Origin of the sequence: Burkholderia sp. S171, from assembly GCF_009766085.1 — a bacterium.
Classification (GTDB): domain Bacteria; phylum Pseudomonadota; class Gammaproteobacteria; order Burkholderiales; family Burkholderiaceae; genus Caballeronia.
In genome coordinates, this window is the sequence record NZ_LMUF01000056.1 from 17,561 (window position 1) to 75,231 (window position 57,671).

Consider the following 57,671-nt stretch of genomic DNA (forward strand, 5'->3'; position numbering starts at 1 on the left):
TAGCGACGGATTCGTGACGCTTAAACAAATGGCCGCCGATTACGAAAAGATCCAGGCAGCCTCGGCGGAACGGCGTGCGTCGAGCACCGAGTCGCTCGGCCGGTTCGCGCTTAGCGTTCGTACAGACCGCTCAATGCACTTTGTAAAAACCATGGCGAAAAAGGTCCTGCGTCGTGACCTCGGTCGCCAACATCGCGAACGGCCCGCGATTTCTGTCTGATACGCGTGGTGTTCTGCCGTATCTGGCCACGCCCGGCTAGATGCTCAACGTGCGTCCGGGTATTCAGAAAAAATAAGGGTATTCACCTAGTTTCGCTTGTCAGCAAGGCCGTTAATTCCAAGGGGCCTGCAAATTCCAAACGCCGCGCTCTCGATCAGACCCCAAAAATCCGGGCCACCGGTTTTAAATATTTTTGCGACCGAGAACCCCCGGCCCGGCGCCTTCTCCGGGTTTCAACGTCTGGCACGAGGGCCAAGGTCTGGCACGGCGCGACACAAATTTCTCTCCCTCCACCGATCGCTTCTTGAAATTACCGATCGGTGTGCCATATACTTGGCACTCACCGCACGAGAGTGCTAACAGTTTTCCGCCCGGTGAGTTTGGCTCACCAGACGGGTTTCCCGCGTTGCTTTAAGTCTCATTAAGAGAGGAGTGTGTATGAACCTTCGTCCTTTGCACGATCGCGTCATCGTCAAACGTCTGGATCAGGAAACCAAGACTGCCTCGGGCCTCATCATCCCCGACGCTGCAGCTGAAAAGCCGGATCAAGGCGAAATCCTGGCCGTCGGCCCGGGCAAGCGCGATGACAAGGGTACGCAAAACGCCCTCGACGTCAAAGTGGGCGACCGCGTGCTGTTCGGTAAATACGCTGGTCAGACCGTCAAGGTCGACGGCAATGAACTGCTCGTGATGCGCGAAGAAGACATCATGGCCGTTCTGGTCAAGTAATCACCTTCAAGCCCATTTGGCTTTCCGGCCGGACGATCGAACCGCTCAAGCGATTCTCGTCCGCCCTGATCGAAAGCCAGAAAACTGAAACGAATCAAGGAGTTTGAATATGGCAGCTAAAGAAGTCGTATTTGGCGATATCGCCCGTGCAAAGATGGTTGAAGGCGTGAACATCCTGGCCAACGCGGTCAAGGTCACGCTGGGCCCGAAGGGTCGTAACGTCGTTCTGGAACGCAGCTTCGGCGGCCCGACGGTCACGAAGGACGGTGTTTCGGTTGCTAAAGAAATCGAACTGAAAGACCGCCTGCAGAACATGGGCGCGCAAATGGTGAAGGAAGTTGCTTCCCGCACCAGCGACAACGCAGGCGACGGCACGACCACGGCTACGGTCCTGGCTCAGTCGATCGTTCGCGAAGGCATGAAGTACGTTGCGTCGGGCATGAACCCGATGGACCTGAAGCGCGGTATCGACAAGGCAGTTTCGGCTGCTATCGAAGAACTGCGCAAGATCAGCAAGCCTTGCACGACGAACAAGGAAATCGCTCAAGTTGGCGCGATTTCGGCTAACAGCGACACGTCGATTGGTGACCGTATTGCTGAAGCAATGGACAAGGTCGGCAAGGAAGGCGTGATCACGGTTGAAGACGGCAAGTCGCTGGAAGACGAGCTGGACGTGGTTGAAGGTATGCAATTCGACCGCGGCTACCTGTCGCCGTACTTCATCAACACGCCGGAAAAGCAAGTCGCCATCCTCGAAAACCCGTTCGTGCTGCTGCACGACAAGAAGGTGTCGAACATTCGTGACCTGCTCCCGATCCTGGAACAAGTTGCGAAGGCTGGCCGTCCGCTGCTGATCATCGCTGAAGATGTCGAAGGCGAAGCTCTGGCAACGCTGGTTGTGAACAACATCCGCGGCATCCTGAAGACTGTTGCTGTCAAGGCTCCGGGCTTCGGCGATCGTCGTAAGGCCATGCTGGAAGACATCGCGATCCTGACCGGTGGTCAAGTGATTGCTGAAGAAACCGGCCTGACGCTGGAAAAGGCTACGCTGGCTGAGCTGGGTTCGGCAAAGCGCATCGAAGTGGCGAAGGAAAACACCACGATCATCGACGGCGCTGGCGAAGCTGCAAACATCGAAGCGCGTGTTAAGCAAGTTCGCACGCAAATCGAAGAAGCAACGTCGGACTACGACCGTGAAAAGCTGCAAGAACGTGTCGCCAAGCTGGCTGGCGGCGTTGCAGTGATCAAGGTTGGCGCTGCGACCGAAGTCGAAATGAAGGAAAAGAAGGCACGTGTTGAAGACGCACTGCACGCAACGCGCGCAGCTGTGGAAGAAGGCATCGTGGCTGGCGGCGGCGTTGCGCTGATCCGCGCTCGTCTGGCACTGAAGGACCTGAAGGGCGACAACGCTGATCAGGACGCCGGCATCAAGATCGTGCTGCGCGCGATGGAAGAGCCGCTTCGCCAGATCGTCACGAACGGTGGCGAAGAAGCCAGCGTCGTGGTGGCAGCAGTTGCAGCCGGTACGGGCAACTTCGGCTACAACGCGCAAACGGGCGAGTACGTCGACCTGGTGGAAGCCGGTGTTGTGGACCCGACCAAGGTGACGCGTACGGCACTGCAAAACGCGGCATCGGTGGCAGGTCTGCTGCTGACGACCGACTGCGCTGTGTCGGAACTGCCGAAGGACGATGCTCCGATGGGCGGCGGTATGCCCGGCGGCATGGGCGGTATGGGCATGGACATGTAATTTCGGGCTTAGCCTGAATTACAGGGCAGCGCGGGTTTCTTCGGGAGCCCGGCGTTTGCCAAAGAAAAAACCCGCATCGGCAACGATGCGGGTTTTTTTCGCGTGTGGCCGGCTGGGCGCACGCGCAAAGCGCTTTATATTCTTGCCGTGACACCACTGTACAAAACTCAAAGAGACGGCACGTTCGCGGACTTCTGTCGGCGTGTGGCAAGCTCAGCCAACGTATCATTGATGCGATGATGCGCTAGCTCGTTCCCTATCTCATACTCGCGATCAAGAATTACATCGTCGTGCATCATAGGTTGTACGTTATTTGCGGCAACCGTTGTCGAGGTTCCAGGAAAAGCGAAACCGTACACTCACGGTATGAAAGTGCACAGATGAGCTTTAACCGGCTTGAGCGGCCGAGATTGTTATTGAGAACCTGGGGCTCGGGTAGCGCAGCTGATTTGCACGCCATACATTTCGGATCTGATTGGATAGGGTGGCAGGGCTATGTCCCGTTTTCGTAGAGTTTTAGTGGTCGCGTTCTGCGGTGTACTGACCGTAGCGAGTCTGATTTATGTCAGGCTGGCGCTGCCTTACCCGTTCCGCCGCGCGCCTGCCGCAGTCGCCGCCGGATCGGCGCCATCGGGCAGCATACGATTTGCAGTGCTCGGGGATTCCGACAGCCAGTCTTTCCACGACAACCTTACATTGGCAGATCCGAGCTTGCGAGGAGGACCCTTTCGCGCGACCACATGGCAGTGGACCGAGGTCCTGGCCCGACTGAGAGGCGACCAAATCAACCCCGGCGAATGGGGCGCTTGGGGAACCGGCTACTATCGCGCGTATTTTGACGAAGCTTTTGGTCTTCTCGCCCGGACGCCTCGCAAAGACGACTATCGCTACAACTTTGCCGTCAGCGGCGCGACCTGCAGCCAGTTGATGGGACATCCGCTTCGACAGGCGATCCGTCTGGTTGACCTGATGAACACAGAGCCGCAAGCCTGGCGAGACGGCATTGTGCTGATCCGGATCGGTGTCAACGATATCGGCGGAGAAGACGTCCTTGACGCGTTGTCCCGGGACCCGGCTGCGTCGCGTCCCGCGGCCTTGATCAACGCGTGTATTGGCGCAATTGGCGAGGCGGTCGCCCTGATCCGCAAACAGCACCCGGATACGAATATTGCATTGGTAGGTGTGCTCAACAATGCGGATTGGTCGGTTGACTTCAACAAGTGGCAATCAGCCGGGGAGATAGCCAACATCGACGCCGGCATGGATCTCTTCGACAATGGCTTGCGCAAGCTTGCCGGGGAGAATCGCCACGTTGCCTTCCTTGATGATCGTGCCTGGTTCAGGAGCCTGTGGGGCAAGCGTGACGACCAGGGCCGCCCTCTTTACAAGACGGCTCATCTGTCGCCTGGATGGGCAATCACCAATACATCGGGCGACGATCCGCACAACGCTGTGCTCGCCGACGGTCATGCCGGCGTAGTCTGGAACACCCTCTGGGCGCAGCATCTTGTCATGTCGCTGAACGCCGCATTCGGATTGCATTTCAAACCAATTACAGATGCCGAAGTCATCGAATTCCTGCAGCCATGCTTTGCTGCAAGCGCGCGATCAGCCCCGTCATCACACAATCCTTAGCATCGCTGACATCGCGAGTGGCGTGTGCGTGTATCTGCGTTTGCATTTGCGTTTGCGTCAGCATAGCGGCGATCATGCCGAGGCATTGATCGCCGCTGGACCCAAGGCGGTGGTACGGGTAATGGCTCGCTTGCCCAAATGGGTGACGCGAGCCCAAGTGTCCAACCCGCAGACATCGGCTTCATCAAGTTGGCCCGGTAGCCGTACGACGCTACCAATCAGGCCGGTGACGTTTCGGTACGCCACGCATTCAACTTTGCATTCCCGTTCGCGTAGCGGGCAGTGTGCCCCGAACCAGGCTGCCAGCTCTTTGTAGCGCGTGCGAAACGCCGAGCGGCAGCACGATGCCAGCCGCCGTTCCAATCAATAACAACGCGTAACCGTTGTCGACACCGGCTTTCGTCAACACGATCCGAATCCCGGCCGCGGCCATGATGTGCATCACATAGATGTGCATCGAACGTTGTCCGCATAGCACGAGCGGCGCTTTTGCCAGCATCTGGTTCGCCCGGTAGCAGACGATCATGATTATTCCCATGCCGAAGATTGCAGCCGGCAGCGCTTGCCACGAATAGACGGGCGCTACGTTCCAAATTGCATGAACCGCCAGGCCGAATGCGCCGCAACAGACAAGGAATGATTTCCAGTGCGCGAACGACGCGACGTGCCGCTCAAGTCCCGGTCCGATCGCCGCGCCCGCTGCGAAGAAAATGCCCATTTTCATGGTGGTCGAGAGAATGGAGTCTGGCAGCGCAGTGCTGAATGCGAGCGCCAGGATCGCGACCACCATGAGCGCCGGACCGCGTCGGCCGCAGGCAAACGCGACTATTTGCCAGATCATCAATGCATAGAGGAACCAGAACTGGCCGAGCGGCGCATAGAAGAGCTTCGGCCAGTCGGACAATGAGAGTGGGTGATTGGTCGAATGGGCCATCGCGATCTGTACGCCGCCTTGGATGATCGACCAAACGAAATATGGCACGACGATCGTCATGAACTTCGAGCCGATGAACGAGCCGCGGCCTTTCTCGAGGGCCGGCCAGACGTAGAGCCCCGCGAGCAGAAAAAACAGCGGCATATGGAACGTGTAGAGCGTGAAATCGATCTGCGTGACCGGATAGTTCGCCGGCAACAGATGCGCATCGGACAAGCCGCGCTGCACATGTCCAAAGACGACAAGGCAGATCCCCAGGCCGCGTGTACAGTCAAGGAAGGTGTTACGCATGTAGGTGTGCTCCTGATATCTATTGGCTTATTGACGCGTGGGCAGACGCGTCTACTCGCTCTGCTCCAGCTTCCAGGCGCGCGCGATCACCGACGCGAGGGGCGTCATGAGGAGCGGCCGCATATTGCGGCTTCAGCGTGCAAAGAAAATGCTCAAGGACATGCTGGAATGCAGGCGCGCGGACAGTTTCGCGGCTAACGAAAGATAGAGTGCCTAGAGGGCTGGTTCCGTTCTATGGCGCACGTACGCGTTAAATCTCAGCGACGCTTCGAGTTAATCAACTGGATGCAAGCGAGACGAATTGGATCATTAAGAATCCATGTCTTTGTGGCGGTTTTAAAAGGACGAATGTCGCATTTGAAAATGACGTTGTTGTCTAGGAGGCAGGGCACTTTCTGCGACGTGATGCGGCATGTAGGTTCACTGGTTGCAGGTGTGGTTAATGGCCTTGCGAATCAAGCTGTGGGGCAAGACCTTGCGCAATTCGTCACGCCCTTTTCCATACGCACTTTAGCCATTGACCATCAGCGTGTCCGCATAGCCGGCGAGAAACAGGTGTGGATGTTCCTGAGCTCGCTTTGGTTGATACTCGAATAGAGTCACAGGCCAATCCAAATACTTCGTATTCCTGAGTATGTCAATTTATGACATGATCTGTTCGTTCTTGCCGTCTTCCTTGAGAGCCCGCACCGCAGTCTCGTCGCCGCGAATCTGGGCTGTGATAGCAGGGCCGCGTGCATCGAGTCGTACAGCCGTTTGAGGTGAAGCTCTGCCGGTTCGATGGCCCCGTTTCCCATCGTGGCGCATCCCACATCGATGCCCATGCGCGCCAGCGCACCTTACATCCGTAAGCGTTTTGCCATCAACGAATGTGCCCGTCATGAACCCTTTGGGGACTGCTACGTGGCGCGCAGAAAGCCGATATCCGCAGGCATGACGCGTCGGCGGAAAAGGGGCGATTCCGGGTAAGCTCAAAATGGAATTGGATGTTCGTCAACGCACAGTGGCCCATAAGCGCGGGAGTAGCCTACAAATAACGTCCTGAAACTCATGAAGGTGCGTCATGTTTGTGCCTATCGATGGTACCGCGTTGGCTGGTACATCAACCCAACTGCCCACAGACGACATTCTTCAGGCTTGCAGTAAGGAATTCAAAAGCAATTTCAATCTGCATCCATTCAAATTCAATCATACGTTGCATCGCAGTGGCTTGTTCGAGATCCCTAGAATCGTCGAACTCGCCAAGCGGATGATCGAGAAAAATGATAATTACTGTGCGCTTAACTTCAAGCATGGCTCCGTAGGTACGAAGTTTGGTGATAGCTATGTAGATGCAAGGTTGAGTGCCATGCCGGAGAGCGAACGGCTGGATGAGACGGTTTCCCATCTTGGCGAAAACGGCACATGGATCAAGCTAGTTCGGGTCCAGGGTTACGACTCTGAGTATGCGCAAGTGCTAGACAGAATTACATCTGAGCTTGAGAGTCTGTCGGGCTTCCCGTTGCGCAAGGACATGACCTGGGTAACGATGACGCTGATACTCTCGTCGCCGAATATCGCAACACCCTTCCATCTTGATCACGAAACCAACTTTCTCTTCCAGGTGCAGGGCTCGAAGGACGTATGTCTTTTCCCTGCGACCGATCGTGTCCTAGTGCCTGATCAAGAGGTCGAAAATTACTATAGCGGCGACTTCGATGCCGTGCTTTATCGGCAGGAAATGCAGGATCGCGGGACTGTCTTCCGGCTTGCCCCGGGCGAAGTGGTGCATCACCCATCACTCGCGCCGCACTGGGTAAAGAACGGCGACAATATCTCGGTGAGTATCAGCATCAACTACTGCATGAAGTGTCTCGAGAAACGCGCGAGGGTTTATCAGGCCAACTACTTTCTGCGCAGGATGGGTCTAAAGCCTATGCCGCCAGGGCTTTCACCATTGCGCGACAGCTTGAAGTGGACGGTTATCTCGACGCTGGAACACCGCAATCCAACGACCTTTTCGGAAGTCGTCCACACGCCAGTGAACAGATTGAAAGTACCCGTGAACGCGGTTCGGCGGCTAGTCAGGCGCTGACCTGACTAGCCTTGGATATCGGTTCCTGTCGCGTTAGCGACGTTGTCTCACACAGTTGGAATTTTCAACCATGATACCTTCTGCCAATGCCCTGCTAAGCGTTGATCAAGTCGTCTACACGACCGACTTCAACACGACACCGTTCAGTTTCGAGCACTATCTGCATCGGTTGCCGATGTTCCAGCCGCAGGGATTGGCGGAGTTGGCGAAGAAGTATGGTGAGAAACCCAATGATTATTACGTCTCCCATTCGGCTCCCACGCCGGGGACTAAATTCTTTGATGTCAAAGCGAAGACGTTGACGCCGGATGAGGCGTTTGCTCAGTTTTCCTTAGGGCCGATGCGCTTGCTTTTGAAGCGGCCCGAAAATTATGACGCCGCCTTTCGAGAACTGTTGGACGCGCTGTTCGAAAAAGTGATCGAATTGCGCGGCGGTCTCAATGGTGAAAAGATCGTACGGCGCGAATCGGCCATCTTCGTCAGCGCTGCCTCCTCGACCACGCCGTTCCATTTCGATCCGGAAATCAATCATTTCTTCCAGATCGAGGGCAATAAGCACTACCACGTATATTCTCCCAGTGCCGTTCGGGAAAACGAGCTCGAGGATTTCTACGTGGAGGGCAAAACCGAGATCGGCCAGCTGGATCTGGCCACGCGCGACAAGACCCTCGAACATGTCTTCGATCTTGTGCCCGGCAGTGGCTTTCATCAGCCGCAGGACTCGCCCCATTGGGTTCAAACCGGCGCGGAACGCAGCGTCTCCTATGCGTTCGTCTACGAGACCGACGCGACCCGCGCCCGTGGCCGTATCTTTGCGGCCAATCACTATCTGCGCAAACTCGGTGTGCATCCCCAGTCGCCCGGCGCGAGCCCGGGTACCGATAACGCGAAGTCATCGGTGATGAAAGTCGTTGTTCCCGTCCGCAGGCGTATCGTTCGCAATCTTGAACGGATCCGCTGAGCTAGCTCCCTGCGAGAGGATGGTTGGCGCGAGCCGCAGCCAGCCGCAGCCATCCCCAGCGATCGCCAGCGGCTCAATGCTCGCGTCTATCTCAAGTAGCCAGGGCTGCTCCAGCGCACCGCGCACAGCCACGCTGCGCTCGCCGTCTCATCGATGCGCGAAAGCAATCGGAGCCGGATTGCGAAACCCGCTCGCGATCCGGCAGACGTCCACATTAAGCGACGTCAAGCCCCGGCGTGGCTCAGGAATGCCGCTGGGGCGTCCTGCTCGCCAAGACTGGTTTCAACCCTGTCAGCCCCGACTCCCTCCAGGCGCTCACGCAGTTGCTTGCCGATAACAGCAGTGCCGGCCGGGCGGAAAATCTGGTCGTGCAGGCCCGGAACATCGGTGACTACCAGTTTGCCGGTAACCAGCTCGCCCCATCCCAGGTCGCGGGGGAACAGGCGCCCGTTGAGCACCTGGGCACTGCGGAAGATCTGGATCTCGCCGTCATAAACAGCCGGACGATACCGCGCCTGCTGAGCCAGCAGATATTCGATGTACCAGCGATTCTCGGCAATCAAATGCTCAGAAGCACTTCCCTTGATCAACCCGAGCTTGAGCGCAAGCGTTGCAATGCCGAGCGAACGAACGATCCGATACTGATTGAGGAACGCGACCATGGATGTCTCGCCCCGCATCGCCTTGCGGAAGTCGCGCGGAATGTTGTCCGCACGCACCTGGAGCTTGCGCAACTGTTTATCGCGCCAAGACATCATCTCGCGATAACCCGGGCACCAGGAATCGTTGAAGATGACGAGTTCCACCGTTTCACCTTCGCGCCGCAACTGATGGGCGGCCTCCAGGCACATCGCGCCGAGCACGCAGAGCCCCATGAGGATATAGGGGCCTTTGGGCCGGGCCAGCCTGATCAGCCGCACGGCATCCGCGGCGATATCCTGGAAGGCACGCTGCGGGAACTCGCGCGGCTCGCCTTCCGGAATCATCGGGATGTCGATAATGGGCCGATTGCCGACTTGCTGCGCCAGTTCGTAGAGCACGGCCGTGTTGTTGAGCACGATGATGGGCGTTCCTGGCGCATCCTCGTTGAATCGCACGATATTGCGTGCTTTCGCCTCCAGCTCGGCTTGACTCATGAAGCCGCTGAGACCGACGCCTCCCGCGACGGTGAGCGTCTCTTTCCCGGAAGCGGGGGCCACCGGTTGTCTCGCTTCAATCTCAACCATCTCCAGCATCTCGCGCCACTTGGCCAGATACCCGTCGATCGTCTCGACGTCATAGAGGTCCGTGTCGCCTTCACAGGAGATGCGCCAGCCTTCCGGGCGCCGCACCATGAAGAAGCTGAGGTCGTAGAGCGCGCCTGCGTTGAAGGACGGCGAGGTCGTTGCCGCGAAATCCAGCCGGCGAACTTCATCGCCGAGGCCGACGAAGCTTTGCTGCAGGGCGAAATTGACCGAGCAGAGCGGCGGGCGGTCCACATCGGCAACCTCGCCGGCCATCGTCATCATCTCTTCGAACGGCAAGTGCAGATGTTCGATAGCATCGCTCAGCTTGGCGCCACATTGCGCCGTGACGGAGCCAACGGTGCTGTTTGCAGGAACGTCGAGGCGAAGGATCACCGTGTTGATCAGCGGTCCGACCACGCCCTCGAGTTCCTGCTGATCCCGCACCGACATCTGGGTGGCGATGGCGACCCGGGTTTGGCCGGCGGCCGGTTGCAGCGCCATTGCAAGGCCGGCAACGGCCACGCTGAACGGGGTGACACCTTGCGCCTTGGCAGCCGCGATCAGGCGGTCGCTCAGCGCGCCGGGCAACAGGATGGAACGAATGGCGCCCTGAAAGCGCCGCTGCTGCGGCCGGAGACGATCGCCGGGGACATCAAAACGGCTGAAATCCTGAAGCTCCTGGCGCCAATGCGCGCGAGCGCGATCGAGCGCACCGCTGGCATGGAACTCTTCCTTCCACAGCGCATAGTCGCCATGGTGAAGGTCGACATCGGGGAATTCGGGATCATGGCCGGCATGTACCGCGGCCAGTCCTTCCACGAGTTCACGCACGAGGATTGCGAAGGACCAGCCATCCATGACAAGCGAATGGAAGGTCAGCTGCAATTCACCCTGCGTCATCGACCTGGGCAACCACACGGCCCGGAAGAACGACGGCGACGACAATTCGAAGGGCGTGCGGGCCTGCTGTCCACCGACACGCTCGGCCTCCGCAAGGCTGGCCTGTTCCTCCAACCCGGTGAGATCGACCACGTCAAGCCGGAAGGGCGCATGGCTCCAGACCTGCTGACGCAGCCCTGCACCCGTCACCACGAAGCCGGTACGCAGGATCTCGTGCCGCGCGACCAGTTCGCCAAGCACCTGTTCGATGCTCCCGGCTTTCAGCGGCCCCGACAATTGCAGCCGGAAGGCGATGTTGAGCGCGGAGGCCTGCGGCGACGCCTTCTGCTCATGCCAGAACCGTACCTGGCAAGCGGTCGCCGGGAACAGCGCGTAGCCGGCTTCAATCTCGACAGCAGGGGCGATACTCAAGGCTATCGCGTTCATGACTTAGACTCCCTCTGCGTGTCTGCGCTTGAAGTTGAGAATCGATGGCCGGGCCACGGCATTAGCTTCAATCAACTCGGTTGTCTGCGTGCTGTCAATGCTCGCCGCCACTTGAGCGATCGTGACGTTCTTCATCAGTTGACGGGCATCCACACCCAGTCCGCGCTCGTTCATCCGTGCAACGATGCGGAACAGCTGAAGGCTGTCAGCGCCGAGGCTGAAGAACGGCTGGTCGACGCCGACATGCTGGAGGCCGAGCACTTCCGCCCAGATCGCAGCAATGCTGGCCTGCGTCGGCGTCATTGCGGCCGGCTGGGCCGGCATGGCCGGCACTTCGATCAGCGTGGCGCCTGATTCAACTGGCGCCGGGGCGGCCGGAACCACCTTGAGCGCCGCAGGCTGACGGGCAGGCGTGGCCACCATGTCCGGCGTCGGCAGGGGCAGGGCCTTACGGTCGAGCTTGCCATTGCCGGTCTGGGGCAGCGTGTCGAGTGTCATCCACAGGCTCGGCACCATATACGCCGGAAGTTGCTCGGCAACATGCGCCGCGACCGTTGCCAGGTCGGTTTTATCGGCGGCAGCCTCGACGATGTAGCCCACAAGGCGAGGACTGTCGTTCACGGTACGCAAGGCAACAGCAGCCGCGGCCACGCCAGGCGCCTTGCGCAAGGCAGCCTCGATATCCTCGATCTCGATGCGGAAGCCGCGCAGCTTGATCTGCTGGTCGCGACGGCCGAGGTGCAGGAGCGAGCCATCGGCAAGCCGCTTGGCAAGGTCGCCAGTGCGGTACAGCCGGCGCGGTGCAGCGCCTTCGATAGCAACCTGCGTGAAGGCGGCATCGGTGAGATCGGGGCGGTCAAAATAGCCCTTTGCCAGGCCCTCGCCACCAATCCACAGTTCGCCGCTCACACCTTCCGGCGCCAGATGCAGGTCGTCGGTCAGCACATGTAGGTCGGTATTGGCGAGCGGGGCGCCAAGCACGATCGACCCGTCAGCAACAACACGCGATGCAGACGACCAGATCGTTGTTTCGGTCGGGCCGTAGAGGTTCCACACCTCAGCGCCGGTCGCCAGCAGCTTGTCGGCGAGGTCGCGCGGCAACGGCTCACCGCCGCACAGGATCTTGAAGCCCTTCGGTACCTTGAAGCCGGCTTCGAGCAACATGCTCCAGAGCGATGGCGTCGCCTGCAAAACGGTGGCGCCTTCGTCCTTCAGCCGGGTCACCAGCTCGTAGCCGGTGCGCACTTCTGTATGGCCTGCGATGAACGTCTGCCCACCCACGATCAGCGGCAGGAACAGCTCGAGACCGGAGATATCGAAGGAGAACGTGGTGACCGCGACAATGCGGTCTCGCGCATCAAAGCCCGGCGCTTGCGCCATCGACAACAGGAAGTTGCTCAGCGCGCGATGGCCAATCTCCACGCCCTTCGGCTTGCCCGTCGAACCTGAAGTGAAGATCACGTAGGCTGAATCTTTGTCCGACACGACCGGCAGCGTCACGTCTTCGTCGTCGCTTTCGCTTTCAGCAAGCAGCGCTTCCAGTTCCAGCACGCGATGGTCACCCGCTTCCAGCACCGTGCGGCTATCAGCATCGCTGAGGATGGCGGCGATGCCGGCACCATCGAGGATCTGGCGCAGCCGTGCAGGCGGCATGGTCATGTCGAGGGGCACATAGGCGCAACCGGCGCGCCACACGCCAATCATGGCAGCCACGGTCATGGCCGTGCGATCCATCGCGATGGCAATACGTCCGCGCGGTGCGATACCAGCCGCTACGAGCCTGCGGGCGATCTGGTTGGCGCGTGCATCCAGCTCGACATAGGCCAGGCTTTCCTTCTCGTCCGACACGGCCGTCGTATCGGGGGTTTGGTGGGCCTGCGCTGCGATCATCGCCGGGGTCGTCTGCGTCAGGTCGAAGTCACGCTGCGTCGCGTTCAGTTCGTCGCGAAGATGGTGAATCTCGCTTTCGTTCAGCAGAGGCAATGCCGCGATCGCCGTTTCCGGATTCTGGGCGATGCCTGCGAGCAAGGTCTCGTAGTAACCGAGCCAACGCTGCACAGTCGCTTCGTCGTAGACGTCGGTGTTGTAATCGCAATCCATGCGAAGGCCTTCTACCGATTCGATGACGTTCAGGAACAGATCAAAGTTGCTGTAAGCCTTCGCGTTCGGTGTGAAGTGCGTGGCCACGCCGGCCATGTCGAGTTGCTCGTCGACCTTTTCCAGATTGAATTGCAGTTCCGTCAGCGGAAGGCGGTTGAAGTCGCGCTTGATACCGAGGTCACGCACGAGTGCACCGTAGGTGTAGTTTTGGCGATCACCTGCGTCGAACACGTGGTCCCGCACTGCTTTCATGTGCGCGGCGAAAGGCTTCTCGCGGTCGAACTTGACGCGCAGCGGCAGGAAGTTGACGCAGTGCCCGACCAGCAGCGCATCGCCGGCCTGAGACTGGCCTGCCATCGGGGCTGCGATCACGACATCGTCATTACCGGAGAGACGGCCAAACAGCACTTGAGAGGCGCCCAGCAAGGTCGCAAACAGCGAGCAGCCTTGCTTCGATGAAGCGGTCTTCACCTGCTTGAGAAGCGGCGCGCCAATATGGCGTGTCGTCGAGGCGCCACGGAAGCTCTTCATCTCGGGGCGCGGACGGTCGCCGGGCAGATCGAGTTGCGGAGCGGGATCGCGATGCAGGTTCAGCCAGAAGTCGCGCGTTTCTGCGTCGATACCCGCCTCATCCTGCGCCTTGGCGAAAGCGAGGAAGCTCTGCACTTCGTCGAGTTCAGCCTTGCTGCCCGACATCTCGGCCGCGTAGAGGGCGCCCAGATCGCGCAGGACGATGTTGATCGACCAGCCGTCGCAGACAATGTGATGGGCGGTGAATACGAACGCCCACTTCTGCGCTTCCATACGGACCAGTGCGGCGCTGACCAGCGGAGCACGCGTGAGATCGAAGACTTCACGCGCTTCTGCATCGATGAAGGTCTGCAGTTCGCCGGCTGCATCGGCGTGACCGGACAGGTCGAATTTTTCCAACGGAACGGTGGTCGCCGCATCGGCGAACATCTTGTCGCCAGAGCGCGAGAAACGAGCGCGCAACGCATCGTGACGAGCAATTGTCGCTGCGAAGGCGCGTTCGAAAGCGGCCTCGTTGAAGTGGCCCGTGAGCTCAAGGGTGAAGGACTCGTTGAACACCAGCGATGCTTCGTTGCCCAGTTGAGCCGACATCCAGATTTCTTTCTGCGGCTCGGTGAGCGGAGACTCGGTGAGCGGCTTCGGTTCGGCCGGCGCCGTCACCAGCAGAGCGTCCTTGTTGCCGCCAAGAATGCCGACGGCCTGGAGCGCGTCAATACTTTCGATAAAGGCATCGCCGATCCGCAGGATGTCTTCATCCGAATGGCTGGTCGTCAGAAAGCAGGGGAAGCCTTCCATGATGTGGATGCCGAGGTAACGCATGTACGGATAGAACAGGCTGCCCAAGCGGTCTTCGCCCGTGAAGCTGACATAGAACCAGCTCGAGAACGATTCTGCGCGTGCTGCAATGCCGACTTTTTCCAGATGAGCATTGATGCGCTGCACGAGGCCGTTCATGCGGACGCCGAGGTTTTCCTGCAGCGCCGGGCCGGCTTCCTTGAGGTGCAGGAGGACGGCTTTCATCGCTGCCAATACGACCGGATGGCGCACGAACGTGCCGGCAAAGAAGGTCGGCGGGACTTCGGGAACCGACGCGTCGCCGAATTGCCACTGGCCGCCGTCGAGCGCATCCATGTACTGCGCGGTGCCGGCGAGCACGCCGACGGGCAAACCACCGCCGACCACCTTGCCGTAGGTCGCCATGTCGCCCTTGATGCCCCAATAGCCTTGCATGCCGGCCTGATGGACGCGAAAGCCCGTTACGACCTCGTCGACGATCAGCGCAGACTCGTTGGCCGCGGTGACATCGCGCAACTGCTGCACGAATTCCTTCGGCCGCAGATTCGGATGGCGCGACTGCACCGGCTCAATCAGCACAGCGGCGATATCGTCAATATTCGCCTTGATCCACTCGAGGCTTTCGGCCCGGGCGTAGGGCAGTACGACCATGTTGCCGACGGAGTTCTTCGGGATGCCGGGTGCGAGCGGGAAAGCACGCGGGACGCCCGCTTCGCTGCCCGGCTTGACCAGGACTTCGTCGAACTGGCCGTGATAGTCGCCGTCGAAGCAGACGACCTTGTCCTTGCCTGTCACGGTGCGCGCGAGGCGCATTGCTGCCATCACGGCTTCCGAACCGGTATTGCAGAAGGTGACGCGCTGATGCCCGGTCATATCGGCGAACATCTGGGCGACTTCGCCCGCGAGCGGGGACTGCGGTCCGATGGCAAAGCCTTCCGCCATCTGCGCGTTCACGGCTTCCACCACGAAGTCCGGCGTATGGCCAAACGCGGTCTGGCCGTAGCCATTGACCACATCGACATATTCATTGCCGTCGATATCCCAGATCTTCGAACCCTTGGAACGCTGGGCGACGATCGGATAGACCAGCTCCTTCCAGTCTTCGGTGAAGCCGCTGGCGGTACGCGGATCGGCGAGCACGGCACGATACGATTGCGTACGCGACTTGGAGGCGGCGGTCCTGGCCGAGTAGCGAGCCGACAGATCGGCGATGAACGCCGTCTGGACACTGGTGATCTGCGTCGAGCTCGAAGCGCCGGGCTTGTAGGCGGTAAAGCGCGACGGGCGGTTCTCCTCGAAGTTGATCGCGGGAACGGCGGACGACACGGCTGCGGCAACCGGCTTGAGCGCGGCGGTCAGAGCTGGGGCCTGGATTGCCGCTGCGGGCTGCTGAGCCGCCGCCGGCGCACCGTGGAACATTTGCAGCTGACGCTCCATCAGGGACTGCATGGCAGCGAGCTGGTCGCGGATCACCGATTGAATGTCGCCCGTGGCCGGGCCAGCGCCCATGACGGGAGCGGCCATGCCCGCAACAGCGGCCGGCGCAGCTGCGGCCACGACTGCGACTGCGGCCGGCGCAGCTTCCGGTGCCGGATCAGCCGGCAAAGCGCCATCGAGGAACTGCGCGAGGGCGGGCAGCGTCGGGTAGTCGCTCATGATCTGCCGGAAGCTGATCGTGACGTCGTAGCGGCGGCGAAGCTGGCGGGACACTTGTCCCATGAACAGGGAGTCGTAACCGAGATCCCAGAAGGTCACGTCCGGATTGGACGTATCCGGCGCTTCGCCCGACATCTCGGTCAGAAGTGTCGCCAGTTCGGCAATGAGGCGCGGGGTGCGATCAATTTGGACGGCTTGTGTCATGGCGGTCTTGGGAGTGTCGGTTATAACGTCGGACGAAGCGGGGGCGGCAATGGCAATAGCCGCGGCGGCCGTGGTCGTGGGGTTTGAAGAAACAGGTGCAGGAGCGTCAATCCAATGCCGTTCCGGTTCGAACGAATAGGCCGGCAGCGAAACACGGCGCGCAGCTGCGGACTGGACGGTTTGCCAGTTCGGCGTCACTCCGTTCAGCCACAGCCGGCCGGTTGCCTCGGCGAGGACGGAAAGCTCCCGGTCGCGCAGGGCGAAATCAGGCAGGGAGGCAATCGCGCCCGAATGGCGGTCCTTGGGCAACCCTTGCATCACAAAGGTCGACAGCGTCCGGCCCGGACCAATCTCGAGGAAAAGCGGCTTGCCTTCTGCCGTCACCGTGGTCAGCGCGTCGTTGAAACGCACCACGTTACGGCAATGACTGGCCCAGTAAAGTCCCGGCACCGGTTGATCCATTGCCGCCCACTGCCCGGTCACCGAGGACACGTACGGGATCTTCGGCCGGGCGAACGTGAGGGTATCGGCGAGCTTGGCCAAGTCTTCCACCACACCGGACATCATGCGCGAGTGGAAGGCATGCGAGGTATGCAGACGCCGATGCTCGATATCCTTCGCCTTCAGCGTCGCCTCGAAAGCTTCGATGGCCGCGAACGGACCCGCCACTACGCTGAGCGACGGCGCGTTGACCGCGGCCAGGTCGACATCGTCGGGCAGGATGCGCAGGAGATCGGCTTCGGACAGGCGCACGACCAGCATCGCGCCCGGTTCGGCCGATTGCATGAGCGCGCCACGCTGAGCGATCAGGGTCAACGCATCCTCGAAGCTGATCGCCTCGGCTACGCACGCTGCAACCAGTTCGCCTACGCTATGGCCGATCATGGCCGTCGGCTTGATGCCGCGCGAGATCCACAGTTGCGCCAGCGCATATTCGACCAGGAACAGGGCCGGTTGCGCGTAGATCGTCGAGCGGATCGGGTGCGGCGTGTCGTCGCCTTCCGGGGCTTCACTCAACAGCAGGGTCCGGATATCCAGTCCAACGTGCGGCGCCAGCGCCTCGGCGCCTTTGTCGATCCACTCGCGGTAGACCGGCTCGGTACGATAAAGCGCTGCGCCCATGCCCGGGTACTGCGCGCCTTGGCCTGGGAACATGAAGACCACCGCGGGCGCGGCCTGGGGAGCCTGGGCTTCAATGGCTCCCTTTTGCAGCTTCGCCTGGGCCTGATCGAGGCTATCGGCGATGACCACGGCGCGGTGGGTGAAAGAGCGGCGGCCCGTTTGCAGCGTCGCGGCCACATCGGCGAGGGAGAGGCCGGAATGGGCGGCCAGATGACCGGCAAGATTGGCCTTGGCGCGCTCGAGCGCTGCCGGGCTTCTTGCTGACAGCGGCAGTATTTGCATCTGCTCAGACGGCGTTTCTTGCGACTCACATGCGGCGTCGACACGGTAGGGCGCTTCTTCCAGCACCACATGGACGTTCGTACCGCCGACGCCAAAGGAACTCACGCCGGCGCGACGCGGTGTCGGGCCATCCGCCCAGGGACTCGCAGAGCCGTTGAAGAAGAACGGGCTGCTAGCCGAGTCGATAGCCGGGTTAGGCGAATTGAAATGCAGCAGCGGCGGCAAGACGCGGTCGCGCAGCGCGAGCGACGCCGCGATGAAACCCGTCACGCCGGCGGCCGCATCGAGGTGTCCGACATTGGCCTTCGCCGAACCGAGGGCACAGAACTGGCCGCCCTCGACGCCGCCCAGGCGGAACGCCTGCACGAGGCCGGCGAATTCAATGGGGTCTCCAAGCGGCGTGGCCGTACCATGCGCTTCGATGTAACCGATGGAGGCCGGATCGACGCCAGCCTCGGCGTGCGCGATGGCGATGGCGCGGGCCTGCGCATCGACGCTGGGAGCGGTGAAACCGACCTTGTCGGAACCGTCGTTGTTGATGCCAACACCGCGGATCACGGCATAGATCGGATCCTTGTCGGCGATGGCGTCCTCGAGACGTTTCAGCAGGACAACGCCGGCGCCGCTACCAAATATCGTGCCGCTGGCGTTTGCATCGAACGGGCGGCAAACACCATCGGGTGCACCCATCCCGCCTTCTTCGTAGAAATAGCCGCGCTTCTGCGGGAACGTGACCGACACGCCACCGGCCAGCGCCATCTCGCAGCGTCCCGACCGAAGGTTTTCTACTGCCAGGCTAATCGCCGTCAGCGACGTCGAGCATGCCGTCTGTACCGACATGGCGGGGCCTGTGAGACCGAGCTTGTACGCGGTGCGGGTGGCGACGAAATCACCGGCGCCGACCAGCTTTTGATATTCGCCGATCTGGAACTGGCTCGTGAATTCGTCGATGACCCCGCGATCCGACAGCACATGCTTGAGGAAGTAGGTATTCATCGAGGTGCCGGCGAACACGCCGACGGCGCCAGCGATCGTCGCCGGATCGTATCCGGCATCTTCGAACGCTTCCCACGCGATCTCGAGGAACAGGCGTTGTTGCGGATCGGTCAGCGCCGCTTCGCGCGCCAGCATGCCGAAAAAGCCGGCATCGAAGCGGTCGACGTCCGCAAGGATCGGCCGCGCCTTGACGTAACGCTCTTCGCGGCGAGCGCTGTCGTCGAAACTGTCTTCCAGTTCCGCGACGTCGAAATGCGTGATGCAGTCGCGACCCGCGAGGATGTTGGCCCAGAGTTCGGAGACATTGCGCGCACCCGGAAACCGTCCGGACATGCCGATGACGGCAACAGCGCCGCCTTGCGTGTCCCGGCGCGGACGGATTGAACCTTCGTTCGCTGTTTCCAGCGAGCTGCGCAGATGCGTGACCAGCGCCTCGACGTTAGGATGACGAAACAGATCCACCAGCGCGACCTTGGCCGCCACGTCACGCACGATAATCGCGTGCGCCCGCATCAGATCCAGCGAACGCAGTCCAAGGTCAAAGAAATTCGAGCGGCGATCGACCGGGCTGCCGAGGAGTTCTTCGAACACTGCCGCCAGCTTCCCGGCAATATCGTCGTCCATCGGTTCGGGTGCGGCCACTGCGGCGGCGGGTGTATCGAGCCCCGCAAGCAGGGCTTTGCGATCGACCTTGCCATTCGGCGTCAGCGGAAACGCCGGGAGGATACGCAACTCCGTCGGCATCATGTAATCGGGCAAGGCAGCCTTGAGATAAGCGCGTATTGCGTCGTGCAAGACAGCGGGGGCCGCTGCATCGGCCTTCACAAAGCCGGCGATGGCCTTGCCCCTGCGGCCATCGAACGCTGCTACGGCTGCATCGGCGACACCGGGAGCCGCACGCAACGCATGTTCGATTTCATCGAGCTCAATCCGCTTGCCGGCAATCTTGATCTGACGATCGTTGCGGCCCAGGAAATCAATGGCGCCGTCCGGGCGCCGGCGGACCAGGTCACCGGTACGGTAAAGCTTGCCGCCGGGGACAAACACGTCATCGACGAACTTCTCCGCCGTCAGTTCGGCACGATTCAGATAGCCAAGCGCCACGCCATCACCGCCCACCACCAGCTCACCGACTTCTCCTTCGCCAACAGGGACGAGCTTGTCGTCCACGATATAAACGGCCGTGCCCGCGATGGCGTCGCCGATGGGAATGGCATCGCCGTTCGCCAGGGCGTCGCCGTCGCGCGGAATGCGGTAGCAGCAGGAGAAGGTCGTGTTCTCGGTCGGGCCGTAGCCGTTGATGATCTGCAGCCCGGCGTGGGCTTCCATGACCTTGCGAACATGGACGGGCGACAGCACGTCCCCGCCGGTCAGGACTTCTTTGAGCGGCACAAAGGCTTCCAGCCGATAGTCGGCGAGCGCATTGAAAAGGCCGGCCGTGAACCAGGCGCTCGTGACGCCGAGCCGCGCAATTTCGGACGCGACTGTGTCGAGCGAAGGCTGGACCTCGTTGATGATGGCAGCGCAGCCACCATTCAGCAGCGGGCCCCAGATTTCCAGCGTACTTGCATCGAAGGCGAGGGGAGCCAGATTGAGGAACCGCGTCTGGGGCGACAGGTCAGCGAAGGTCTGGCCATCCACCAGGCGCAGAATCGCGCGATGCGGCACCACGACACCCTTCGGTTTGCCGGTCGAGCCGGAGGTGTACATGATGTAGGCAGGGTCGTCACCACCGCATGCCTTGAGCGCAGCGGGCTCGGCAGCCACCGACGACGCCACGATATCGGCCAGATCGACGACCACGCCATTGAGCTCGCCAACGCTGGCGAGCGCAGCCGCTTCGGCGATGATCAGCTTGGGCAAGCAATCGGCCACGATGAAATCGAGCTGTGCGCGGGGATAGGCCGGATCCAGCGGTACATAGACGGCGCCCAGGCGCAGGATCGCGAGGATCAAAGCCAGCGTGTCGCGGCTGCGCGGAACCATGATGGCGCAGCGGTCGCCTTGCTCCAGTCCCATGCCGCTCAGGACGGTTGCAAGACGGGCCGAACGTTCGCCCAGGGCGGCATAACTTTCTTCGCCCGTTGTGTCGATCACAGCTAGATGATTGCGAAATGCCGCACATGCGGCATCAAAGCGCACTGCCACACCAGGTATATGACCTGGCCCGCTCGGCAAATCGGCTAGATATCCATCTCTGTGTGACATGTGCTGCTCTCCAATATTTTAGAATGTAGGCCTTGTATTGAGCTTGCCCGGCGATAAGCGCGCAGCGAGCACACATACCAGCGGCCGCTCACGGGAGGTGCAAACAGCACGAGGCTGTGCGCACCTGACCCGTCCCTCGAACGTGAAATTTGCCGTAAGTGAAAGTTAATCGCCTGGGACATAACTATCCGTTCGTCGTCGCACACACCAACGATGCAACAACACATCACCCTGAATAGCGGGCGGGAGTTAAGGCGCTGAATGGGACGCAAGTGGTGCAGCGCAACGTTCGCTTAACGCGAGTTGCTTTGAGGGGATGGGTAAACCATAGGCATAGCTATAGCCATAGGCGTCAGGTATTACGCGCAATGCAACCGCGGCAGGCTGATCGGTTTTGGTCCCGCATTGGACGAGAATAATGAGAGTTGATGAGAATTCGCCCGTCCTGGTTTTTCGCCGGGGGGCCGTGATTCTCTAGTTCTCTGGTGCAGACGCAGTGCGTCAGGTCATCTCGACAATTGACCAGTCCATGCGTCGGGCTGCTACCGCTCCCGCGCAGTTCGGACTGGATGACAGGGCGCAAATGCGCCAATGGCTTGCTTCCTCCGCTTCACCACCGACGAGCCGAGGCGTCGTGTCACCGCGAATGGAAAGATCGAACTCGAAATGGGTGGGGGGCAAGATAAAGCCGGTGCCGAGCGCTTTCAAGCAAGCTTCTTTGCGCGCCCAGGTTTCAAAGAAGACTTCTTGTCGTTCTCCCTCCGGCAACGCGGCGAATTGCGCGCGTTCCTGAATGGAGAACACCTGGATTGGCATACCTTCTTCGATCGGGCGGACTTTTTCTATGTCGATGCCGACCTCGAAACCACTCGAGATAGCGAGCGCCGCCGCATTCTCGCTGTGGCTGAGGTTGAAGCAGATGTTGCGTCCAGGAGGCTGGATCGTGCAGAAAGGTTTGCCATCCGAACCATAACCAAGGGCGACTTCCCCCGGCGATAACCCCAGATAGCGGCTGAGGAGCCGCCTGAGTTCGCCTCGTCCTGCCACGAAGCGACGTCGATGCCGTTCGAAGCGGAATTTGTCGGCGCGCTCTCGTTCTTGTGTCGATAGCGTTTCCCAGTACCGATCAAAATCGCCGTTACCGGCATCGAGATCCCACTGCGAGACATGCACTTCGTGCGCAGAGGGCGGTGAGAGAAAAGAAAAGGACATTAAATGCCTGGGTGCGGCTGGTGGCGGGGCTTCCTGATTCTACAGGATCGACTCGCGGCATCGAAAACCGGGAGGGCCGTGCTGTGCCGGAACCGCTGCTGTCGACAGCGATTCCTGCGTACATAAACGTATAGGCGTCACTGCGCGATCGGCTTAGGATAGTTATAAACAGTGGAGTTATCGGCTAGACAACAATTCGTAATCCGGAGGGGAATTTCTGGCGGCCCAGAACGTTTATATCGTCAAGGCTGATCAGCGATCAGGGCTGCGGCAGTTCGCATGTGGGCCATCGAACAGTGCCGTCCTGCGCGGAGCAGTCTAATAATGTGGTGACGAATGGCTGTGACGGCGCACGTTGTCCGAATTCGATCCACAAACGAGCGTAAAAGCGAATGAAAATATTGATAGCCAATACCTTATACAGCCCCGACATGGTGGGGGGGGCGGAAGTATCCACGCAAATACTTGCGGAGGGCTTAGTCGCGTCAGGCGCTGAAGTGTGCGTCGTGTGCGCAACGGGTACGGGCGTTGACCGTGTAAGCGAACTGAACGGCGTGAAGATTTATCGTCTGCGCCTTAATAATTTTTATTGGCCCCATAATTCAAACAAGCACTCGCGGATCATGAAGATGATCTGGCATGCGGTCGATGTCCATAACGTTCTTATGGCACTTAAATTAAAAAAAATCATTCAGAGGGAAAAGCCGGATATCGTGAGTACGAGTAATCTGGCATGCCTTTCCATCGGCATCTGGCGTTTATCGAAGCAAGCCGGCGTGCCGATTGTTCACACCGCGCGCGACTACTACCTGATGTGCCCGTCATCGAAGATGCTGTCGCATAACAAATCATGCGAACGGCAGTGCGGAGTCTGCGCGCGCTATACCGGACCGAAAAGAACCGCGTCACAGCGTGTCGATGCCGTTATTGGCGTGAGCCGGTTCGTGTTGCAGAAGCATATCGACAGCGGGTACTTCGCGAGCGCCTCCACAACGGGAGTCATCAACGACTGCTATCTTCCGATGCCGAGCGAAGCGCCGCCGGTGGCGTCGAATGTGATCCGGGAAGGCGTTGTTCGACTCGGCGTGCTTGGCCGGGTATCGCCGGAGAAAGGCATAGAAGTGCTTCTCGACCAGTTGTCCCGCGACTCGTCGCTGAAGTGGACGTTGTCGATTGCCGGCACCGGTGATGCAGCCTACCTTGCCACGCTGAAGAGCACTTATAACGACCCGCGCATCGACTTCGTCGGCCATGTCGTGCCAGCGCAATTCCTTCAGAGCATCGACATTCTTGTTGTGCCGTCGAAATGGAACGAGCCGTTTGGCCGTGTCACGGTCGAGGCTTATTCGCACGGTGTTCCCGTCGTTGGCGCGAACACCGGCGGCATCCCCGAAGTGATCGAGCCGAACTCGAACCTGATCTTCGACATCGATCAGCCGCATACGGTGATCGACAAGATCCACGAGGCTGTCCGGCTATTGAAAGATCCCCAGACACCACGGCGTTTGCGCGACTATGCCGAGACCTTTAGTCCGAAGGCCATGGTCGAGGCTTATCTCGAAGTGTATAAAAATGCGCTGAAAGCGCGGCCGTATAGCATTGCTGCAGCGCAGCAGAAAGTCACGCCATAGTGCGCATCAAAGTCTTTCGTTGGTGGTTTAACGTTTGACCAGGGACACGTTGGACGGTCAAGCGCGTAGCCACGCTCTGCATTCACGCATCGGCTTTCTCCCTGACGGCGGCGCGTTTTGGCCGCGCGTTCAATGCCCTGCGGCTTTTCACGCGCAGCGCATTGAACTGGGCGTGACCGGCGGCGGTGTTATCGAAGATGCACCACACTTCGTGCGCTTTTTTCGCCCGGTCATGCAGCGTGAGCGCGAGGGAATCAAGGTAGGGGTACTCATACGATGACTGATACATCTCCGGCGAGCCATGCAGCCGGAAATACACCAGCGACGTATCTGCCCGATGCGCAATGAAACAGTCATCGGGTTGCGGATCGGCATCCACATACGCGATCTTTTTCGACTTGAGCAACGTGGCTGCGCCTTTCGCGAACCAGCTCTCGTGCCGTGCTTCCAGCGCGATCGGTATAGCCGTGCGTTCGCGCATCGATGTAAAAAACGACTTGGCCACGTCGGGGTCGAACGCAAGGCTGGGCGGTAGTTGCACGAGCCAGCAGCCGAGCGTACTGCCCAGTTGAGTCGCGGATTCGAGGAAGGTGTCGAGCAGCGTCTCGCAACTGACGAGGCGCGCGTCGTGCGTAATCGCTTTTGGAATCTTCACGGAAAAGCGAAACGTACTGGGCACGCTATCGCGCCAGCGTGCATACGTTTCAGCCCGATGCGGCCGATAGAAACTCGAGTTGATTTCGACGCAGGTCAGCACCTGCGAATAGCGGGCGAGGTGAGTGCCCTCGCCGGGGAAGTGTTCCGCGACCGCGTCCGTGAGTCCCCAGCCAGCACAGCCGATCCGTACGGGGCCGGGACTGTGCTTGAGTGGGTGGAGCGATGGTTTGCGCAGCGGCATGGGTAAGTCTCGCTCCAGGAAGGTATCAGTGGCGGGCTTCGCCCGGTATAACGGGTGGTGCATCTGCCTGTGTATCTAAAACCACGGGCGGCGTTTCGTCGTCATCGTTCGAACGCGCCCAGAAAAACCGGTCCGGCAAATAAGCGCCCATGCCGGGCCTGAAGGCGGCGCGGGTCGCCTGAAACACATATTCCTGCGCTTCGCGCGCGGCTTCCGCGGGTTCCTGCCCATTGGCAAGCAACGCGGCAATGGCGGACCCGAGCGTGTCGGTAATGCCCATCGTGCGGTGCTCGGTACGATCCCACGTGTCCTGCCTGATCTGGCCTTCCTCGCTATAAAGCGTGTTCACATGCCGATGCGTGCCCGTTTCCGTCGCCAGGATGTACTCGCAGCCCTGCGACAGCAAATGCGAGATCGCGGCGTCGAGCGTGGGCGCTTCGGCGTCGCCATCGGGCTGCGCGAGCTGCAGGAGCGTGGCGTGATCGGCTACGAGCATGGTGGTTTGCGGCACCAGCAAATCTGCAATCGATTCGCGCAATTCGTCCGCCGCCAGCACATGCTCGTCGTCGAGCGTGAAGTCGGGCGCGAGAATCAGCGGCACGTCGTCGTAGTCGGCGACCACTTCTGCAATTGCGCTGACCACTTCCGCACGCGTCGCCGCGCCAATCTTGAAGGCCGCCACCGGCATATCTTCCAGCAACATGCGGGCCTGAGTGCCCACGGTGTCGGGGTCGAGCCCGGTCACTTCGTCGCAGGTCGCCGAGTCGCGCACGGTGTAGCCGGTCAGGACAGTGAGCCCGTGACAGCCCATGCTGGCAAGTGTCAGCAGGTCTGCCTGCAGGCCGGAGCCGCCCGTGGGATCGGACAGGCCAAAGGTTAGAACAATAGGAGGGGTGTCGCTGGGCATCGGATTATTCGTTTGTGCAATTATTGGCTATTCAAGCGGCCGGACAAGGAGCCGGCGCAAACGGCACGATTATGCGGCCTAAAGTCACGCGGGCACATGAGATGGCCTTTTTTTCGCACCAAACTTGGGTGAATCAGTGTGCGGGAATTAATGAAACGAAGGACCGATACTTGCTGGAAGGGCGTCTCGCGGCGTGTAACGCTCACGGGACGGCGACGGAGGGGCCAACGAATCCCGACGGAACCCCGACGAAAAGCCAAAAGCCGTCCGAATCCCGGCCGATCGGCCAGCGCTGCTGCATTGCTAGGCACCGCGCCGCCAAACCGGTACCATCATGCACTCATTTAACCGATTGCCCGACGCGACATAAGTATGGAATACAGAAGCTGGATGTGCCTGATTTGTGGCTGGATTTATGACGAGGAAGCGGGACTGCCCGAGGAAGGAATTGCGCCGGGTACTCGCTGGGAAGACGTTCCAATTAATTGGACGTGTCCCGAATGCGGCGCACGCAAGGAAGACTTCGAAATGGTCCAGATCTGAGCAAAGGCTCGGACGTCGTGAAGATAAAGCCGCGCCGCATGGATGGGATGCCTTCATGCGGCGCGCCTTGTTTACATGTGGGCAACTAGGTGTGGGCAACAGGCGTGCGGTTCGCATGATGCGCCGTGGTTCGTTGCACGCATGATGGTCAGTCAGACCACAGTTAGATCAGTGAGCAGGAACGCTCGGCCAGCGAGTTGGCTCGACCCGACTCGACTCTTCCGGCGTGTGTCCGGGTTTTATCGCCAGAGGGGATGCGGCGGCATGCATCGGCCTATTGGCGAAATGAGCCCGGGTTCGATCAAGATCCACCCAATGCGCAGCGTAGCGCCGCGCATTGGCTCGTGAGCGTTCCATGACAACTCAATCCGGCTTGAGCAACACGTTCCAGGCATTGCCCAACCCACGCGGCGGCGCCGTGCGGATTGCGGAGATGGCGCTGACTGACGCGCTGCACGCATTCATGCGCGACGGCGACACGCTCGGCGTCCTGCGCCGCGGGATTGGCGCGTTGCACGCGGCGGGCTGGCTGCCGGCGCAGCGTTTTGGCGAGACCTTGGTGCTGGTGTCGCCGCTTGCCGGGCTGAGCGACAAAAATCGCAACCAGTTTGCCGAAGCGCTGCGTGATTTCAGCGCGGCGGTGGAGCGCCGCAATCTGCGTGAGCTGGCCTGTTCCACGCTGCTGTTCGAGCATTATCGCGGGCTGCATGCGCTGATGGCAGCGCACACCCGGGCCGCGCCCGTTTCCTTCGATGACCTCGCGCTCGCCGGCCGCGCCATTCCGCCGGCTACGCTGCGCTCCATTTCCTCCGAGCGGCTTGCGCGCGTGCGGGCGCACTACGAACGTGCGTTGCTGATGCTGCTGCGTTCGAAGGCGGGCGAGTTGAAGGGGGAGGCTGAAATTGTCTCCATCCTCGACGCCTGTCTGGCCGATCTCGCCGGTCCCGATCCCTACGATTTCTGGCGTTTGGCGAGTTCGGTGATTGAGGCTTTGCGTTTGCAGCCCGATCCCGACACGGCCGCTGACGCGCGTCGCCTCTACGCTCGCTTCAATCTGGTTCTGGCCGACCAGGCGCACGGTTTGTCGCATGCACCCAAGTCGCTGGTGCGCGCCGCGTTGGCGCTGTTGTGGCGCGACTACGCGTTATACGGCGCGTCGGCGGAGGATTCCGTCCAGGTCGATGTGCTGCGCGATTACGGCTTGACCGTGGACTGGCACGTCGCGGCGTCGCAGGCGTCCGAGGACGCGTGGGAGCGCAATGCGGAGCAGGCACGCGATGCATCTACCCGCGATCTTGGCGTGTTGCGCGTGAACGCCGTGGCGTACGAGGACTTTCTGACGAGTGCCGAGCCTGCAATCGGCGCGTTGATCGAGCATGGGATGTCCGCGCGGGAGGCGAGCCGTATCGACATACCGGCTGCGCTCAAGGCAGCCGATGCGGCGTATCGGCTGGGCGCGGCGGCGTGCGCGCTAGGGCTGGGTCATGTCGCGTTGCTTGCTGACACGCTCGGGCTCGCGTGGCGGCGGATTGCGTATGAGGCCCAGACGACGCCGGATTGCTCACCGCTCGATGCCGCGATTCCCGAGAAGGCCGCTCAGGCGCTTGGCGCCATGTTGCATCAGGCCGCGGCGGGCATTGCACCTTCGGAGGGCGGGGCGTCGGTTGCTGCGCTGACCGCCATGATCGAGCGGGGAATGGCTGTCGCGCGATAGGGTTTTTCGCTCGCGCTTAGCGAGCGGTAGAACCCGCGCTATTTGACCGCGGCATACCGCGCGAGCGTGATCTTTCGCGCGGTATCGTGATCGACGACCGGCATGGGGTATTCAGCGCCCAGCGAAATCTTCGCCGCCTTCAACGCCTCGGGTTTTGCCTTCCACGGTGCGTGGACGTCCTTATCCGACAACGCGGCGAGTTCCGGCACGTAATGACGGATGAACTTGCCGCGGGTATCGAATTTCTCCGACTGCGTGACCGGATTGAAAATGCGGAAATACGGCTGTGCGTCGCAACCGCTGGAGGAAGCCCATTGCCACCCGCCATTATTCGATGACAGCTCGAAGTCGTTCAGCAGCGCCTCGAAATACTGTTCCCCCCGCCGCCAGTCAAGCCCCAGATCTTTGGTGAGAAAACTCGCCACGACCATCCGCAAGCGGTTATGCATGTAACCCGACTGGTTGATCTGGCGCATGGCGGCATCGACTAGCGGATAACCCGTCTGGCCCTCGCACCACGCGGCAAAATTCGCATCGGCGACGTCGCCCGTTTCCCATTTGATACGGTCGTATTCCGGCCTGAACGCCTTGTGGTCGCCCGGCACGCCAACATACGGAAAGTGGTGCAGCACCGAAAAGTAAAAATCGCGCCAGATCAATTCGGACAGCCACGTTTCCGCGCCCCGGTTGCCGTGACGCTGGGCGTCGTGTGCGGTGCGGGCCAATGCGCGAATCGAAATAGTGCCGTGCCGCAGATGCACGCTGAGATAACTGGGTCCCTTAACGGACGGAAAGTCACGCGTCCGGTCGTAATCGACCATGCGGTCGCGGAAGTCATCGAATAGTTGAAACGCGCCGCTTGATCCCGCCGGCAACGCGGGCGCGTGCACGGCACTGAAACCTAACGATGCCAGCGACGGAATGGCGTGCTTCACGCCAGCCGGCGGCTTCGCCAAAGCAGCGAGATTTTCCTCCGACGCGTACGGCTTCAACGCATCCGGTGTCAGCGACGCGAGCCAGTTGCGCTTATAGGGCGTGAACACGGTGTAAGGCTTGCCCGCGCCCGTCAGCACGTCGTCCTGATGAAAAATGACCTGATCCTTGAACGTGAAAAACGCCACGTCCGCGCCGGCCAGTTTTTTGCCGATATCCTCGTCTCGCGCCTTCGCGGACGGCTCGTAGTCGCGATTCGTGAATACCGCGTCGACGCCGCATTCACGGGCCAGCGCCGGAATCTCGTGCGACGGCACGCCGTGCCGCACGATCAGGCCGCCCCCCGCGTCGCGCAGGGTTTGTTCGAGTTCGATCAGGCTGGCATGAATAAACGGCACGCGCCGATCGTTTTGAGGAAGGGGAGACAGAATTTCGCTGTCGAAAACGAAGGCGCACAGCACCCGGCGACAGCGAGTTAGTGCGTGATAGAGTGCAGCATGGTCTGCTACGCGCAGGTCTCGTCGAAACCAGACTAGCCCCAGATCAAAGTCGGCCATCAAGCAGTGCCTTTGCTAAAATTCGAATTATGTCCAAGACTTCCGATCGCATCAATTTGACCAATCAGTTCCTGATCGCCATGCCAAGCATGGCCGATCCCACGTTCTCGGGGACTGTAGTCTACCTTTGCGATCACAGCGAGCGCGGTGCGCTTGGCCTGGTGATCAACCGGCCGACCGACATCGACCTCCAATCGCTTTTCAACCGTATCGACCTGAAACTCGAGATCGAGCCGCTTGTGCATCTGCCCGTCTATTTCGGCGGCCCGGTGCAGACGGAACGCGGCTTCGTGCTGCACGATCCGGCCGACGGCGACGTCTACACTTCGTCCATGAGCGTTCCCGGCGGCCTCGCCATGACCACGTCGAAAGACGTGCTCGAAGCGGTCGCGAGCGGCAAGGGGCCCGCCCGTTTCCTGCTCACGCTCGGCCATGCCGGCTGGGGCGCGGGGCAACTGGAAGACGAAATCGCCAAGAACGGCTGGCTCACCGTGGAAGCCGATCCGCGCATCGTGTTCGACGTGCCCGCCGAGGACAAGTTGCAAGCGGCGTTGTCGCTGCTCGGCGTGTCGCTTTCCATGTTGTCGGGCGAAGCGGGCCACGCATGACGGGTGATGCCCGCATTGACACCCGCGCCGAAGCCACGCTGCTTGCCTTCGATTACGGCGAGAAACGCATTGGCGTCGCGGTCGGCAACACGTTGACCGGACACGCCCGGGCGCTGATGGTGTTTGAAAACCGCAGCCGCGAATATCGTTTCGAAGTCGCCGGTCAATTAATTGACGAATGGAAACCCATGACGGTGATTGTCGGCCTGCCCATGCACCCCGACGGCGCGCCGCATGAAATGACGCAACTGGCCACGCGCTTCGGCAATCAGCTGAACGGGCGTTTCAGCGTGCCGGTGAGCTGGGTGGACGAGCGGTATTCATCGGTGGAAGCGAAGGCTGAAATGAAACGCAACGGCGTGAAGATGAATGCAAAAGGCCGTTACGACGATATCGACGCCGAAGCCGCGCGTGTCATCCTCCAACAGTATCTAGACGGACTTGACGACAAATCATGAGTCTCATTGACGCCGAGGCGCTGTATCGCGCGTTGCTTGGGCAGATCCGCGCGGCGTATGGCGAATCGCTGACGCAAGCGGGCGCTCCGGTTCTAGCCGGCATATACAGCGGCGGCGTGTGGCTCGTCGAACGGCTGGCCAAAGATCTGAACGTGGCCGGATTCGGCGTGGTGAACGTGTCGTTGCATCGCGACGATTACGCTAAAAAGGGCCTGCACAGCCAGGCCAGCCCGACGTCGCTACCGTTCGAAGTCGACAATCGAAAAATCCTGCTGGTCGACGACGTGCTCTCAACGGGCCGGACCGTGCGCGCAGCGGTCAACGAGCTTTATGATTACGGCCGTCCCGCCGCAGTGGAACTGGCCGTGCTCGCCGATCGCGGCGGCCGCGAGTTGCCCATGGCGGCGCGTTTCACCGGCGGCGTAGTCGATGTGCCCGCGAACGCCACGCTCGTGCTCACGCAGCGCGACGACGGCACGCTGGCTTTTACGACCGAAGCGCGCACGGACTAAAACCGCCGCGCCTCTCCCCGACAAAAACAACGCACCATCAGGATCGACATGAACACGGCCACCCAGGGTTCTGCCGAAAGCCGAGTGCCGGACAGAAAGCCGGCGTCTTCGCGCTACGGTTTTCTCAAAGGCAATCCGCAGCTCACGAAGAACGGCGAACTCAAGCATCTGCTCACCATAGAAGGACTTCCGCGCGCGATCGTCACGCATATTCTCGATACCGCCGAGCAGTTCGTCAGCGTGACGGATCGCGAGATCAAGAAAGTGCCGCTGCTGCGCGGCAAGTCAGTGTTCAACCTGTTCTTCGAGAACTCCACGCGCACCCGGACCACGTTCGAGATCGCCGCGAAGCGACTTTCGGCGGACGTGCTGAACCTGAATATCAATGCGTCGTCCACGAGTAAGGGCGAGTCGCTGCTCGACACCATCAACAATCTCTCGGCCATGCATGCGGACATGTTCGTCGTGCGTCATGCGTCGAGCGGTGCGCCGTATCTGATTGCCGAGCATTGCGCGCCGCACGTTCACGTGATCAATGCGGGCGATGGGCGTCATGCACACCCCACGCAGGGTTTGCTCGACATGTACACCATCCGCCATTACAAGAAAGATTTCCGGAATCTGCGCGTGGCGATAGTGGGTGACATCGTGCATTCGCGCGTCGCCCGTTCGGATATCCACGCGCTGACCACGCTCGGCGTGCCGGAAGTGCGCGCGATCGGTCCGCGTACCTTGCTGCCCAGCAATCTCAACGAGATGGGCGTGCACGTGTATCACAACCTCGACGAAGGGCTGAAGGGCGTCGATGTGATCATCATGCTGCGCTTGCAGAACGAACGCATGAGTGGTGCATTGCTGCCGTCGGCGCAAGAGTATTTCAAGTCCTGGGGACTCACGCCGGAGCGTCTCGCGCTGGCTGCGCCTGACGCTATCGTGATGCATCCGGGACCGATGAATCGCGGCGTGGAAATCGATTCGCAAGTGGCCGATGGCCCGCAATCGGTGATCCTCAACCAGGTCACATTCGGAATTGCCGTGCGCATGGCGGTAATGGGGATCGTTGCCGGAAATCACGACTAACACCATGAAGATCCATATTCAGGGCGGCACGCTCATTGACCCGGCTGCGGGCACCGAAACCCAGGCCGATGTGTTTATCGCGGCGGGGAAGATCGTAGCCATTGGCGATGCCCCCGCAGACTTTCAAGCGGCCCGGGTGATCGATGCAAAAGGCTTCGCGCTCGCGCCGGGTTTTGTCGATTTAAGCGCGCGCTTGCGCGAGCCGGGTTTTGAACACAAGGCCACGCTCGAGTCCGAAATGGCGGCCGCGGCTGCCGGCGGCGTGACCAGTCTCGTCTGTCCGCCCGATACCGATCCCGTTCTCGATGAACCGGGTCTTGTCGAAATGCTCAAGTTCCGCGCGCAGAAGCTGCATCAGGCGCACGTGTATCCGCTCGGCGCGTTGACGGTTGGGCTCAAGGGCGAAGCGATCACCGAGATGGTCGAGCTGACCGAGTCGGGCTGCATCGGCTTCTCGCAGGCGGATACGCCGATTGTCAATACGCGCACGCTGTTGCGCGCGCTGCAATACGCGACCACGTACGGGTATGCCGTGTGGCTGCGTCCGCAGGACTCTTATATGGCGAGCGGCGGTGTGGCGGCAAGTGGCGCGGTGGCGTCGCGGCTGGGGTTGTCGGGCGTGCCGGTGTCGGCGGAAACCATCGCGCTGCATACCATTTTCGAGTTGGTGCGGGTGTCGGGCGCGCGGGTGCACTTGTCGCATTTGTCTTCGGCGGCGGGCGTTGCGCTCATGCGCGAGGCGAAGGCCGAGGGCTTGCCCGTGACCTGTGACGTGACCATCAACCACGTGCATCTGACCGATATGGACATCGGTTATTTCAACGCGCAATTTCGCCTCGACCCACCGTTGCGCTCGCAGCGTGACCGCGACGCGATCCGCGCGGGGCTGGCCGATGGCACCATCGATGCAATCTGCTCCGATCACACTCCGCTCGACGACGACGAAAAGCTGCTGCCCTTCGCCGAAGCCACACCGGGCGCAACGGGGCTGGAACTGCTGCTGTCGCTGACGGTGAAATGGGCGCGTGAGGCGGGTGTACCGCTGGCGAAGGCGCTCACGCGCATCACGACAGCGCCGGCCAGTGTGCTCAAGCTGAACGCGGGGCGTATTGCCGTGGGCGAGACTGCCGATCTCTGTCTCTTCGATCCCGCCGCCGACTGGCTCGTCGAGCCCGCGAAGCTCAAGAGCCAGGGGCATAACTCACCGTTCCTCGGTTATGAATTGCCGGCGCGGGTACTGATGACGCTTGTGTCGGGGCATATTGCCTATGAAGCAGGCTATGAAGCAGGCCATGAAGCACGCCATGAAGCACGCTGACCGGTCCTGACCATGTTCGCTTTCCGCAAAGCACGGATTTTTGGGCATCTGCTTCACGGGATGTGGACGGTGGCCGCGCGTTTCCCCAACGCGACGCCGCGGGTGCGCATGGAGCTGAATCGACTCTGGTCGATTGAGATGCTGCGCCGTTGCGGCATGAAGCTTGTCGTGCACAACGATCAGGCGCGGCTCGATAGCGGCGCGCTGGTGGTCGGCAACCACGTGTCCTGGATCGATATCTACGTGGTCAACGCCTGGCGCCCGACGCCGTTTGTCTCGAAGGCAGAAGTGCGCCAATGGCCGTTGGTCGGCTGGCTTGCGCAGCAGCTCGACACCGTGTTTCTCCAGCGCGAAAAACGCAGCGATGCGAAACGCATCATGAATGAGCTGTCGGAACGGCTGGTGCGCGGCGAACTGATGTGCGTGTTTCCGGAAGGGACGACGTCGCTTGGGCGCGACTTGCTGCCGTTTCATTCCAACTTGTTTCAGGCGGCTGTGTTGGCGTCTTGCCCGGTGCAGCCGATCTGCCTGATGTACGAGGACGCGCACGGACGGCAGGCGGAAGCGCCGGCTTATATCGATGACCTGACGTTGGCTTTCACGCTGAACGCCATGCTCCGCGATACGCCGCTGACAGCGCATCTTTATGTCTGCGATGCGATCGAGCCCGGTGCCGACAGGCGCGTGCTGGCGAAGCAAGCGCAGGCGTCGGTGGAGGTGGCGTTGCGGCGGATGCAGGCGGGATTGAGATTGCCGGCGACGGTTGTTAGGGATGACGCTAATACGGTTGCCGGGTTCGAAGCGGTGACGCCGCGGCATTGAAGGTTTATTCCGACGTTGCCCGGCAGTTCGAGCATTCCACCTGCGTCACCGTGCGCTCGGCCGGATTGCTCGCGAGGCTCACCGCTGTCAGCGCTTGTCCCCAGACGCAGCCTGAATCAAGTCCGATGACGTTATCGCGGACGATCAGACCCAGCGCAGCCCAATGGCCGAACACCACGGTCACGTCCGCCGTCCCGCGCGATGGTACGTCGAACCAGGGCATGAAGCCCGGGGGCGCGGAGTCCACACCGGCGCTCGATGAGAAGTCCATCACGCCGTCGGCGGAACAGAACCGCATGCGGGTCAACGCATTGCATATCAGGCGCAACCGGTCGCTGCCCTTGAGCTTGGGTTTCCATCGATTCGGCTCGTTGCCGTACAGGCTCGCCAGCGTTTCCTTCCAGTTCGGCGCGCGCAGCGCCCGCTGGAATTCATCGGCTAGTTCCAGCGTCAATGCGACATCCCATTGCGGCAACACACCCGCATGAACCATCAACATGCCCTGATCGAAATGCGCGATTGGACGATGCCGGATCCAGTCGAGCAGATCGGCGGCGTCGGGCGCGCTCAGGATGTCATCGATGGTGTCGCCTTTTTTCGCCTTCCGAATTCCCGCCGATACGGACAGCAGGTGCAGGTCATGATTGCCAAGGATGGTGACGGCGCGATCCCCCAGCGCGATCAGGTCGCGCAATGTGCCAAGCGAGTCCGGACCGCGATTGATGATGTCACCCGCGAACCAGAGTGGCGTTGTTTCGCTCGGCGCGGCCTTGGTCAGAAGGCGCTGGAACTCTTGGCGGCAACCCTGGATATCGCCGAAGGCGAGAGGAACGGGGTGTTTGGCAGGTGAAAGAAACATAAAGGAGGGCAATCGGCTACGAAAAAAGATGGGTGGGCGCCACGCGGGCATTGCCGGCGAAGAGGCCGGCGGTATTCAGGCCTGCTCGGTGAGGCCTGCCTGAGAAGCGTCTGATCCATCGCGCATATTAACTGACAACCTTCGATATGGCTTCCAGCTTCCTGTGTCGCCGCTGGCTCAAGCTGCGGCGAACGAGCGCTTGGCCGTTCCTTTAGGGATGGAGGCACGATTTAACGCTGTCAACTAATTTTTTTGATATCGAATATTTTTCGACAACAAAGGGCTGGCGCAAACGCAGGATGTTTGTGCGCCGCCATTTTTTATCGATTTTTCGTTCTTTACAATCGGACCACTGAGCTGCCGCCCGGTCTTTTGCGGACGTGCCGCCGTGAAAGACGATTCGCACGGGTCGATTATTTGATTGTAAATTCAGAGATCTATAGGGTTTTGCGCTTCTTACTTTTTGCGGATGGGCACCGAGACGGTCAGACACGCTTTCATCGCATTGTTAAGGGTTCTCCCCAATTTCGCGCATCAATAGGGCGGCGCGGTAGATCTACACAAAGGAGCTGGAATTGACGAGCGCAGTGATCACGGGCGTTACCGGACAGGACGGGGCATATCTAACGCAGTTATTGCTCGAAAAGGGTTACGAAGTTCATGGCACCTATAGGCGCACGAGTTCGGTCAACTTCTGGAGAATGAATGCACTGGGGCTCTTGAATCATCCAAGGCTCAATCTGGTCGAGCATGACCTGACCGACCTAGGCGCATCTATTCGCCTGATCGAACGGGCCAAGCCGCAGGAGATCTACAACCTCGCGGCGCAAAGCTTCGTGGGCGTTTCGTTCGAACAACCCGCCACGACTGCCGAAATCACTGGCATAGGCGCGTTGAATGTGTTGGAAGCTATTCGGACGGTCGACCGGACTATTCGTTTTTATCAGGCTTCGACATCCGAAATGTTCGGCAAGGTCCAGTCCATTCCACAGAAGGAAGACACGCCGTTCTATCCGCGTAGTCCTTACGGGGTCGCCAAGTTGTACGCCCACTGGATGACGATCAACTATCGTGAGTCCTACAATATCTTCGGTTCCAGCGGCATTCTGTTCAATCACGAGTCACCGTTGCGGGGCCGAGAGTTCGTGACGCGAAAGATTACGGATTCAGTCGCCAAGTTGTCGCTTGGGATGCTTGACGTACTCGAACTGGGAAACCTGGATGCAAAGCGCGATTGGGGTTTCGCCAAGGAATACGTGGACGGCATGTACCGGATGTTGCAGGCGCCCGAGCCTGATACCTATGTGCTTGCCACCAATCGTACCGAAACCGTTCGCGACTTCGTTGCGATGGCGTTCAAAGCCGTCGATATTGAGTTGAACTGGCGTGGAACGGGCGAGAAGGAAGAGGGCGTGGATGCGACCAACGGCAAGGTGCTCGTTCGCGTGAACCCGAAATTTCATCGGCCCGCTGAGGTGGAACTCTTGATTGGCGATCCGTCGAAGGCTAAAGAAAAGCTCGGGTGGGAACCTAAAACGACGCTCGAGCAGCTTTGCAAGATGATGGTGGAAGAGGACTTGCAGCGTAATCAGACGGGTTTCTTGTTCTAAGCAGCCTCTATGCAGCCGATAGTCGACGCGGCGCGCCTAACCGCCGCGTTGACCCTGCCGGGCCAGTAACATGTCGATTTTCGGCCCGCGACGTTCTCTCCGCGTCCCCTGATTGTCAAAATAGTCCGCCGTCACCGCGCGTCAGCCGCAAATCCCTCCGGTTCAACTGCCTAATGTTTGCAGATCGGGCGCAATAATTGCGTCCGGGCTTACGCACGGCCTATTACCTAAAATGATTCACTAGTTCAAGTATTTTGATCGACGGCGATTATCTTTTGATCCGACGTTATGAATCGATTTTGTATCCGGCACGTAAGAGTTTTTTTACATATTTCATTGATTGACTGCGAGCTTCCTACTCGGACCACTCCGTCCCGGATGTTGGCGCGCTTCGCGCCAATTCGATGGGCGGCTCTACGAAAAACGTCGAAATTCGGCCCCGCGAGCGGCTTGAAAGAGGCCGTTAGCCCTTGCTCAGCATAGGTCAGGCTTTTAGGAAGGTCCGCTGTGATATCGTGTGGCCTTCCGACTGCGACGCGGTGCCGAGCGATCTTTGAGGAGACCCGCACTGCTTGAGGCTTGACTTTCCGGGCTGCGGGCGCGGTGAGCTTGGTATTGACAATCAACTTTTCTGAATAAATTCAATGATATTAGTTACGGGCGGCGCTGGCTTTATCGGAGCCAATTTCATTCTGGACTGGCTTCGTACATCGGACGAGCCGGTTTTAAATGTAGACAAGCTCACGTATGCCGGTAATCTCCAGACGCTTCAGTCGTTGCGGGACAACCCCGGGCATGTCTTTGCTCAGGTCGACATTTGTGACAGGGCGGCGCTCGATGCGTTGCTGAAGCAGCACGCGCCGCGTGCAGTGCTGCATTTTGCGGCGGAAAGTCACGTCGACCGGTCGATTCACGGTCCAGCAGACTTCGTGCAAACGAATATGGTCGGAACCTTCACGCTGCTCGAAGCGGTTCGTTCGCATCTCCAGACGTTGAGCGATGAAGGTCGAGGCCAGTTCCGGTTCCTGCATGTGTCTACCGATGAAGTGTACGGCTCGTTGTCGGCCACTGACCCGCAGTTTTCCGAGACCACGCCTTACGCGCCGAACAGCCCGTATGCCGCGACGAAGGCCGGGTCGGACCATCTGGTTCGTGCCTACCACCATACGTACGGCTTGCAGACGCTCACCACGAATTGCTCGAATAACTACGGTCCGTATCAATTCCCGGAAAAGCTGATCCCGCTGATGATTGCGAATGCGCTTGCCGGCAAGCCGCTGCCCGTCTATGGCGATGGTCAGAACGTACGCGACTGGCTGTATGTCGGCGATCATTGCAGCGCAATCCGCGAGGTGCTTCAGCGCGGCAAGCCCGGTGAGACGTACAACATTGGCGGCTGGAACGAGAAGAAGAATCTCGACGTCGTGCATATCCTGTGCGATTTGCTCGACCAGTTGAAGCCAAAGGCAAGCGGGTCGTATCGCGACCAGATCACTTACGTGACCGATCGCCCCGGCCATGATCGCCGCTACGCAATCGACGCGCGAAAGCTTGAACGCGAACTCGGCTGGAAACCGGCGGAGACCTTCGAGACGGGTCTGGCCAAGACGGTTCAGTGGTATCTCGACAATCAGGCGTGGTCTGATGAAGTCGCTTCGGGCGAGTACCGGAAGTGGGTCGACACGAACTATACGCAGCGCACCTGACGCTGTAACGCTAGAACGCAACTACAAGGACTAAAGATGGCGCGAAAAGGCATCATTCTCGCCGGCGGCTCGGGCACGCGGCTATATCCCATTACGCATGTTGTATCGAAGCAATTGCTGCCCGTGTACGACAAGCCGATGATTTATTACCCGCTGTCAACGCTGATGATCGCGGGCATTCGTGACGTCCTCATTATCTCGACCCCGCAGGACACGCCGCGTTTCGAGACCATGCTGGGAGACGGCAGCCAGTGGGGGATGAACATCCAGTACGCGGTGCAGCCGTCGCCGGACGGGCTTGCGCAGGCGTTTATCATCGGCAAGGAATTTATTGGCAATGATCCCTCGGCGCTGATTTTGGGCGACAACATTTTCTATGGTCACGATCTCCTGAAGCAATTGGAGAGCGCCGACGCGCAGAAGGAAGGCGCCACCGTCTTCGCGTATCACGTGCACGATCCGGAGCGTTACGGCGTGGTGGAATTCGACAAGCAATTCCGCGCGTTGTCGATTGAAGAAAAGCCTTTGAAGCCGCGTTCGAACTACGCTGTAACGGGGCTCTACTTCTACGACAACAATGTCTGTGATATCGCTGCGGACATCAAGCCGTCGCCGCGTGGCGAACTTGAAATCACCGACGTGAATTCGCGCTACCTCGAACAGAAAAAACTCGACGTGTCGATCATGGGTCGCGGCTACGCATGGCTTGACACCGGCACGCACGATTCGCTGATTGAAGCTGCGACGTTTATTGCGACGCTGCAGAAACGGCAAGGGTTGGTCGTTGCGTGTCCGGAAGAGATTGCCTACCGGCGCGAATGGATCAATGACGAGCAACTGCTCGCGCTTGCCAAGCCGCTTTCGAAGAATGCGTACGGCCAATATTTGCTCAACCTTCCTACGGATCAAGTGGCATGGCTATCCAAGTAACAGCGACCGCGCTCCCTGAAGTCAAGATCATTGAGCCGAAGGTATTTGGCGATGCACGTGGCTATTTTTTTGAGAGCTTCAGCGCGCGTGAGTTTTCCGAGCAAGTCGCGGCCAACGTGGTGTTTGTGCAGGACAACCACTCACGTTCGGCAAGAGGCGTATTGCGCGGCCTGCATTATCAGATCGATCATACGCAGGGGAAGCTCGTGCGGGTGACGGTGGGTGAAGTGTTGGATGTGGCCGTCGATATCCGGCGTTCGTCGCCGAACTTCGGCAAATGGGTCAGCGTGCATCTATCCGCCGATAACAAGCGGCAGGCGTGGATTCCGCCAGGCTTCGCCCATGGTTTTGTCGTGCTGAGCGACGTGGCCGAGTTCCTGTACAAGACGACTGACTACTGGTATCCACAGTTCGAGCGGACGCTCCTGTGGAACGATCCGGCTGTCGGGATCGACTGGCAGTTCGATGGCGAACCGCTGCTCGCGGCCAAGGACCAAGCCGGCTCGCCGCTGAGCCAGGCCGACGTCTTCGAATGAGAGGACATCCATGACTGCGCGGATTTTGGTAACGGGCGTTACCGGCCAGGTCGGTTTTGAACTCGTCAGGGCGTTGCAGGGCCTCGGCGATGTCTTCGCTGCCGACCGTCAGGCGTTCGATCTGGCCAAGCCGGATCAGATGCGTTCGGTATTGCGTGACTATCGTCCGTCGATTATCGTGAATCCGGCCGCCTACACGGCTGTTGACAACGCCGAGCAGGACATCGAGGGCGCCACACAACTCAATGCGCACGCGCCGGCCTTGCTCGCGGAAGAAGCGGCTCGCTCGGGCGCGCTGCTGGTCCACTACTCGACCGACTATGTGTTTGACGGCAGCAAGGACGGCGCCTATGTCGAGAGCGACGCGACCTGTCCGCAGAACGTGTACGGACGGACCAAGCTCGAGGGAGAACTGGCGATCGCGGCGAGCGGCTGTGCGCACCTGATTTTTCGTACGAGCTGGGTGTACGGGCGGCGTGGTCGGAACTTCCTTCAAACTATGTTGCGCCTTGCGGCCGAGCGCCCGGAGCTCAAGGTTGTTGCCGACCAAATTGGCGCGCCGACGTGGAGCAATACGCTCGCCACGCTGACCGCATCCATTCTCGCGCGGAACGCGGGGCCAGACGCACTGGGCGGCTGGTTGGAAAAATCGGGTATCTATCACCTGACGGCCGGGGGATCCACTACGTGGGCGGGGTTTGCGGAAGCCATCTTCCAAGAGGCCGACCTGGAGAAACGACCGGTCGTCCATCCCATCGATACCGCCGCCTATCCCACGCCAGCACGGCGGCCCTTGAACTCGGTCATGTCCAACGCGAAGCTCCAAAAGACCTTTGGCATCCAGGCGTATGACTGGCGGCATGCGCTCAGACTGTGCCTTGGCCGATGAGCGGCCAACCGTGCCGGTAAACCCGTCAACTTTTGTTCAAGTAGATCGTCGTATCAGGAGTTTATGAATCCCCATATCGCCCCTTCTGCGGGTTTCCGTGAATTGCTCGCTTCGACATGGCGCAATCGCGCGTTGATCCTGAGAATGACTGTCCGCGAGGTTCTCGGTCGCTACCGAGGATCGCTGTTCGGCCTTGCCTGGTCGCTGTTCAATCCGATCTTGCTGCTCGTCGTCTACACCGTGATCTTCGGTGTGATCTTCAAGTCCCGCTGGGGCGGCAGCCAGATCACCAACAAGGGCGATTTCGCGATCATCATCTTTGCAGGCATGATCGTGCACGGACTCTTCGCGGAATGTTTCACGCGCTCGCCGGGTCTCATCGCCGGCAATCCCAATTACGTGAAAAAGGTGCTGTTTCCGCTTGAAGTGCTGCCCTGGATCTCGATGGGTTCTGCCCTGTTTCACACCTGCGTAAGCTGGGTCGTGTTGCTGATCGCCCAGGTTGTATTGCGGCACGCGTTGCCTTGGACCGCGATCCTCTTTCCGATCATCATGTTTCCGCTCGTGCTCGGAACCATGGGATGCAGCTGGTTTCTTGCCGCGACTGGTGTGTACCTGCGGGATGTGACGCAGATTACGGGCATCATCACGACCGTGCTGATGTTTCTGTCGCCCATGTTTTACCCAGTGTCGGCGTTACCACCCGCGTATCAGAATCTGCTGTACATCAATCCGCTGACGTTCATCATCGAATCGGCGAGGGAAGTGCTCATTTGGGGGAGACAACCCAACTGGACCAGTTGGTCGTTCTATTTGCTTGCCAGTATGCTCGTTGCCTGGTTCGGCTTCTGGTGGTTTCAAAAGACGCGTAAAGGTTTTTCGGACGTTCTCTAAAGATGGCGCCGCGGTGCGTACCCCCGGGAGCGCTCAAGCAGGGTTAGTTGGATTTTTTTCATGAATGCAATGTCGATCGCCCATATTTCCGGCCGCGCTGCGAGCCACCTACAAATTCGACGTTGGCGCTATCTGCTGCGGGATTGCCCGCTCTTTGTCGCGAGCTGGTATGTCGACCGCTACGCCGATGTCGCGACTGCCCGTATCGATCCGCTGAGCCATTACTTGGCGCGCGGCTGGCGGGAGAGCCGCCAGCCGGGCCCCGAGTTCGACGGCGTTTATTACCTTTCGCGCTATCCCGACGTGGCGTCGCTCGGCATTCCGCCGCTCGTGCACTACTGGCTGAACGGCCGCAGCGAGGGCCGGCATCCGAATCCCTGCATGGATCTCGCATGGATCGAGTCGGCGGGGAGCCAGCGACCTGTGAGTGCGTCGGCGAACATACCGGAAGGGCGCGTGCAGGACGGGCGATCATCGCCTGAGCCGCTTATCAGCGTAATCATTCCGACGTACAACCGCGAGCGCCTGCTGCCGGGGGTACTGGATGCGTGGCGCGAACTCGACCGCGCCACGCGGATTCCTTACGAGATTATCTTCTCCGACGATGGCTCCGAAGACGGCAGTGTCGCGCTTCTCGAAGCGGTCCATGATCTTCCGATCCGGGTGTTGCGCAACGCCCATGGCGGCGCGTCGCCGGCCCGCAACGCGGCTATCCGGGCGGCGACCGGCAAGCGCTTGCTGATCATCGGCGACGATATTTTCCCGCATCCCGAACTGCTCAATGTGCACTGGGAGCTGGGCCAGAAGCTCGGGCCGATGGCAGCCACGCTGGGCGTGGTTGACTGGCATCCTGACCTGAAGGTCAATCACCTGATGGACCACATCACGGAGATCGGCAACGAGCAATTCAGCTACAACCGCTTGGAAGACGGCGCGTTCGTTGATTTTCGGCATTTCTATACGTGCAATATCTGTGTCGATCGGGAAATCTTGAATCAGCAGGCCACGCTGTTCGATCATCGTTTCGACAAATACGGGTTCGAGGACATTGAACTGGGTTACCGGCTGGCGCTGCAGGGATTGAGGCTCTACTACACGCGCCAGGCGAAGGGCGATCATTACCATCCTTACGTGATTGAGAATTTCTGCCGGCGCCAGGTGTCAGCTGGCGAGATGGCTGTTCTGTTCCGGGGCTTTCATCCTGGCATTGGCGCCATTGTCGGCGTGGACGGTCCCGAGCGGCAGTACAAGAAACACGGCATGCCGAGTCCGGTTTCGGACGCGCTTTGGCAGTCGCGACTGCAGCAACTTATCGACCACGCAAACAGCTACGAACATCTATTCGAACGCGCCGGCCGACAAGCGCGGTCGGTCCTCGGCCAATGCCTGAGCCAGCTCTACGCACCGCTTTTCCGCGCGATGTACGAATACGGCGTGCTCCAACGCCTCACGGGCAGCAAAGGCGTCCTTTCGCTGGCCATGAAGATGCACTTTGGGCCGCAGTGGAACGACTACTGGAAAGCATGTTCAGCCGATGGAGCCGAATCCGTTAGTTTGAGCGCGGAGCAGTTGACCGAGCTGATCGAAGCGCTGGTCACGCATCCGACCGAGTTCGGATCGCCAGCGGTCGAACAGGTCTATCGCGAATTAGTGGCGTTGCGGTCAGTGTCGGCTGCGGGATCGCCGCACGCATCGAAAGCTTTGCGCTGGCGCAATCGCGTCTCTGTGGGCCTCTATCTGCTGCGGCGGGACCCGCTCGATTTCGTCGTCCAGGTGAGGAAAATGGTGCATCGGCGGGCGGCGCAGCGCCAAACCATGCCTCCGGAAACCCGGCGCGTCAGCGAGGAAGTCACGCGCAGTTCGCAGATCGGCTTGATCCTCGAAACCAGCTCTGCCGATAACGACGCGAGCGTCGCCGTGTTTCGCGACGTCTTCGGCGCGGATGCTCGCGTGTTTGCACGCACGGAGACGAACGAGTTGCGTGAGGTTAATTTCGACGGCACGCAGGACGCGTTGATTTATTCAATCGATCATGCACGCTGTGGATATTTCTATTGGCCAGAAAGCGCCAGTGACATCCCGGGCCGCGATGCGCTATTCGACGCGTGGGTGGCCGTCGCGGAAAACAACCTTGACGCTGCGGTAATGTCGTACGGATTCGACTCGCCGGCGAGCATCCGAGTGGGCGCATTGCGTAACCACCTGGTTTTTTCGGAGCGAATCGCGCAGTGTGTTTTCGACAACCAGTTGGGCAGCGCCGTCGTGCGCGGCAAGGTCGTGCGCGTGCAGGAAGGTCCTTCGCGACCCGTGCCTGAGCCGAGAACCGCGACTGAGCTGTTCGGGCAGCCGATGGCGGTCGACGGCGACCGGGGCTTCTTCGCGAGTGAGACGGGCGAGCACGTAGCGCGGCGTCACACCACACCGCGCTACGCCAAGGTCGAGAAACGTCGCCCGGTGGTGTTCGTGTTTCCCGTGTTTGTTGCGGTTGGCGGCGTCGAGCGCAACACGGTGGAGATCATGCGTCAGTTGAACGACCGCTATGATTTCGTCGTGGTGACCATGGAACGCCTGCGGCAGGAGCAGGGAAGTCTGGGACGGCAGTTCCAGGAAGTCGGGGCACGCCTCGTCCAGATGTCTGAGTCCGTCATGCATGAGCACTACCTGCGCGTGCTGTTGCGCCTGAAGTCATCGTTGCATCCCGACCTCGTCTGGATCTGCAACGGATCGCCGTGGCTCGGCGACAATGCCGCGAACCTTCGGGCGCTGTTTGCTGATGTGCCCATCGTCGACCAGCAGGTCTATGACGTCGACCAAGGCTGGATCAATCGCTATGCGGAGCCGGGCATCACCTCGTTCGACCGTTTCATTGCGATTAACGAGAAGATCTTCAAGCGTTTCACGGGCGACCTGAAGCGCGACAGTTCGGTCGTCGACCTGATCTATTCGGCCGTCGACACCAGCCGCATCGAAGCATTCAAGAGCCGGCCTGTCGATGCGTCGGGGCTGCGTGAGAAATTCGGCTTGCCAGAAAACAAGGCGTTGTTCGGTTTCATCGGACGCCTGACGAGCCAAAAGCGGCCCGTGGATTTCCTGCGGTTGGCCCATGCCCGCCGTGAGTTCACGGACGAGGTGTTCGTGCTGGTCGGAGACGGTGAACTTGCATTGGATGCCGACGCGTTCATCCGGGACCGTCGCATGACGAACGTGATTCGTATTCCGTACGTGCAGAACACGCTCGAACTCGACGCCGTGCTCGACGGCCTCATCATTACCTCGGCCTATGAGGGCCTACCGATCGCGATGATCGAGGCGCTCAATCTGGCCGTGCCGGTTTTCGCGACCGATACCGGCGACATAGGCATCGTGCTCGACGAATTCAACGGCGGCGTGGTCTATCCGGTCGATGCGGTCGAAGCAGACGTGGCGTCGCGCTTCGCGCGCTGGCTCGGCACACGCGAGTCGTTCAAGGCGTCACTCAAGCAAAAGGAAGCGGCAGTGCTGCGGCGCTTTTCGAGCCGTGAGATCGCGCTTCAATATGTCGATTGTTTCGACAAGGCCATGCTGGCTTATCAGCCTGAAGCCGTTGCGGAGACGCACCCATGACGGTTGTCCTGATCGGCGGCGGCGGATTCATCGGTAGGCACGTGGCAGCCGCGTGTCTCGCGAGCGGGCTGAAGGTGCGCATCGCCGACGTGCACAATGGAAAGCGCGCGCCTCTGCCCGCAGACGGACTGCCCGAGGGCGTCGAGATCTGCGTGGGGGACTATCGTGAGCCGACGTTCGTAGCCGATGTTGTGAAGGGCGCACACGCCGTGGTGCATCTCGCGCACGACGCGATGCACCTGAACGGCCGTTGCGACATGGCTGGGGAATACGAGCGCAACATCCTCCCGGCTATTCGTCTCATGGAAGCATGCCTTGACGCCGCGGTCCAGCGCTTCGTATTCGTCTCCTCGGGTGGCACCGTCTATGGAAATCAGCCGGCTGGAACACCGATCCTGGAGTCAGCGCACGCGCAGCCTATCTCCCTGTATGGCACGGCGAAGCTGTCCATCGAGCATATCGCGCAGCTGTATTTCATCCAGCGCCAGTTGCCCGCTATCATCGTGCGGCCGGCGAACGCGTATGGCGCCGGGCAACTGCCGTTCAGGGGGCAGGGACTGATTCCGACCGCATTCGCCTCGGCGCAGCACGGTAAGAAGGTCAGCATTTTCGGCGATGGCGGCGCGGTCCGCGACTATGTCCATGTGACCGACATTGCACGCGGCATCGTCGCAGCCATTCAAGCCGGCCAGTTGGGAAATGCCTACAACATTGGCTCGGCGAGCGGCGTCTCCACCCGTCAGATACTGACGGACTACGTCATCCCGCTCGTCGAGAACGACCAGTTGTCGCTCGATGTGGCGTATCTCGAGGAACGCAAGGCAGACGTTCAATACAACGTCCTCGACTACTCAAAATTACATGACCACACCGGATTTGCGCCCACGGTTTCCCTGGACCGGGGCATGCGCGATGTCTGGACATGGTTGAAATTGCAATTCAAGTTGGACTGACATGGCTCTCGTTTCAATCATTATCCCCAGCTACAACCATCTGGCCTACATCCCTAAAGCCGTCGACAGCGTGCTCGGTCAGAGCCATTCGGATCTTGAGTTGATCATCGTCGACGACGGCTCGAAGGACGAGTCGCTAGAGTATCTGGAAAGCCTCACGGATCCGCGCGTGCGGCTCGTCGCCCAGGAGAACGCGGGCGCGCACAACGCCATCAATCGTGGCCTCGGCATGGCGAAGGGTGACTATCTCGCGATCTTGAACTCCGATGACATCTTTCATCCGGAGCGCCTCGCCATCTGCATTGACCGGCTCACATCTACCGATGCGGAGTTGGTGGCAACCTGGATCGAAGTCATCGACCAGGACGGCAAGGCGCTCGGAGTCAAGGAAGGTTGGCACAACATGCTGCCCTGGCCGATCCGTCACCCGGAGCGCTCTTTTGCGCAGACGAACGATTTCGCCAGGAATCTGCTGATGACGAACTTCGTCTCGACCACCAGCAACGTCGTGTTTTCGCGCAAGTTGTATGACGCTATCGGCGGCATGCGCAATCTGCGCTTCGCGCATGACTGGGACTTTCTGCTGCGCGCTGCGCGCACCTTCCCGTGCGAACTGATCGCGCAGCCGCTGCTTCAGTACCGGATTCACGGCAGCAATACGATCTCGTCGAATCGCGCGTGGATGCTGTTTGAAATCTGTTGGGTGCTCGCGACCGGCATGGCGCAGTTCGAAGGACTGTCGCTCTATGCGTCGGGCGAGCGCGACGCGCTGATCAAGGACGTTCACGCGCTCGGCGAGTCGATCAACACGCAGGGCAACGACCGCGTGCTCTGGATGATCCGCCAGTTCATCGACGCGCGTCGCCGCGTGGGTGATCCGCATCCCGAACTCAAACTGCTGGACGACAAGGAGTTACGGGACGCGTTTATTACCTACATCGATACCGGCGAGTCTAGCGCGCCCGTTGCTGGCCCTTCGGGGTCGGCCGTGTCCAGCGGCCTGCCCAGGATGCTGAGCAGGCTCGCCGCGCGGCTGGAACGCGGCCGTTCATGAGCGATTGCAGCGTTCCGAAGGTCGGCGTCGCGATCGTCAACTGGAATTCTCAGGACATGCTGGTGCGCGCGCTCCAGGCGCTCGCCCGGCAGACCACGGCGCCGCATCGGGTCATCGTGGTGGACAACGCGAGCGCCGACTTCGCGCCGGTGCAGGACGTCCCGGTGAACACGGTATTCAGGCAGATGAGCACGAACACGGGTTTCGCGCGGGGCAACAATATTGCCGTCGAAGCGCTTCGGGACTGCGACTGGATCGCGCTTGTCAATCCCGACGCGTTCCTCGCGCCGGACTGGATCGAAAGCGTCTTGCGGGCGGCGAGCGAACGGCCGGAATTTGCGTTCTTTGCGACCCGGACGCTGATTGAAGCGACGCCAGAACTGCTCGATGGCGCCGGTGATGCCTATCACGTGAGTGGGCTCGTGTGGCGGATCGGATTTGGGCGCCCTGCCTCCCTGGACAGCGGGCAGCGCAGGGAAGTGTTCGGGCCGTGCGCGGCGGCTGCCGTGTACAAGCGCGAGGCTTTCGAGGCGGTCGGCGGCTTCGACGAAGACTTCTTCTGCTACGTCGAGGATGTCGACCTTGCCTTCCGGCTGCGGCTCGCGGGGTATCGCTGCCTGTACGTTCCGGATGCTGTCGCGCTGCACGTTGGCTCAGGCACCACGGGCGGCCAGCATAGTCCGTTCTCGGTTTATCACGGACATCGAAACATTGTCTGGGCGTATGTCAAGAACATGCCCGGCTGGCTGCTCTGGGTTACGCTGCCGCTTCACCTGGCCATGAATATCATTGTGATGCTGTTCTACATTCGTCATGGTCAGGCAAACACCATCATTCGAGCCAAGTGGGATGCAGTGAAAGGCTTGCCGGGCATGTGGCGCAAGCGCAAGGGTATCCAGGCAAAGCGCCGGATTGGGCCGCGCGATGCTATCCGCCTGATGAGCCGGGCGTTCTGGCCGTCTGCTCGCGGTATTTGACCGGAACTCAAAGTAAGCTATATGAACAATGAAATCACACGCCAGTCGGCGATCGAAGTGCAGGGCATCAGCAAGTGTTACAACATCTACGACAAGCCGCGAGATCGCCTGCTGCAGATGTTTTACCGGCAACGCCGGCAGCTCTATCGCGAGTTCTGGGCGCTCAATGACATCAGCTTCACCGTGCCGCGAGGCGAAACGGTGGGCATTGTCGGGCGCAACGGGTCGGGCAAGTCGACGTTGCTGCAGATCATCGCAGGCACGCTGACGCCGACGGCGGGCGGCGTCAGCACCGATGGCCGCGTGGCGGCGCTGCTGGAACTCGGTTCCGGCTTTAATGCTGAATTCACCGGGCGCGAGAATGTCTATCTGAACGCCTCGCTGCTGGGACTGACCAGTTCCGAGGTCGATGAACGTTTCGACAGCATCGCTGCGTTCGCTGACATCGGGCGATTCATCGAGCAACCCGTGAAGACCTATTCGAGCGGCATGATCGTCAGACTTGCGTTCGCGGTTCAGGCACAGATCGACCCGGCTATCCTGATCGTCGATGAAGCGCTGTCTGTCGGCGACGCTAAGTTCCAGGCCAAGTGTTTCGATCGGCTAAAGCAACTGAAAGACAACGGGACTAGCATTCTGCTGGTGACACACAGCAGCGAACAGGTCGTCACGCATTGCTCGAGCGCCATCCTGCTCGACGGCGGCAATAAGGTGTTTGAGGGCAAGCCCCGCGAAACGGTCAACCGGTATCTGGACCTGCTGTTTGGTCGAGATCGCAAGAAAGCCACAGAGAAAACCCTTCCGGTGGCACTCCCGGCCGAGCCTGGTGCACCCCGGACCGAAGATAACGCGGTGGGCACCGTATCGAACGGCACCATGGTCGTGACGGCGGCGGGCGCTGCCCGGTCGGAGCAGGAGCAGGGTTTTGAGCTCTCGTCGGACGAAGATTTATACAACCAGCGGCGTGCCTATAATCAATACGAGTATCGCTGGGGCGATGGCATGGCGGCGATCACGGATTTCGCGATCGAAAGCGATGGTGTGATGTCGCCAAACGTCATTCCGAGTGGTTCGAAGGTCACGCTGGCTATCGCCTTTCGTATCGAGCAGGCCATGATGCGGCCGATCCTTGGAGTGACGCTGAAGACCAAGGAAGGGGTGACGGTTTACGGCACCAATTCCGAATTGCTTCAGTGCGACGGTCTCGACGGCATGTTTGAAGCCGGCACGAACTGGCGCGCCTACGTGCATTTCGATTGCCATTTGGGCGCGGGTGATTATTTCGTTTCGCTCGGCATCGCTACCCGTCATGGCGAAGACATCGTCCCGCATGACCGTCGCTACGATTCCATCCACCTTGTCGTCGATCACGAGTCGCGTTTCTTCGGACTCACCAACCTGTATATGCATATGGACATTGGCAAATGACTTTTGGTCTTGAATTGTCGAACGCGGGGTATGTGTTCGATCAGGAGTCCCTGATCTGGCGCAAAGACGCCAGCGAGCCTTTCGCTTACAACGACGGAGACGAGGTCGAGCAGGCGATCGCCACCGTCCTGCGCAACGCAGTCGACGTATCGGTCATGTCGCGCGAACTCGCCGCGCATTGCACTGACTGGCCCCGGCGCTATCACCTGCACGCATCGCGGGCAAACCTCCTGCGCCCGCTCGCGCAACGACTCAAGGGCGATGTCCTGGAGATCGGCGCTGGTTGCGGCGCGATCACGCGGTTCCTCGGCGAATGCGGCGCGAACGTGCTCGCGCTGGAAGGCAGCCCCCGGCGCGCATCGATAGCCGCACTGCGCGCACGCGGTCTCCCGAACGTCACAGTGATGAGCGAGAAATTCTCCAACTTCAAGACGGATCGTCGCTTCGATGTCGTAACGCTGATCGGAGTGCTCGAATATGCCGGCCTGTTCGGCACGGGTGAAGACCCGGTGAACGACATGCTCAAGTCTACGCGTGCGTTGTTGAAGCCCGACGGCATTCTGATCATCGCCATCGAAAACCAACTCGGGCTCAAATACTTTGCCGGTGCGCCTGAGGACCACGTCGGCGCACGCATGTTCGGCATTAATGGGTTATATGCCAAGCCGGGTGTCGAGACGTTTGGCAAGGTCAACCTTGAGCGTCGGCTGAAAGACGCGGGTTTTGCATCGATCGCGCTCGCGTTGCCCTTTCCCGACTACAAGCTGCCGAGTTCGGTGGTCCTGCCCGGCGGCCTGCATGCCGACAGTCCGTTTCGCGCCGAGATACTCGCGTCACAGTCGGTGAGTAAAGACCATCAGGTCAACTCCACTGTGCTGACCTTTTCGCTCGAACGGGCGTGGGCATCGGTCGGTCGCAACGGCCTGCTGGATCACCTTGCCAATTCTTTCCTGTTCGTGGCGTCGCCCGACGGGGACGCCCAGGCTGCTTTCCCCGCCGACGAACTTGCGCATCATTACTCGGTGGAGCGCGCGCCGGAGTTCTGCAAGTCGACCAGTTTTCGCCGCTCGCCCGAGGGACGGGTCCAGGTCGTTCGTGCGTCCATCGAGTCGCAAGCCTTGATTGCATCGGCCAATACCGCGGCGTCGAATGTCGAATACGAACACGCCATCAGCAACGAGCCGTTCATTGAAGGCGTGTCGCTCGATGAGGATTTCACGCGGCTCGTGCTGACGCCGGGGTGGACGTCAAAACAGGCAGCCGGCGTCCTGCATCGATACATCGACGTGCTGTTTGCCGACGCTCACGTAGAGGGCGACCGGCCGTCGGGCATCAGCGTTGACGATCCGATGCCCGGACACCTCCTCGACGTTGTGCCTCAGAACATCGTGTTCGACGGGCATGGCGTCGCGCATGTCATCGATCACGAATGGCTGTCCCGCGAGCCATTGCCGCTTGGCTTCCTGGTGTTCCGCGCACTGACGCTGACGGTCCGCATGCTGTCCACCTGTGCAGTCCCGAACGAGCTGGAGTTGCTGAACCGGCAGAATCTGTTCGTCGATATATTCGCGCACCTGGGCATGACGCTCGACAAGGCGCATGTGGAAGACTATTTGCAGCGCGAGGCCGTGTTCATGTCGTTTGCGACGGGTGACTCGTGCACGGCCGAGACCTTCGATGCATGGGCAGCTAGCCATCTGCCGACTGAACTCGACCTGAAGTCCTACGCAATGGGCGATCTGATGAGTACGGTCGATGCGCTGAGCACACGGGTGAGAGGAGGGGGGCCGACCGACGTCGACATGCTGAACGCGCGGTTGGCGGAAATGGACGCTGAGCGCAGTGCGTTGCAGGATCAACTGCGCGCCGCGACCTCGGCCGAGAAAATAGCGCGAGACGACGCCACGCGCGCCCACGCAGATTTCACCCGCGCCCATGCAGATTTTACTCGCGCCCACGCAGATTTCACGCGGGCGCAGGGGGAAAGGGACAGCGTCAAGAGCGAACTGAGTGCTGTGCTGCAATCACACGCGTGGCGGGCGACCTGGCCGGTCAGAGCCGTCGCTGTACGTATCAAGAATCTCGTACGGTGAACACATGCGATCAAGCTTATATTTCTCGCACGCGAGGCCACCAACGATGACGTTCCGGTTCTTCCGGCGCGAGGTCTTTTGATGGCAACGGTAACGGGCCAACTGATAAGGTATTGCGTGGTCGGACTTTGCGCCAACGCGGCGAGCTATGTGGCTTTCCTGTTGCTCATGCATCTCGGCATGGATGCAAAGATCGCGATGACGTGCGTCTATCTGGTTGCCGCAACGGTCAGTTTCCTTTTGAATCGCAAGTGGACGTTTGCCCATAGCGGGAACATATTTGGAATTGCCGTGCGCTATGCACTAGCCCAGTTGGCAGGTTATTTGCTTAATCTACTGATCTTGGTTGTTTTCCGCGATCACCTGCGGTTCGGCGCAGCGCTTGTTCAAGCGTGCGCCGTCCCAATAGTCGCGGTGTTCCTGTTTGCGGTGTCCAAATTTCTGGTCTTCCGTTCACAGACGCCCGCAAGCGCTTGACGTAAGGGCAGGGGATGCGCACATCTTGGCGGATTAGAGCCGAGAGCAATGAGATATTTGATAACAAACCGAACTATATAGGCCAAAAACCTCCACAGAACGGAATCACTATGCGGTCTGTACGACACTTATAGGATGAGCTCAGCATGGATAAGGCAGAATTCGACAAGTTTGCGAATGAATATCACGTCTTGCATGCCCGTAATATTGCGTTGTCAGGCGAAGATCCGGCGTTTTTCAGCGAATACAAGATCCACGATATCCAGGCGGAAATGAAACGCCGCTGCCTGGCGCCTGTTACTGCCCTTGACTTTGGTTCGGGTGTGGGCAATTCGCTGCCCTGGATGAAGAAGTACCTTCCCGCCACCAATGTGACCTGTGTCGATGTATCGGAGCGTTCGCTGGACATTGCCGCTTCGCGCTTTCCGGGTCAAGCGACCTTCGTGCCTTTCGATGGCGGCGACTTTCCGTTTGACCGGGCCCAGTTCGACCTTGCATACGCCATGTGCGTATTTCACCATATCGATCGCGCGGAGCATGTGCGTTTGCTGTCCGAGCTTAGGCGGGTGCTTAGACCAGACGGCGTGCTAGCCATCTTCGAGCACAATCCCTATAACCCGCTGACGGTTAGGGCCGTCAATACATGCGAGTTCGACGAGAACGCGAGATTGATCACTGCATCCGTGATGAAACGCTCGTGCCACGAAGCGGGCTTCAAGGACGTTCGAATCCGATACCGCATTTTCTTTCCGCGCGCGCTCTCGCGGCTGCGAGTATTCGAACGGTACTTGGTGCATCTGCCTCTTGCAGCTCAGTATTCGGTCTATGCCTCGGGCGTGTGACCGTACATCCCACCGGATTACTTTCAACACATCCCTTTGGAGGATCAATAAAAATTTCGCTTGTACGTTGCAAATGCCTATTGCCATTGCAAATTTGTGCTGCCAGCGTAGATGCATTGATCGTTAAGCTCTGCTTGCCCGCTGTATGCGCGCAGAAGATCCGAGAGCTGGTTTGCGTCATGCGGGGTTCCCATTGTCCGGCATCAACATAACTTGCCGGGAACCGCCGAGCCACTTTAATCAGCTGTTGGCGGTCTGTCGAACGGCGGATGTCAAAGCTACTTACGATCAGATTAGTGGACTATGAGTTTTTCTTCGAACCCGTCAGATGTGCGAGATCCTTCCGTGTTTCTGTCGATCGTGGTGCCTTGCTTCAACGAAGAAGAGGGCATCCACGAGTTGTATCGGCGGATCACGTCCGTGTGTGCTGGCATGGATCTCAGTTCCTACGAGCTGGTGCTAATAAACGACGGTTCGTCCGACAAGACCTGGTCCTACATGAGGGCGCTGCACGAAGCAGATAACCGGATTATTTGCATCAATCTGTCTCGTAACTTCGGCCATCAACTGGCGCTCACCGCCGGCCTGAAGATCGCCAGTGGTCAGCGCATATTCATCATTGATGCGGATCTGCAGGACCCTCCTGAACTTCTGCCCGCCATGATGGTGCGCCTTGATGCGGGCGTTGACGTGGTATATGGCCAGCGCATCAAGCGAGAAGGCGAAACACTCTTCAAGAAAAAGTCTGCGTCGCTGTTTTATCGGCTACTGGATCGCCTGGTCGATATCGATATACCGGTCGATACGGGCGATTTCCGGCTGATCAGCCGCCGCGCAGTCAATGCATTGAACTGTATGCCGGAAAATCATCGTTTTATCCGCGGCATGGTCACCTGGATCGGAATGCGGCAAGAAGCGTTTCCCTATGAACGCGCAGCGAGGTTCGCCGGTACGACCAAATACCCCTTCGTAAAGATGCTGAAGTTCGCCTTCGACGCGATTACCGGGTTCTCGGTCAAGCCCCTCCGTTTTGCGTCTTACCTGGGGGTAGGGGCAGCGCTGCTCTCGGTGTTTCTAGGTGCCTACGTCCTGTACGCATGGTGTGAGGGTCAGACGGTCCCGGGATGGACATCGTTGGCCGTCATCATGTTGTTGATGGGCAGTTGTCAACTCATCGTGCTCGGTATCATGGGTGAATACGTGGGCCGCCTCTACATAGAGGGAAAAAGCCGGCCACTGTATGTCATACAGGAAGTGCTGGCCGGTTCGTCGAAAAGATCGGACACCTAGGGGCCGGGCTGAGCGCCATCGCGCTTTTCGGGTCTCGCATAACGAGTCGTTTCAATCCCGTAATCCCGTGTTCAAAAAGACGAAGTCATGAACAAAAACGAAAATGCATCGACGCGTGCTGGTTCCGTCGCGCGCGGCTGGGTCTCACTTTTGCTTCTGACAGTTGTACTTGTATCCCTGAACACATGGGCGGCGCACCTATACGTCGCGTCCGAGAAATTCATTTTCTATTGGGACTGGAATGGTTTCATCGGCATAACGCGTGAATTTTGCGAGGCGTTCGCGAACAGTCCCCAGAGCGCGGCAACCTTCTTAATCGAGAGTTTGAAAGGCGAGTACAACCTTGTATTTGCTGTTCCCATTTCTCTCATTTTTGGATGGGACACTGATTCGCGTCAGTTGTATATCGGTTCGCTGGCAGCGCTTTACGTCACCGCGTTTTGTATTGCGATGGGACGCGTCATCAAGAAAGCTTTTCCCGAGTGCGGAGAAGGTGGCGTGTGGTGCGCGGCTTTCCTTGCGGTTGCCGTTCCGACGGCGTGGCACGCGACTATGCTCGGGTATCCCGACCCGCTCGCCGCGGCGTGCATACTGTTTGGTTTCGCGATACTGCTGGCGGATACCCAACTCCGCTCCACTCGCACATTCGTCGCGGTGGCGTTCCTTCTGGGCTTGGGAACCGTGGTTCGCCGACATATGGCATATGCCGTCCTTGCGCTGCTGGTGTCAGTGTCGTTGACGATCGCGATCGCAGTGCTCCGGGATGTACTTTTGAAGGCGGAAAGATCGCCACTGACGATCATCGTTCGGCTGGTCAAGCCAGGCATGCTGGCCGTGCTCGTAGTCCTCTGGCTGGTCGTGCTCGATCCTTTCTTCCTCAAGAACATTCTGGAGAACGATTACGGTTCGTTGTACTCGTCTTATCAGCAGAGCACCGCTTCCTTGCTGCGTTATTTCTATACCGACGTGATCGGGAGGGTATATTTCAGCGTCGGCGTTGTCGGCTGCGTCCTGGGTCTCGTGACGGGTTGGCGGCGCTTGAACGCCCGGTTTGTCGCCAGCCTGTTCGCTTTGATGTGGCTGATTGTCTGGGTGTCGACGGCGAGACAACGCGGGCTTCATCAGCTGATTGTTGGCCTCCCGCTGTTGGCTACCGTAGGCATCTTCAATATATACACGACCTTGCGTGGGTCGCGCGCCCGGGTGCTGGCCGTCGTGTTCGCGGTGTGCATTGGGCTTTATGCGGTGGGCAACGCGACGCTGATCTACGGCACGCATTACCAAAACTACGACAGAGCGAATCGGGCGCTCGGCATCTTCACCGAGTACGCCGCGCCTCTCCGAAGAGACGACTTCGATAACATCCGGGCGCTGGTGTCCGGTTTGCGTGATGGCAAGCAGCCGGTCCTCGTCGCGGCATCAAGCGGGAATTTGAACTTTGACGTTGTCACTCAAGCGGAAAAGCTTTTTTATCCTCCTGGGCACCGGCTACTGACGGTAGATAGTAGTCCGCAGATAGACTCGCGCGATCCGCTGCCAATCGAAGACCTGTTGCAGGCCTTTCAAGTGGTCGTGGTCAAGCCGTTCCAGCACCATATCAGTGCGGACCAGCAGCAGGTTGTGGAGACGGTGGGTGACATCGTGTCCACGGGCGCCGCTGCTAGTGAATTCCAGACCACAGGGCAGCGATACGCGCTAGAGAAAGACGCCACGGCCATGGTTTATCGCCGGACAGCGCCCACGCCATTGCCGCTCGCCGTGTCAATTCTCGCGGAAATGCAGCATCGGGTTACCGCGACCAACCATATATTCCGGGATTACTGGTTCCTCAGCGACTATGCGACGCCTTCAGGCAACGTCTGGAACCCTGACGGAAGCCGCAATTTCTTCGTGAGGCTGCACGCTGAACCGTTCACGGCTACATTGATGCGCAAAGTCACTGGCCCGGTTCGTTTCAATGGCACGTTGTACGTGGCCGGCACCTTCTGCAAGGGCTTGACGGTTACGGGCGGCACTAGCCCGGTCCACTTTTCTCCAACGGTCGAGCCCGTACCGCTGACCGTATCCGCGTTGCCCGATGCGACCGGATTCGTCTCGTTGAAACTCATTACCGATCAGGGCGCCGAGTGCGACGTCATTTTCAGGCAACTTAAGTCCAATTTGCCCGATTGACTCTCGCTGACGGGCGCGTCAACTGGACGTTGTGCCCGGTACTCCCGCCACAGCAGATCGAGCGTGACGCCTTTCCTACCGGGCTCGTGGTGACCCGTCGATCGGGCCACCTCGCGCGACGCGGTTCCCGCGGTCCGGGGGCGGGTTCAGCCTCGCCTTGAGCGCATTGAGCGCCGTGTCGCCGTCACTGTCGTCGTATCGTCAATCGTGTGCACGAACTATTGCAGCTCGTCCGTTAAAACACTTCTAAATATGAACATTCTCGACTCGCTTCGGCAGGCGCCCAGTGCCGAGCTATATCGCCTCTACCTCGCTATCGGCAAAATGCTTGATGATCCCCGGCGTATTCTCGAAATACGTCAACGCCTGCATCTGGGGATGACCGTCAACTACATCGGCGACAACCCGCTTGGGCCGCCCGTGAAAGGCACCATAGTTGAACTTCGGCGCACTCAGGCAGTGGTTCAAGACAGCGCAACTTTACGCCATTGGAGCGTGCTCTATGCGGCGATCATCCCGGACACTTCGAGTGGTCAGCCTCACGTCGAATCGACACCGCCGCCGGGAACGCAGCGTGAGGAGTTCTTCATCGGCGAGACAGTCGGCTTCACCGACAAGCACTTCAGCGAGCGCGTCGGAATCATCGTAAGGCTGAATGCCAAGACGGCATCTATTGCCGTCAATGACAGCGATGGCCACTGGCGTGTTTCCTATGCTCTACTGCGAAAGATCGTCGACATCTAGCCGTGCAAATCCGCCCTCAGGGGTTCCGCTGACGGATAGGTTGAAACTTTGGTGAATATCCGAGCCGTTTCCCGTGAACCGGGCTGCCGGTGAGGATATGTAGGTTCCATTGGGTCGCAGCAATGCCCGGCACTTACAGATCCACCGATCTCCGACGCAGGGATGCGGGCTGACGAGCATTTAGTTAGGGATCCACGCTATGGTCTTACTCTTCGAGCCCGCATCGCATGCTTCATGCGCAACGCGGGTTCCTCGATGAGACGGCAAGATAGATAAGCAAGAATCAATGTAATGGGTAGTGCGACAGCAAATGTTCCCCAGCCGCCGAGCAGGATTTCGCGTTTATGGGACTCGTAAACTATGACTTCCTGCACTGGCCAC

At 59.8% G+C, this 57,671-nt stretch carries 40 protein-coding genes and 1 pseudogene (1 of these 41 cut by a window edge); 32 read left to right on the top strand and 9 right to left on the bottom strand.

Annotated elements, in window-relative coordinates; genetic code table 11:
* The 4 genes and pseudogenes from GSQ93_RS38420 to GSQ93_RS31930 all read left to right on the top strand — a co-directional run.
* Positions 1 to 220, top strand: a pseudogene (locus tag GSQ93_RS38420) (hypothetical protein); the annotation flags it as partial.
* A gap of 438 nt (positions 221 to 658) precedes the next feature.
* Positions 659 to 949 (top strand): co-chaperone GroES, encoded by a 291-nt coding sequence (locus GSQ93_RS31920; protein WP_031362728.1) that lies wholly within the window; start codon positions 659 to 661, stop codon positions 947 to 949.
* Positions 950 to 1,058: 109 nt separating this feature from the next.
* Complete coding sequence (gene groL, locus GSQ93_RS31925; RefSeq protein ID WP_158939936.1) at positions 1,059 to 2,699, top strand: chaperonin GroEL; 1,641 nt, start codon at positions 1,059 to 1,061, stop codon at positions 2,697 to 2,699.
* Positions 2,700 to 3,194: 495 nt separating this feature from the next.
* Positions 3,195 to 4,334 carry an SGNH/GDSL hydrolase family protein gene (locus GSQ93_RS31930; protein WP_158939937.1) on the top strand — a complete coding sequence of 380 codons (1,140 nt, stop codon included), beginning with the start codon at positions 3,195 to 3,197 and terminating at the stop codon, positions 4,332 to 4,334.
* A gap of 250 nt (positions 4,335 to 4,584) precedes the next feature.
* On the opposite strand, the gene GSQ93_RS31935 is transcribed toward GSQ93_RS31930, so the two are convergent.
* Positions 4,585 to 5,559 carry an acyltransferase family protein gene (locus GSQ93_RS31935; protein ID WP_158939938.1) on the bottom strand — a complete coding sequence of 325 codons (975 nt, stop codon included), beginning with the start codon at positions 5,557 to 5,559 and terminating at the stop codon, positions 4,585 to 4,587.
* Positions 5,560 to 6,622: 1,063 nt separating this feature from the next.
* On the opposite strand from GSQ93_RS31935, the gene GSQ93_RS31940 reads away from it, so the two are divergent.
* Positions 6,623 to 7,633 (top strand): cupin-like domain-containing protein, encoded by a 1,011-nt coding sequence (locus GSQ93_RS31940; protein ID WP_158939939.1) that lies wholly within the window; start codon positions 6,623 to 6,625, stop codon positions 7,631 to 7,633.
* A gap of 70 nt (positions 7,634 to 7,703) precedes the next feature.
* The gene (locus GSQ93_RS31945) at positions 7,704 to 8,594 is read left to right on the top strand and encodes a hypothetical protein (protein WP_158939940.1); all 891 of its coding nucleotides are present in this window, start codon (positions 7,704 to 7,706) and stop codon (positions 8,592 to 8,594) included.
* Between the two features lie 224 nt (positions 8,595 to 8,818).
* Here the strand turns inward: GSQ93_RS31945 and GSQ93_RS31950 are convergent, their stop codons facing one another.
* From GSQ93_RS31950 to GSQ93_RS31960, 3 genes are all read right to left on the bottom strand, one after another.
* Complete coding sequence (locus GSQ93_RS31950) at positions 8,819 to 11,146, bottom strand: condensation domain-containing protein (RefSeq protein ID WP_158939941.1); 2,328 nt, start codon at positions 11,144 to 11,146, stop codon at positions 8,819 to 8,821.
* Between the two features lie 3 nt (positions 11,147 to 11,149).
* On the bottom strand, positions 11,150 to 21,040 hold the full coding sequence (locus tag GSQ93_RS31955) for a non-ribosomal peptide synthetase/type I polyketide synthase (RefSeq protein WP_158939942.1): 9,891 nt from the start codon (positions 21,038 to 21,040) through the stop codon (positions 11,150 to 11,152).
* A gap of 501 nt (positions 21,041 to 21,541) precedes the next feature.
* Positions 21,542 to 22,252 (bottom strand): 4'-phosphopantetheinyl transferase superfamily protein, encoded by a 711-nt coding sequence (locus GSQ93_RS31960; protein WP_158939943.1) that lies wholly within the window; start codon positions 22,250 to 22,252, stop codon positions 21,542 to 21,544.
* A gap of 392 nt (positions 22,253 to 22,644) precedes the next feature.
* On the opposite strand from GSQ93_RS31960, the gene GSQ93_RS31965 reads away from it, so the two are divergent.
* Positions 22,645 to 23,883 carry a glycosyltransferase family 4 protein gene (locus GSQ93_RS31965; RefSeq protein WP_158939944.1) on the top strand — a complete coding sequence of 413 codons (1,239 nt, stop codon included), beginning with the start codon at positions 22,645 to 22,647 and terminating at the stop codon, positions 23,881 to 23,883.
* A gap of 82 nt (positions 23,884 to 23,965) precedes the next feature.
* Here GSQ93_RS31965 and GSQ93_RS31970 read toward each other — a convergent pair whose 3' ends face one another.
* Positions 23,966 to 24,781 (bottom strand): DUF72 domain-containing protein, encoded by an 816-nt coding sequence (locus tag GSQ93_RS31970; RefSeq protein ID WP_158939945.1) that lies wholly within the window; start codon positions 24,779 to 24,781, stop codon positions 23,966 to 23,968.
* Positions 24,782 to 24,806: 25 nt separating this feature from the next.
* Complete coding sequence (locus GSQ93_RS31975) at positions 24,807 to 25,688, bottom strand: hydroxymethylpyrimidine/phosphomethylpyrimidine kinase (RefSeq protein ID WP_158939946.1); 882 nt, start codon at positions 25,686 to 25,688, stop codon at positions 24,807 to 24,809.
* Positions 25,689 to 26,060: 372 nt separating this feature from the next.
* On the opposite strand from GSQ93_RS31975, the gene GSQ93_RS31980 reads away from it, so the two are divergent.
* Both GSQ93_RS31980 and GSQ93_RS31985 read left to right on the top strand, forming a co-directional pair.
* Positions 26,061 to 26,231: a rubredoxin gene (locus tag GSQ93_RS31980; protein WP_025527884.1), complete on the top strand. Its 171-nt coding sequence runs from the start codon at positions 26,061 to 26,063 to the stop codon at positions 26,229 to 26,231.
* A 355-nt stretch (positions 26,232 to 26,586) separates the two neighbouring features.
* The gene (locus GSQ93_RS31985) at positions 26,587 to 27,945 is read left to right on the top strand and encodes a hypothetical protein (protein WP_158939947.1); all 1,359 of its coding nucleotides are present in this window, start codon (positions 26,587 to 26,589) and stop codon (positions 27,943 to 27,945) included.
* Positions 27,946 to 27,983: 38 nt separating this feature from the next.
* On the opposite strand, the gene GSQ93_RS31990 is transcribed toward GSQ93_RS31985, so the two are convergent.
* Positions 27,984 to 29,435, bottom strand: a complete 1,452-nt coding sequence (locus tag GSQ93_RS31990; RefSeq protein ID WP_158939948.1) for a deoxyribodipyrimidine photo-lyase — start codon at positions 29,433 to 29,435, stop codon at positions 27,984 to 27,986.
* A 29-nt stretch (positions 29,436 to 29,464) separates the two neighbouring features.
* Between GSQ93_RS31990 and GSQ93_RS31995 the strand changes: the two genes are divergently transcribed.
* From GSQ93_RS31995 to GSQ93_RS32020, 6 genes are read left to right on the top strand one after another with little or no spacing between them, the layout of a single operon-like run.
* On the top strand, positions 29,465 to 30,043 hold the full coding sequence (locus GSQ93_RS31995) for a YqgE/AlgH family protein (protein WP_089161120.1): 579 nt from the start codon (positions 29,465 to 29,467) through the stop codon (positions 30,041 to 30,043).
* Positions 30,040 to 30,501: a Holliday junction resolvase RuvX gene (gene ruvX / locus GSQ93_RS32000; protein WP_158939949.1), complete on the top strand. Its 462-nt coding sequence runs from the start codon at positions 30,040 to 30,042 to the stop codon at positions 30,499 to 30,501. The genes GSQ93_RS31995 and ruvX overlap by 4 nt, the downstream gene beginning before the upstream one ends.
* Complete coding sequence (gene pyrR / locus GSQ93_RS32005; RefSeq protein ID WP_158939950.1) at positions 30,498 to 31,013, top strand: bifunctional pyr operon transcriptional regulator/uracil phosphoribosyltransferase PyrR; 516 nt, start codon at positions 30,498 to 30,500, stop codon at positions 31,011 to 31,013. The genes ruvX and pyrR overlap by 4 nt, the downstream gene beginning before the upstream one ends.
* A 48-nt stretch (positions 31,014 to 31,061) precedes the next feature.
* Positions 31,062 to 32,093, top strand: coding sequence for an aspartate carbamoyltransferase catalytic subunit (locus GSQ93_RS32010; RefSeq protein ID WP_158939951.1), 1,032 nt, complete (start codon positions 31,062 to 31,064; stop codon positions 32,091 to 32,093).
* A 4-nt stretch (positions 32,094 to 32,097) separates the two neighbouring features.
* Positions 32,098 to 33,411 (top strand): dihydroorotase, encoded by a 1,314-nt coding sequence (locus tag GSQ93_RS32015; RefSeq protein ID WP_158939952.1) that lies wholly within the window; start codon positions 32,098 to 32,100, stop codon positions 33,409 to 33,411.
* 12 nt (positions 33,412 to 33,423) lie between these two features.
* Positions 33,424 to 34,233, top strand: coding sequence for a 1-acyl-sn-glycerol-3-phosphate acyltransferase (locus tag GSQ93_RS32020; protein WP_158939953.1), 810 nt, complete (start codon positions 33,424 to 33,426; stop codon positions 34,231 to 34,233).
* Positions 34,234 to 34,237: 4 nt separating this feature from the next.
* Here GSQ93_RS32020 and GSQ93_RS32025 read toward each other — a convergent pair whose 3' ends face one another.
* Positions 34,238 to 35,092 carry a symmetrical bis(5'-nucleosyl)-tetraphosphatase gene (locus GSQ93_RS32025; protein ID WP_158939954.1) on the bottom strand — a complete coding sequence of 285 codons (855 nt, stop codon included), beginning with the start codon at positions 35,090 to 35,092 and terminating at the stop codon, positions 34,238 to 34,240.
* Between the two features lie 575 nt (positions 35,093 to 35,667).
* Here GSQ93_RS32025 and gmd point away from each other — a divergent pair.
* The 17 genes from gmd (at position 35,668) to GSQ93_RS32110 (ending at position 57,290) form a co-directional block, all read left to right on the top strand.
* On the top strand, positions 35,668 to 36,702 hold the full coding sequence (gene gmd / locus GSQ93_RS32030) for a GDP-mannose 4,6-dehydratase (protein ID WP_158939955.1): 1,035 nt from the start codon (positions 35,668 to 35,670) through the stop codon (positions 36,700 to 36,702).
* Positions 36,703 to 37,346: 644 nt separating this feature from the next.
* Entirely contained in the window at positions 37,347 to 38,408 is a 1,062-nt protein-coding gene (gene rfbB / locus GSQ93_RS32035) for a dTDP-glucose 4,6-dehydratase (RefSeq protein WP_158939956.1), read from the top strand.
* A gap of 36 nt (positions 38,409 to 38,444) precedes the next feature.
* On the top strand, positions 38,445 to 39,338 hold the full coding sequence (gene rfbA, locus GSQ93_RS32040) for a glucose-1-phosphate thymidylyltransferase RfbA (protein ID WP_158939957.1): 894 nt from the start codon (positions 38,445 to 38,447) through the stop codon (positions 39,336 to 39,338).
* Complete coding sequence (gene rfbC / locus GSQ93_RS32045; protein WP_158939958.1) at positions 39,323 to 39,874, top strand: dTDP-4-dehydrorhamnose 3,5-epimerase; 552 nt, start codon at positions 39,323 to 39,325, stop codon at positions 39,872 to 39,874. Before rfbA ends, rfbC begins: the two co-directional genes overlap by 16 nt.
* A gap of 10 nt (positions 39,875 to 39,884) precedes the next feature.
* A complete protein-coding gene (rfbD, locus tag GSQ93_RS32050; RefSeq protein WP_158939959.1) occupies positions 39,885 to 40,763 on the top strand; it encodes a dTDP-4-dehydrorhamnose reductase in 879 nt (292 codons plus the stop codon).
* 63 nt (positions 40,764 to 40,826) lie between these two features.
* Positions 40,827 to 41,657 (top strand): ABC transporter permease, encoded by an 831-nt coding sequence (locus GSQ93_RS32055; protein WP_158939960.1) that lies wholly within the window; start codon positions 40,827 to 40,829, stop codon positions 41,655 to 41,657.
* A 60-nt stretch (positions 41,658 to 41,717) separates the two neighbouring features.
* Positions 41,718 to 45,260, top strand: coding sequence for a glycosyltransferase (locus tag GSQ93_RS32060; RefSeq protein WP_158939961.1), 3,543 nt, complete (start codon positions 41,718 to 41,720; stop codon positions 45,258 to 45,260).
* On the top strand, positions 45,257 to 46,213 hold the full coding sequence (locus GSQ93_RS32065) for an NAD-dependent epimerase/dehydratase family protein (protein WP_158939962.1): 957 nt from the start codon (positions 45,257 to 45,259) through the stop codon (positions 46,211 to 46,213). The genes GSQ93_RS32060 and GSQ93_RS32065 overlap by 4 nt, the downstream gene beginning before the upstream one ends.
* Before the next feature lies 1 nt (position 46,214).
* Positions 46,215 to 47,267: a glycosyltransferase gene (locus GSQ93_RS32070; protein ID WP_158939963.1), complete on the top strand. Its 1,053-nt coding sequence runs from the start codon at positions 46,215 to 46,217 to the stop codon at positions 47,265 to 47,267.
* Positions 47,264 to 48,244 carry a glycosyltransferase family 2 protein gene (locus GSQ93_RS32075; protein ID WP_158939964.1) on the top strand — a complete coding sequence of 327 codons (981 nt, stop codon included), beginning with the start codon at positions 47,264 to 47,266 and terminating at the stop codon, positions 48,242 to 48,244. Before GSQ93_RS32070 ends, GSQ93_RS32075 begins: the two co-directional genes overlap by 4 nt.
* A 21-nt stretch (positions 48,245 to 48,265) precedes the next feature.
* Positions 48,266 to 49,672 (top strand): ABC transporter ATP-binding protein, encoded by a 1,407-nt coding sequence (locus tag GSQ93_RS32080; protein ID WP_158939965.1) that lies wholly within the window; start codon positions 48,266 to 48,268, stop codon positions 49,670 to 49,672.
* Positions 49,669 to 51,765 (top strand): bifunctional 2-polyprenyl-6-hydroxyphenol methylase/3-demethylubiquinol 3-O-methyltransferase UbiG, encoded by a 2,097-nt coding sequence (locus tag GSQ93_RS32085; RefSeq protein WP_158939966.1) that lies wholly within the window; start codon positions 49,669 to 49,671, stop codon positions 51,763 to 51,765. Before GSQ93_RS32080 ends, GSQ93_RS32085 begins: the two co-directional genes overlap by 4 nt.
* An 81-nt stretch (positions 51,766 to 51,846) precedes the next feature.
* Positions 51,847 to 52,242: a GtrA family protein gene (locus GSQ93_RS32090; protein WP_158939967.1), complete on the top strand. Its 396-nt coding sequence runs from the start codon at positions 51,847 to 51,849 to the stop codon at positions 52,240 to 52,242.
* 146 nt (positions 52,243 to 52,388) lie between these two features.
* A complete protein-coding gene (locus GSQ93_RS32095) occupies positions 52,389 to 53,084 on the top strand; it encodes a class I SAM-dependent methyltransferase (RefSeq protein ID WP_158939968.1) in 696 nt (231 codons plus the stop codon).
* A gap of 345 nt (positions 53,085 to 53,429) precedes the next feature.
* The gene (locus GSQ93_RS32100; protein ID WP_254074169.1) at positions 53,430 to 54,374 is read left to right on the top strand and encodes a glycosyltransferase family 2 protein; all 945 of its coding nucleotides are present in this window, start codon (positions 53,430 to 53,432) and stop codon (positions 54,372 to 54,374) included.
* An 87-nt stretch (positions 54,375 to 54,461) separates the two neighbouring features.
* Positions 54,462 to 56,546 (top strand): hypothetical protein, encoded by a 2,085-nt coding sequence (locus GSQ93_RS32105; RefSeq protein WP_158939970.1) that lies wholly within the window; start codon positions 54,462 to 54,464, stop codon positions 56,544 to 56,546.
* A 252-nt stretch (positions 56,547 to 56,798) separates the two neighbouring features.
* Positions 56,799 to 57,290 carry a hypothetical protein gene (locus tag GSQ93_RS32110; protein ID WP_158939971.1) on the top strand — a complete coding sequence of 164 codons (492 nt, stop codon included), beginning with the start codon at positions 56,799 to 56,801 and terminating at the stop codon, positions 57,288 to 57,290.
* A gap of 197 nt (positions 57,291 to 57,487) precedes the next feature.
* Here GSQ93_RS32110 and GSQ93_RS32115 read toward each other — a convergent pair whose 3' ends face one another.
* Positions 57,488 to 57,671, bottom strand: the 3' portion of a protein-coding gene (locus tag GSQ93_RS32115) for an acyltransferase (protein ID WP_158939972.1). The gene runs 806 nt beyond the window's last position; the window shows 184 of its 990 coding nt (coding positions 807-990); its start codon lies off the right edge, out of view; it ends in the stop codon at positions 57,488 to 57,490.

Bases quoted from the DNA above. Each gene is read 5' to 3' on its own strand.
- ruvX (WP_158939949.1), top strand. From the start codon at position 30,040: ATGACGGGTGATGCCCGCATTGACACCCGCGCCGAAGCCACGCTGCTT.
- GSQ93_RS31955 (WP_158939942.1), bottom strand. From the start codon at position 21,040: ATGTCACACAGAGATGGATATCTAGCCGATTTGCCGAGCGGGCCAGGT.
- groL (WP_158939936.1), top strand. From the start codon at position 1,059: ATGGCAGCTAAAGAAGTCGTATTTGGCGATATCGCCCGTGCAAAGATG.
- GSQ93_RS32085 (WP_158939966.1), top strand. From the start codon at position 49,669: ATGACTTTTGGTCTTGAATTGTCGAACGCGGGGTATGTGTTCGATCAG.
- GSQ93_RS32020 (WP_158939953.1), top strand. From the start codon at position 33,424: ATGTTCGCTTTCCGCAAAGCACGGATTTTTGGGCATCTGCTTCACGGG.
- GSQ93_RS31930 (WP_158939937.1), top strand. From the start codon at position 3,195: ATGTCCCGTTTTCGTAGAGTTTTAGTGGTCGCGTTCTGCGGTGTACTG.
- rfbC (WP_158939958.1), top strand. From the start codon at position 39,323: ATGGCTATCCAAGTAACAGCGACCGCGCTCCCTGAAGTCAAGATCATT.
- GSQ93_RS31965 (WP_158939944.1), top strand. From the start codon at position 22,645: ATGAAAATATTGATAGCCAATACCTTATACAGCCCCGACATGGTGGGG.
- GSQ93_RS32065 (WP_158939962.1), top strand. From the start codon at position 45,257: ATGACGGTTGTCCTGATCGGCGGCGGCGGATTCATCGGTAGGCACGTG.
- rfbD (WP_158939959.1), top strand. From the start codon at position 39,885: ATGACTGCGCGGATTTTGGTAACGGGCGTTACCGGCCAGGTCGGTTTT.
- GSQ93_RS31980 (WP_025527884.1), top strand. From the start codon at position 26,061: ATGGAATACAGAAGCTGGATGTGCCTGATTTGTGGCTGGATTTATGAC.
- GSQ93_RS32015 (WP_158939952.1), top strand. From the start codon at position 32,098: ATGAAGATCCATATTCAGGGCGGCACGCTCATTGACCCGGCTGCGGGC.
- GSQ93_RS32080 (WP_158939965.1), top strand. From the start codon at position 48,266: ATGAACAATGAAATCACACGCCAGTCGGCGATCGAAGTGCAGGGCATC.
- rfbA (WP_158939957.1), top strand. From the start codon at position 38,445: ATGGCGCGAAAAGGCATCATTCTCGCCGGCGGCTCGGGCACGCGGCTA.
- GSQ93_RS31985 (WP_158939947.1), top strand. From the start codon at position 26,587: ATGACAACTCAATCCGGCTTGAGCAACACGTTCCAGGCATTGCCCAAC.
- GSQ93_RS32055 (WP_158939960.1), top strand. From the start codon at position 40,827: ATGAATCCCCATATCGCCCCTTCTGCGGGTTTCCGTGAATTGCTCGCT.
- GSQ93_RS31960 (WP_158939943.1), bottom strand. From the start codon at position 22,252: ATGTCCTTTTCTTTTCTCTCACCGCCCTCTGCGCACGAAGTGCATGTC.
- GSQ93_RS31945 (WP_158939940.1), top strand. From the start codon at position 7,704: ATGATACCTTCTGCCAATGCCCTGCTAAGCGTTGATCAAGTCGTCTAC.
- GSQ93_RS32070 (WP_158939963.1), top strand. From the start codon at position 46,215: ATGGCTCTCGTTTCAATCATTATCCCCAGCTACAACCATCTGGCCTAC.
- pyrR (WP_158939950.1), top strand. From the start codon at position 30,498: ATGAGTCTCATTGACGCCGAGGCGCTGTATCGCGCGTTGCTTGGGCAG.
- GSQ93_RS31950 (WP_158939941.1), bottom strand. From the start codon at position 11,146: ATGAACGCGATAGCCTTGAGTATCGCCCCTGCTGTCGAGATTGAAGCC.
- GSQ93_RS31940 (WP_158939939.1), top strand. From the start codon at position 6,623: ATGTTTGTGCCTATCGATGGTACCGCGTTGGCTGGTACATCAACCCAA.
- GSQ93_RS31970 (WP_158939945.1), bottom strand. From the start codon at position 24,781: ATGCCGCTGCGCAAACCATCGCTCCACCCACTCAAGCACAGTCCCGGC.
- GSQ93_RS32095 (WP_158939968.1), top strand. From the start codon at position 52,389: ATGGATAAGGCAGAATTCGACAAGTTTGCGAATGAATATCACGTCTTG.
- GSQ93_RS32090 (WP_158939967.1), top strand. From the start codon at position 51,847: ATGGCAACGGTAACGGGCCAACTGATAAGGTATTGCGTGGTCGGACTT.
- rfbB (WP_158939956.1), top strand. From the start codon at position 37,347: ATGATATTAGTTACGGGCGGCGCTGGCTTTATCGGAGCCAATTTCATT.
- GSQ93_RS32025 (WP_158939954.1), bottom strand. From the start codon at position 35,092: ATGTTTCTTTCACCTGCCAAACACCCCGTTCCTCTCGCCTTCGGCGAT.
- GSQ93_RS31935 (WP_158939938.1), bottom strand. From the start codon at position 5,559: ATGCGTAACACCTTCCTTGACTGTACACGCGGCCTGGGGATCTGCCTT.
- GSQ93_RS32060 (WP_158939961.1), top strand. From the start codon at position 41,718: ATGAATGCAATGTCGATCGCCCATATTTCCGGCCGCGCTGCGAGCCAC.
- GSQ93_RS32010 (WP_158939951.1), top strand. From the start codon at position 31,062: ATGAACACGGCCACCCAGGGTTCTGCCGAAAGCCGAGTGCCGGACAGA.
- GSQ93_RS31920 (WP_031362728.1), top strand. From the start codon at position 659: ATGAACCTTCGTCCTTTGCACGATCGCGTCATCGTCAAACGTCTGGAT.
- GSQ93_RS32110 (WP_158939971.1), top strand. From the start codon at position 56,799: ATGAACATTCTCGACTCGCTTCGGCAGGCGCCCAGTGCCGAGCTATAT.
- GSQ93_RS31975 (WP_158939946.1), bottom strand. From the start codon at position 25,688: ATGCCCAGCGACACCCCTCCTATTGTTCTAACCTTTGGCCTGTCCGAT.
- GSQ93_RS31995 (WP_089161120.1), top strand. From the start codon at position 29,465: ATGTCCAAGACTTCCGATCGCATCAATTTGACCAATCAGTTCCTGATC.
- GSQ93_RS31990 (WP_158939948.1), bottom strand. From the start codon at position 29,435: ATGGCCGACTTTGATCTGGGGCTAGTCTGGTTTCGACGAGACCTGCGC.
- GSQ93_RS32075 (WP_158939964.1), top strand. From the start codon at position 47,264: ATGAGCGATTGCAGCGTTCCGAAGGTCGGCGTCGCGATCGTCAACTGG.
- GSQ93_RS32105 (WP_158939970.1), top strand. From the start codon at position 54,462: ATGAACAAAAACGAAAATGCATCGACGCGTGCTGGTTCCGTCGCGCGC.